The organism is Lacicoccus qingdaonensis (assembly GCF_900101075.1).
Lineage (GTDB): Bacteria > Bacillota > Bacilli > Staphylococcales > Salinicoccaceae > Lacicoccus > Lacicoccus qingdaonensis.
The window spans coordinates 1-49,802 of sequence record NZ_FNFY01000019.1; the positions used below are offsets into that span (position 1 = coordinate 1).

The 49,802-nt window shown below is 43.8% G+C and carries 60 protein-coding genes and 1 pseudogene; 11 read left to right on the forward strand and 50 right to left on the reverse strand.

The window, feature by feature from the left end; translation table 11 throughout:
• The 27 genes and pseudogenes from BLR15_RS09990 to fsa all read right to left on the reverse strand — a co-directional run.
• Window positions 1–201: pseudogene (locus BLR15_RS09990) on the reverse strand (IS5/IS1182 family transposase); the annotation flags it as partial.
• 123 nt (window positions 202–324) lie between these two features.
• Window positions 325–513, reverse strand: a complete 189-nt coding sequence (locus BLR15_RS09995; RefSeq protein WP_092987077.1) for a DNA-directed RNA polymerase subunit beta — start codon at window positions 511–513, stop codon at window positions 325–327.
• Window positions 514–527: 14 nt separating this feature from the next.
• A complete protein-coding gene (gene murA, locus BLR15_RS10000; protein ID WP_092987078.1) occupies window positions 528–1,817 on the reverse strand; it encodes a UDP-N-acetylglucosamine 1-carboxyvinyltransferase in 1,290 nt (429 codons plus the stop codon).
• 97 nt (window positions 1,818–1,914) lie between these two features.
• Window positions 1,915–2,121: a DUF1146 family protein gene (locus BLR15_RS10005; protein ID WP_245696740.1), complete on the reverse strand. Its 207-nt coding sequence runs from the start codon at window positions 2,119–2,121 to the stop codon at window positions 1,915–1,917.
• A 64-nt stretch (window positions 2,122–2,185) separates the two neighbouring features.
• Window positions 2,186–2,590 carry a F0F1 ATP synthase subunit epsilon gene (locus BLR15_RS10010; protein ID WP_092987079.1) on the reverse strand — a complete coding sequence of 135 codons (405 nt, stop codon included), beginning with the start codon at window positions 2,588–2,590 and terminating at the stop codon, window positions 2,186–2,188.
• Window positions 2,591–2,609: 19 nt separating this feature from the next.
• The gene (atpD, locus tag BLR15_RS10015; protein ID WP_092987080.1) at window positions 2,610–4,022 is read right to left on the reverse strand and encodes a F0F1 ATP synthase subunit beta; all 1,413 of its coding nucleotides are present in this window, start codon (window positions 4,020–4,022) and stop codon (window positions 2,610–2,612) included.
• A 20-nt stretch (window positions 4,023–4,042) separates the two neighbouring features.
• Window positions 4,043–4,921, reverse strand: a complete 879-nt coding sequence (atpG, locus tag BLR15_RS10020; RefSeq protein WP_092987081.1) for an ATP synthase F1 subunit gamma — start codon at window positions 4,919–4,921, stop codon at window positions 4,043–4,045.
• A 32-nt stretch (window positions 4,922–4,953) separates the two neighbouring features.
• Window positions 4,954–6,462: a F0F1 ATP synthase subunit alpha gene (gene atpA / locus BLR15_RS10025; protein ID WP_092987082.1), complete on the reverse strand. Its 1,509-nt coding sequence runs from the start codon at window positions 6,460–6,462 to the stop codon at window positions 4,954–4,956.
• A gap of 16 nt (window positions 6,463–6,478) precedes the next feature.
• Window positions 6,479–7,021, reverse strand: coding sequence for an ATP synthase F1 subunit delta (gene atpH / locus BLR15_RS10030; RefSeq protein WP_092987084.1), 543 nt, complete (start codon window positions 7,019–7,021; stop codon window positions 6,479–6,481).
• Window positions 7,021–7,536, reverse strand: coding sequence for a F0F1 ATP synthase subunit B (locus tag BLR15_RS10035; RefSeq protein WP_092987085.1), 516 nt, complete (start codon window positions 7,534–7,536; stop codon window positions 7,021–7,023). Before BLR15_RS10035 ends, atpH begins: the two co-directional genes overlap by 1 nt.
• Window positions 7,537–7,632: 96 nt before the next feature.
• Entirely contained in the window at window positions 7,633–7,848 is a 216-nt protein-coding gene (gene atpE, locus BLR15_RS10040) for a F0F1 ATP synthase subunit C (protein ID WP_052254771.1), read from the reverse strand.
• Window positions 7,849–7,889: 41 nt separating this feature from the next.
• Window positions 7,890–8,627 carry a F0F1 ATP synthase subunit A gene (atpB, locus tag BLR15_RS10045; protein WP_092987086.1) on the reverse strand — a complete coding sequence of 246 codons (738 nt, stop codon included), beginning with the start codon at window positions 8,625–8,627 and terminating at the stop codon, window positions 7,890–7,892.
• A 13-nt stretch (window positions 8,628–8,640) separates the two neighbouring features.
• Entirely contained in the window at window positions 8,641–8,994 is a 354-nt protein-coding gene (locus BLR15_RS10050) for an ATP synthase subunit I (protein ID WP_092987087.1), read from the reverse strand.
• Between the two features lie 151 nt (window positions 8,995–9,145).
• Window positions 9,146–10,279: a non-hydrolyzing UDP-N-acetylglucosamine 2-epimerase gene (gene wecB / locus BLR15_RS10055; protein ID WP_092987088.1), complete on the reverse strand. Its 1,134-nt coding sequence runs from the start codon at window positions 10,277–10,279 to the stop codon at window positions 9,146–9,148.
• A gap of 24 nt (window positions 10,280–10,303) precedes the next feature.
• Complete coding sequence (gene upp, locus BLR15_RS10060; protein ID WP_092987089.1) at window positions 10,304–10,933, reverse strand: uracil phosphoribosyltransferase; 630 nt, start codon at window positions 10,931–10,933, stop codon at window positions 10,304–10,306.
• 38 nt (window positions 10,934–10,971) lie between these two features.
• On the reverse strand, window positions 10,972–12,207 hold the full coding sequence (locus BLR15_RS10065; RefSeq protein WP_092987090.1) for a serine hydroxymethyltransferase: 1,236 nt from the start codon (window positions 12,205–12,207) through the stop codon (window positions 10,972–10,974).
• 24 nt (window positions 12,208–12,231) lie between these two features.
• Window positions 12,232–12,783, reverse strand: coding sequence for a TIGR01440 family protein (locus tag BLR15_RS10070; protein WP_092987092.1), 552 nt, complete (start codon window positions 12,781–12,783; stop codon window positions 12,232–12,234).
• On the reverse strand, window positions 12,752–13,180 hold the full coding sequence (gene rpiB, locus BLR15_RS10075) for a ribose 5-phosphate isomerase B (RefSeq protein ID WP_092987093.1): 429 nt from the start codon (window positions 13,178–13,180) through the stop codon (window positions 12,752–12,754). The genes BLR15_RS10070 and rpiB overlap by 32 nt, the downstream gene beginning before the upstream one ends.
• 68 nt (window positions 13,181–13,248) lie before the next feature.
• Entirely contained in the window at window positions 13,249–13,662 is a 414-nt protein-coding gene (locus BLR15_RS10080) for an arsenate reductase/protein-tyrosine-phosphatase family protein (protein ID WP_245696742.1), read from the reverse strand.
• A complete protein-coding gene (locus BLR15_RS10085; RefSeq protein WP_092987098.1) occupies window positions 13,655–14,704 on the reverse strand; it encodes an L-threonylcarbamoyladenylate synthase in 1,050 nt (349 codons plus the stop codon). The genes BLR15_RS10080 and BLR15_RS10085 overlap by 8 nt, the downstream gene beginning before the upstream one ends.
• A 6-nt stretch (window positions 14,705–14,710) precedes the next feature.
• Window positions 14,711–15,541, reverse strand: coding sequence for a peptide chain release factor N(5)-glutamine methyltransferase (gene prmC / locus BLR15_RS10090; protein ID WP_245696743.1), 831 nt, complete (start codon window positions 15,539–15,541; stop codon window positions 14,711–14,713).
• 10 nt (window positions 15,542–15,551) lie between these two features.
• Window positions 15,552–16,631: a peptide chain release factor 1 gene (prfA, locus tag BLR15_RS10095; protein ID WP_092987101.1), complete on the reverse strand. Its 1,080-nt coding sequence runs from the start codon at window positions 16,629–16,631 to the stop codon at window positions 15,552–15,554.
• A 107-nt stretch (window positions 16,632–16,738) separates the two neighbouring features.
• Window positions 16,739–16,996, reverse strand: a complete 258-nt coding sequence (locus BLR15_RS10100; protein ID WP_092987103.1) for a type B 50S ribosomal protein L31 — start codon at window positions 16,994–16,996, stop codon at window positions 16,739–16,741.
• A 117-nt stretch (window positions 16,997–17,113) separates the two neighbouring features.
• Entirely contained in the window at window positions 17,114–18,430 is a 1,317-nt protein-coding gene (rho, locus tag BLR15_RS10105; RefSeq protein WP_092987106.1) for a transcription termination factor Rho, read from the reverse strand.
• Between the two features lie 163 nt (window positions 18,431–18,593).
• The gene (gene glpX, locus BLR15_RS10110) at window positions 18,594–19,559 is read right to left on the reverse strand and encodes a class II fructose-bisphosphatase (RefSeq protein ID WP_092987110.1); all 966 of its coding nucleotides are present in this window, start codon (window positions 19,557–19,559) and stop codon (window positions 18,594–18,596) included.
• A gap of 110 nt (window positions 19,560–19,669) precedes the next feature.
• Entirely contained in the window at window positions 19,670–20,932 is a 1,263-nt protein-coding gene (locus BLR15_RS10115; protein ID WP_092987113.1) for a UDP-N-acetylglucosamine 1-carboxyvinyltransferase, read from the reverse strand.
• Between the two features lie 30 nt (window positions 20,933–20,962).
• A complete protein-coding gene (fsa, locus tag BLR15_RS10120) occupies window positions 20,963–21,607 on the reverse strand; it encodes a fructose-6-phosphate aldolase (protein ID WP_092987121.1) in 645 nt (214 codons plus the stop codon).
• A 218-nt stretch (window positions 21,608–21,825) separates the two neighbouring features.
• Between fsa and BLR15_RS10125 the strand changes: the two genes are divergently transcribed.
• Complete coding sequence (locus tag BLR15_RS10125) at window positions 21,826–22,338, forward strand: DUF2529 family protein (protein ID WP_092987131.1); 513 nt, start codon at window positions 21,826–21,828, stop codon at window positions 22,336–22,338.
• Between the two features lie 22 nt (window positions 22,339–22,360).
• On the opposite strand, the gene BLR15_RS10130 is transcribed toward BLR15_RS10125, so the two are convergent.
• The 3 genes from BLR15_RS10130 to BLR15_RS10140 form a co-directional block, all read right to left on the reverse strand.
• On the reverse strand, window positions 22,361–23,956 hold the full coding sequence (locus tag BLR15_RS10130; RefSeq protein WP_092987135.1) for a CTP synthase: 1,596 nt from the start codon (window positions 23,954–23,956) through the stop codon (window positions 22,361–22,363).
• A gap of 134 nt (window positions 23,957–24,090) precedes the next feature.
• Window positions 24,091–24,624 carry a DNA-directed RNA polymerase subunit delta gene (rpoE, locus tag BLR15_RS10135; RefSeq protein WP_092987137.1) on the reverse strand — a complete coding sequence of 178 codons (534 nt, stop codon included), beginning with the start codon at window positions 24,622–24,624 and terminating at the stop codon, window positions 24,091–24,093.
• A gap of 72 nt (window positions 24,625–24,696) precedes the next feature.
• Entirely contained in the window at window positions 24,697–25,536 is an 840-nt protein-coding gene (locus BLR15_RS10140) for a GNAT family N-acetyltransferase (RefSeq protein ID WP_092987138.1), read from the reverse strand.
• A gap of 350 nt (window positions 25,537–25,886) precedes the next feature.
• Between BLR15_RS10140 and BLR15_RS10145 the strand changes: the two genes are divergently transcribed.
• The 3 genes from BLR15_RS10145 to BLR15_RS10155 all read left to right on the forward strand — a co-directional run bounded on the left by BLR15_RS10145 (window position 25,887) and on the right by BLR15_RS10155 (window position 29,025).
• Window positions 25,887–27,470 (forward strand): BCCT family transporter, encoded by a 1,584-nt coding sequence (locus BLR15_RS10145; protein ID WP_245696744.1) that lies wholly within the window; start codon window positions 25,887–25,889, stop codon window positions 27,468–27,470.
• A 63-nt stretch (window positions 27,471–27,533) separates the two neighbouring features.
• On the forward strand, window positions 27,534–28,334 hold the full coding sequence (gene coaW, locus BLR15_RS10150; protein ID WP_092987153.1) for a type II pantothenate kinase: 801 nt from the start codon (window positions 27,534–27,536) through the stop codon (window positions 28,332–28,334).
• 73 nt (window positions 28,335–28,407) lie between these two features.
• Window positions 28,408–29,025, forward strand: coding sequence for a hypothetical protein (locus tag BLR15_RS10155; protein WP_092987155.1), 618 nt, complete (start codon window positions 28,408–28,410; stop codon window positions 29,023–29,025).
• A 42-nt stretch (window positions 29,026–29,067) separates the two neighbouring features.
• Here the strand turns inward: BLR15_RS10155 and BLR15_RS10160 are convergent, their stop codons facing one another.
• The 4 genes from BLR15_RS10160 to BLR15_RS10175 form a co-directional block, all read right to left on the reverse strand.
• Window positions 29,068–29,484 carry an OsmC family protein gene (locus BLR15_RS10160; RefSeq protein WP_092987156.1) on the reverse strand — a complete coding sequence of 139 codons (417 nt, stop codon included), beginning with the start codon at window positions 29,482–29,484 and terminating at the stop codon, window positions 29,068–29,070.
• Between the two features lie 37 nt (window positions 29,485–29,521).
• A complete protein-coding gene (locus BLR15_RS10165; RefSeq protein WP_092987158.1) occupies window positions 29,522–30,742 on the reverse strand; it encodes an Nramp family divalent metal transporter in 1,221 nt (406 codons plus the stop codon).
• 46 nt (window positions 30,743–30,788) lie between these two features.
• Complete coding sequence (locus BLR15_RS10170) at window positions 30,789–31,697, reverse strand: agmatinase family protein (RefSeq protein WP_092987199.1); 909 nt, start codon at window positions 31,695–31,697, stop codon at window positions 30,789–30,791.
• Between the two features lie 138 nt (window positions 31,698–31,835).
• Window positions 31,836–32,183: a carboxymuconolactone decarboxylase family protein gene (locus tag BLR15_RS10175; RefSeq protein WP_092987160.1), complete on the reverse strand. Its 348-nt coding sequence runs from the start codon at window positions 32,181–32,183 to the stop codon at window positions 31,836–31,838.
• 138 nt (window positions 32,184–32,321) lie between these two features.
• On the opposite strand from BLR15_RS10175, the gene BLR15_RS10180 reads away from it, so the two are divergent.
• Complete coding sequence (locus BLR15_RS10180) at window positions 32,322–32,699, forward strand: DUF6176 family protein (RefSeq protein ID WP_092987163.1); 378 nt, start codon at window positions 32,322–32,324, stop codon at window positions 32,697–32,699.
• A 60-nt stretch (window positions 32,700–32,759) separates the two neighbouring features.
• Here BLR15_RS10180 and BLR15_RS10185 read toward each other — a convergent pair whose 3' ends face one another.
• A complete protein-coding gene (locus BLR15_RS10185) occupies window positions 32,760–32,960 on the reverse strand; it encodes a hypothetical protein (RefSeq protein WP_092987165.1) in 201 nt (66 codons plus the stop codon).
• 46 nt (window positions 32,961–33,006) lie between these two features.
• Window positions 33,007–33,513 carry a GNAT family N-acetyltransferase gene (locus BLR15_RS10190; protein WP_092987167.1) on the reverse strand — a complete coding sequence of 169 codons (507 nt, stop codon included), beginning with the start codon at window positions 33,511–33,513 and terminating at the stop codon, window positions 33,007–33,009.
• A 185-nt stretch (window positions 33,514–33,698) separates the two neighbouring features.
• Between BLR15_RS10190 and BLR15_RS10195 the strand changes: the two genes are divergently transcribed.
• Window positions 33,699–34,706, forward strand: a complete 1,008-nt coding sequence (locus tag BLR15_RS10195; protein ID WP_092987168.1) for an NADH:flavin oxidoreductase/NADH oxidase — start codon at window positions 33,699–33,701, stop codon at window positions 34,704–34,706.
• A 60-nt stretch (window positions 34,707–34,766) separates the two neighbouring features.
• On the opposite strand, the gene BLR15_RS10200 is transcribed toward BLR15_RS10195, so the two are convergent.
• Window positions 34,767–35,363 (reverse strand): class I SAM-dependent methyltransferase, encoded by a 597-nt coding sequence (locus BLR15_RS10200; RefSeq protein ID WP_092987170.1) that lies wholly within the window; start codon window positions 35,361–35,363, stop codon window positions 34,767–34,769.
• A gap of 64 nt (window positions 35,364–35,427) precedes the next feature.
• Between BLR15_RS10200 and BLR15_RS10205 the strand changes: the two genes are divergently transcribed.
• Window positions 35,428–36,144 carry a YwaF family protein gene (locus BLR15_RS10205; protein WP_092987172.1) on the forward strand — a complete coding sequence of 239 codons (717 nt, stop codon included), beginning with the start codon at window positions 35,428–35,430 and terminating at the stop codon, window positions 36,142–36,144.
• Window positions 36,145–36,771 (forward strand): hypothetical protein, encoded by a 627-nt coding sequence (locus BLR15_RS10210; RefSeq protein ID WP_092987175.1) that lies wholly within the window; start codon window positions 36,145–36,147, stop codon window positions 36,769–36,771.
• A gap of 125 nt (window positions 36,772–36,896) precedes the next feature.
• Here the strand turns inward: BLR15_RS10210 and BLR15_RS10215 are convergent, their stop codons facing one another.
• The 8 genes from BLR15_RS10215 to BLR15_RS10250 all read right to left on the reverse strand — a co-directional run bounded on the left by BLR15_RS10215 (window position 36,897) and on the right by BLR15_RS10250 (window position 43,498).
• Entirely contained in the window at window positions 36,897–37,742 is an 846-nt protein-coding gene (locus BLR15_RS10215) for an aldo/keto reductase (protein WP_092987180.1), read from the reverse strand.
• 19 nt (window positions 37,743–37,761) lie between these two features.
• On the reverse strand, window positions 37,762–38,289 hold the full coding sequence (locus BLR15_RS10220; RefSeq protein WP_092987184.1) for a chromate transporter: 528 nt from the start codon (window positions 38,287–38,289) through the stop codon (window positions 37,762–37,764).
• Window positions 38,286–38,825: a chromate transporter gene (locus tag BLR15_RS10225; protein ID WP_092987185.1), complete on the reverse strand. Its 540-nt coding sequence runs from the start codon at window positions 38,823–38,825 to the stop codon at window positions 38,286–38,288. Before BLR15_RS10225 ends, BLR15_RS10220 begins: the two co-directional genes overlap by 4 nt.
• A 15-nt stretch (window positions 38,826–38,840) precedes the next feature.
• Complete coding sequence (locus BLR15_RS10230) at window positions 38,841–40,430, reverse strand: gamma-glutamyltransferase family protein (protein ID WP_092987186.1); 1,590 nt, start codon at window positions 40,428–40,430, stop codon at window positions 38,841–38,843.
• A 74-nt stretch (window positions 40,431–40,504) separates the two neighbouring features.
• Complete coding sequence (locus tag BLR15_RS10235; protein WP_092987187.1) at window positions 40,505–41,536, reverse strand: Rho termination factor N-terminal domain-containing protein; 1,032 nt, start codon at window positions 41,534–41,536, stop codon at window positions 40,505–40,507.
• Between the two features lie 55 nt (window positions 41,537–41,591).
• The gene (locus BLR15_RS10240; protein ID WP_092987188.1) at window positions 41,592–42,515 is read right to left on the reverse strand and encodes an AEC family transporter; all 924 of its coding nucleotides are present in this window, start codon (window positions 42,513–42,515) and stop codon (window positions 41,592–41,594) included.
• Between the two features lie 18 nt (window positions 42,516–42,533).
• Window positions 42,534–42,818 carry an AzlD domain-containing protein gene (locus BLR15_RS10245; protein WP_092987189.1) on the reverse strand — a complete coding sequence of 95 codons (285 nt, stop codon included), beginning with the start codon at window positions 42,816–42,818 and terminating at the stop codon, window positions 42,534–42,536.
• Window positions 42,815–43,498 carry an AzlC family ABC transporter permease gene (locus BLR15_RS10250; RefSeq protein WP_176754127.1) on the reverse strand — a complete coding sequence of 228 codons (684 nt, stop codon included), beginning with the start codon at window positions 43,496–43,498 and terminating at the stop codon, window positions 42,815–42,817. The genes BLR15_RS10245 and BLR15_RS10250 overlap by 4 nt, the downstream gene beginning before the upstream one ends.
• A gap of 106 nt (window positions 43,499–43,604) precedes the next feature.
• Here BLR15_RS10250 and BLR15_RS10255 point away from each other — a divergent pair, with 106 nt between their 5' ends.
• The gene (locus BLR15_RS10255) at window positions 43,605–44,459 is read left to right on the forward strand and encodes a Cof-type HAD-IIB family hydrolase (protein ID WP_092987191.1); all 855 of its coding nucleotides are present in this window, start codon (window positions 43,605–43,607) and stop codon (window positions 44,457–44,459) included.
• A 30-nt stretch (window positions 44,460–44,489) separates the two neighbouring features.
• On the opposite strand, the gene BLR15_RS14070 is transcribed toward BLR15_RS10255, so the two are convergent.
• Together BLR15_RS14070 and BLR15_RS10260 are read right to left on the reverse strand one after the other, a co-directional pair.
• Window positions 44,490–44,654, reverse strand: coding sequence for a hypothetical protein (locus BLR15_RS14070; protein WP_176754128.1), 165 nt, complete (start codon window positions 44,652–44,654; stop codon window positions 44,490–44,492).
• Between the two features lie 16 nt (window positions 44,655–44,670).
• A complete protein-coding gene (locus BLR15_RS10260) occupies window positions 44,671–45,312 on the reverse strand; it encodes an alpha/beta hydrolase (RefSeq protein WP_092987192.1) in 642 nt (213 codons plus the stop codon).
• Window positions 45,313–45,392: 80 nt separating this feature from the next.
• Between BLR15_RS10260 and BLR15_RS10265 the strand changes: the two genes are divergently transcribed.
• The gene (locus BLR15_RS10265) at window positions 45,393–46,319 is read left to right on the forward strand and encodes a VOC family protein (RefSeq protein ID WP_092987193.1); all 927 of its coding nucleotides are present in this window, start codon (window positions 45,393–45,395) and stop codon (window positions 46,317–46,319) included.
• A 116-nt stretch (window positions 46,320–46,435) separates the two neighbouring features.
• Here BLR15_RS10265 and BLR15_RS10270 read toward each other — a convergent pair whose 3' ends face one another.
• The 3 genes from BLR15_RS10270 to BLR15_RS10280 form a co-directional block, all read right to left on the reverse strand.
• On the reverse strand, window positions 46,436–47,296 hold the full coding sequence (locus BLR15_RS10270) for a DUF6612 family protein (protein WP_092987194.1): 861 nt from the start codon (window positions 47,294–47,296) through the stop codon (window positions 46,436–46,438).
• A 72-nt stretch (window positions 47,297–47,368) separates the two neighbouring features.
• The gene (gene rarD, locus BLR15_RS10275; RefSeq protein ID WP_092987195.1) at window positions 47,369–48,286 is read right to left on the reverse strand and encodes an EamA family transporter RarD; all 918 of its coding nucleotides are present in this window, start codon (window positions 48,284–48,286) and stop codon (window positions 47,369–47,371) included.
• 123 nt (window positions 48,287–48,409) lie between these two features.
• The gene (locus tag BLR15_RS10280) at window positions 48,410–49,438 is read right to left on the reverse strand and encodes a hypothetical protein (protein WP_092987196.1); all 1,029 of its coding nucleotides are present in this window, start codon (window positions 49,436–49,438) and stop codon (window positions 48,410–48,412) included.
• Between the two features lie 153 nt (window positions 49,439–49,591).
• On the opposite strand from BLR15_RS10280, the gene BLR15_RS10285 reads away from it, so the two are divergent.
• Window positions 49,592–49,802 (forward strand): helix-turn-helix domain-containing protein (locus BLR15_RS10285; RefSeq protein ID WP_143003960.1); only part of this gene is annotated, 211 nt, incomplete at its 3' end.

A 49,802-nucleotide genomic window follows, 5' to 3' on the forward strand; every position in this document is an offset into this window, starting at 1 on the left:
TTCAACATATCTAACAAAGATAGAAATAATCATGGCGGCATAGTTCAACTCTTCAGGTGCACCAAGTCGGGACTTTTTCGTTACTGCATGATAAATTTTATCCAAATTTATCGTAGAAATAATGGCATCATATTTTTGGGGAGGTGCCATGTCATATAATTCCTGGATGCCAAATAAGCTTGGTTGTCGTATAATGGTCATAAGAAGCACTCCTTCAGTCTTTTTATGGTTTGTTCGTCAACTACCATTATACAAGATTTGGGGAGGTGCTTCTTTTTTTAACTCTCAAAACTGTTGGGAGACATGGGGTTAGAATTATGAAATTCATTCCTCTGTTAAGTTAATGATATGTTCCCACGTCTCTATCCTGAATATTTCAAATGGGTTGTCCAAAATACCATAGCCTATCATCAGGCCCAGGAAAAAGACGATGATTGCGATATATAGGAACAGTAAAATACGGACGACCAGCGGAAAACGTCTATGAACAAGTTTTTTTGATGTTTCTTCCATACTAAAACCTCACTCTAGTTAGTCACGGGTTCTCTCTTTTTACCTTCGTCACTAACTCTTTCGATATCGGCACCAAGCTGACTCAGTTTTTTGTGAAAATCAACATAGCCCCGATCTAAATGCCTTAATTCTGTAACTACAGTATACCCTTCAGCTGCCAATCCTGCCAGTATTAAAGCTGCTGCTGCTCTTAAGTCTGTAGCTTTGACACGCGCACCCTGCAACGCTATGCCGCCTTTAATTACTGCGGTGTTATTCTCCAATGATATATCTGCATTCATATTGCCAAATTCGTCTACATGCATGAATCTGTTCTCAAAAATAGTTTCAGTGATGGTGCTTGTGCCTTGTACTGTAGTTAAAAGTGCCATCATCTGACTTTGCATATCTGTCGGAAATCCTGGGTGCGGCATCGTCTTGACACTGATCGGTTTCAATCTCTCAGATGGTATAACTTTAATTTCATTATCGTTATCTAAAATCTTGATGCCCATATCTTCCAATTTGGAAACCAGGGACAAGAGATGATCTGCAACGACATTCTTTAATGTGATTTCGCTGTTTGTGATTGCTGCAGCAATCATGAAAGTGCCTGCTTCAATACGATCCGGAATCACTTTATGATCCACGCCTGTCAGTTCTTTGACACCTTCGATGACAATATGACTTGTACCGGCACCTGTTATACGGCCGCCCATATCATTGATATAATCAGCCAGATCTTCAATTTCCGGTTCCATGGCGACGTTCTCAAGATGAGTGACTCCATCAGCGAGGCTTGCAGCCATGATCAAGTTCTGAGTTGCGCCTACACTCGGGAAATCCAATGATATCTTTGCACCTTTTAAAGTGCCGTCGGTATGTCCTTCGATATTACCATCAATATTTCTGAAAGTCGCTCCCATTTTTTCGAGGCCTTTTATATGCTGTTCAATCGGCCGGCTGCCAATCGCGCATCCGCCCGGCATGGCAATCTTACATTTTCCATAACGTGCAAGCAGCGGCCCCATGACAAGCATGCTCGCTCTCATTTTACTTACAAGATCATATGGCGCGTTATAGGATAAGCCGTTTGAAGAATCGACCTTTACAGTACCCTCTTCTGTTTCAACTTTTGCACCAAGTAATTTTAATAAAGAAGTTAAGGTATCCACATCTGATAAATTCGGCACGTTTGTCAACACAGAACTGCCTTTGACAGGTAGCAGGGAAGCCACCAATACTGGAAGTACTGCGTTTTTTGAGCCTTCTATATTTACAGATCCTGTTAATCTGTTTCCGCCCTTAACGATAATTTTGTCCATTGTCCACACTCCATAAATAATAGTTAAAACACTATCTGTTTAACTATAAACTATACTATAGTTGTCTAAACATGTTGTAAAGCATTTTAATCGGTTTTTAATTAAATATTAATGAAGCTTCCTGAACGAGAGAAAAGAAATCCATAATAAAATTACTCAGAGCGCTGCCCAGCAGAACAGACAGTACAATCATCAACAATATTATCCTGCCGGTCTCTCCTTTTCGGAAAAATCTCTGAATATTCAATCCTTGTATCAGCCAAAAGCAAAATATGACACTGAACAGATGTAATATTATATGCATGAAAGCCAGTTGTGAAAATAAAATATAAATCACCCTTTAAAAAAAGCCTGGGGCTCCCCAGGCTTTATCTGTGTTGTGCAACATTTATACGGTTGAGTGCACGTTGTAAAGACAACTCTGCACGGTATCTGTCTATTTTTTCATCTTGTGACTGTTGCAGTAATTTTTCTGCACGCCCACGTGCTGCTTCGGCACGTTCTGTATCTATATCTTCAGCAAATTCACCTGCTTGAACAAGTACAGTGACTTTTGAAGGGTTTACTTCTGCGAACCCTTCAGTTACAGCAAAGTATTCATACTGACCATTTATCTTTACTCGTAAACTGCCTATTTTAAGTGCAGCTACAGTCGGGATATGTCCAGCCATAATACCAAGTTCACCTTGTTTTGACTGAAGTATGATAATCTCGCAGTCTTCTTCTTGAAAGACTGAACCATTAGGAGTCACTATGTCGAGTGAAATTGTCATGTGATTTTACCTCCCGATTTTATACTTCTACACCCATATCACGAGCTTTTTCAAGTACAGCTTCAATGCTGCCGACCAGTCGGAATGCATCTTCAGGTATATGATCGTAATTTCCTGTAAGGATTTCCTTGAATCCTTTCACAGTCTCAGCAACCGGTACATAAGAACCTTTCTGACCAGTGAACTGTTCTGCAACGTGGAAATTCTGGCTCAGGAAGAACTGGATACGACGTGCACGTGACACTGTAACCTTATCTTCATCTGACAATTCATCCATACCAAGAATCGCAATGATATCCTGCAATTCACGGTATTTCTGGATTGTTGCCTGTACTTCTCTTGCAACTTCATAGTGTTCTTCACCGACAACTGCCGGTGATAATGCACGTGAAGTGGAAGCAAGCGGGTCCACCGCCGGGTAGATACCCATCTCTGATAATTTACGTTCCAGGTTTGTCGTTGCATCCAGGTGTGCGAAAGTCTGAGCAGGCGCCGGGTCTGTATAGTCATCGGCAGGTACGAATACCGCCTGGATTGACGTAACAGAACCAGTGCTTGTCGTTGTGATCCTCTCCTGAAGCTGACCCATCTCAGTTGCAAGTGTAGGCTGGTAACCTACCGCTGACGGCATACGTCCAAGAAGTGCCGACACCTCTGAACCTGCCTGTGTGAAACGGAAAATGTTATCGATGAATAACAGAACATCCTGTCCCTGTTCATCCCTGAAATATTCTGCCATTGTAAGGCCTGACAATGCTACACGCATACGTGCACCAGGCGGCTCGTTCATCTGACCGAATACCATCGCTGTCTTTTCAATAACACCTGAATCACTCATCTCGTAATAAAGGTCGTTACCTTCACGCGTACGCTCTCCTACACCGGCAAATACTGAAATACCGCCGTGTTCCTGTGCCACGTTGTTGATCAGTTCCTGGATCAGAACTGTCTTACCAACACCGGCACCGCCGAACAGGCCGATCTTACCGCCTTTTGTATAAGGTGCAAGTAAGTCTACTACTTTAATACCCGTTTCCAAAATTTCTACATTCGTAGTCAATTCATCAAATGTCGGAGCTTGTCTGTGAATTGGATCTCTTCTTTCGGTTTCAGCAAGAGGCTCACCTAAATCAATATGTTCACCTAATACGTTAAATACACGGCCAAGTGTCGCTTCACCGACAGGCACTGAAATTGGGCTGCCTGTATTGACAACTTCTGAACCACGCTGAAGCGCATCTGTTGAAGCCATCGCAATTGTTCTTACAACATTATCACCCTGGTGAAGTGCAACTTCCAGAGTGAGGGAAGTTGTTTCGTCACCTTTGTGAATGTCTACAGTCAATGCGTTATTTAATTCAGGCAGTTCGCCTTCATTAAAACGAACGTCAACAACAGGACCCATGACTTGTATTATTTGACCTAAAGCCATTCGTTTTCCTCCTAGCAATCTTATTCAAGTGCAGCTGCACCGCCAACAATCTCTGTGATTTCCTGCGTAATTGCAGCTTGTCTCGCACGGTTGTATTCCAATGATAAATCATCTATAAGTTCTTTAGCATTATCTGTTGCAGCTTTCATGGCAGTCATACGTGCTGCATGTTCACTTGCCTTGGCTTCCAGTAAAGCACCGTATATCAAACTTTCTGCATACTGCGGCAGAATAGTAGCAAGCAGTGATTCTTTATCCGGCTCAAACTCGTAGCTCGTTAAAGCTGATTCAGATTTTGAGCCCGAATCCATGTCTGATTTTGACAATGGCAGCAACTTATCAGTTTTCACTTTCTGTTCAAGCACATTAATGAACTCATTATATATAATGTACAGTTCATCTATGTCTTCATCTATAAAGCTTGATACTGCTTCATGTGTAATTTCTTTGACACTGCTGAAGTCAGGCTGATCGGCCAGGCCGGTACGGTATTTCGAAACACTGTAACCTCTCGCGGTCAGGAATTCATAACCCATTTTACCGATAGCCAAAATATCGTAATAATCAGCTTCATTGTTATGACGTTCTTTTATCGTGCCGGTCAGTTGTTTTAAAACATTTGAGTTGTAAGGGCCTGCCAGACCACTGTCCGCAGTAATCACAACATAACCTGTACGTTTGACAGGGCGATCTTCCAGCATAGGATGTTCTGCTGTAGAATCTCCAGACGCTATCGCCTGCACAGCTTCCTGCAGCTTATCACGGTATGTCTGAAATCTGGTCGCATTCTCCTCTGCCCGACGAAGTTTCGAGTTTGAGACCATGTGCATTGCACTGGTAATCTGACTCATCTTCTTTGTCGAACCGATACGCCCTTTTATCTCTCTAAGTGAAGCCATACATTCACCACCTTATCCATCATCGTCTCAACTTACTTTGAAGGATTAAAAATTTTCTTGAAGCTTTCCATCGCATTAACGTATGCTTCATCATCCGGCAATTGTTTTGTATCACGGATCGTGTTCAGAAGTTCTTTCTGGTTTGAATCCATCCAGCTTAAAAACTCATCTTCAAAACGTGTGATATCTTCAACTGCGATATCGTCCAGGTGCCCGTTTACAAGTGCATAAAGGATTGCAACCTGATACTCGACTTTCAGCGGGTTGTTCTCACCCTGCTTAAGCACTTCGACCGTTCTCTTCCCGCGTTCAAGTTTCGCTGCAGTCGCCTCATCAAGGTCTGAACCAAACTGCGCAAATGACTCCAGCTCACGGTATGATGCGAGGTCAAGACGCAGTGTACCTGCAACTTTCTTCATCGCTTTGATCTGTGCGGAACCACCTACACGTGAAACCGACAGTCCGGCGTTGATCGCAGGTCTTACACCTGAGAAGAACAGGTCGGACTGCAGGAATATCTGCCCGTCAGTAATGGAGATAACGTTTGTCGGTACGTATGCACTGATATCCCCTGCCTGAGTCTCAATGAACGGCAGTGCAGTGATTGAACCGCCGCCCAGGTCATCATTCAGTTTTGCAGCACGCTCAAGTAAGCGGCTGTGTACATAGAATACGTCACCAGGGTAAGCTTCACGGCCCGGCGGACGGCGAAGAAGCAATGACAGCTCACGGTAAGCAGCAGCCTGCTTCGTCAAGTCATCATAGACAACAAGCACGTGTTTGCCGTTGAACATGAATTCTTCTGCCATGGATACTCCTGCATATGGAGCGATATATAATAATGGAGCAGGCTGGGATGCACTCGCAGATACTACGATTGTGTAATCCAACGCACCATTTTGACGTAAAGTTTCAACTGTAGCTGCAACTGTTGATTCCTTCTGACCGATTGCTACATAGACACAGATCATATCCTGATCTTTCTGGTTCAGAATCGTGTCGATTGCAACAGTTGTCTTACCTGTCTGACGGTCACCGATGATCAGCTCACGCTGACCGCGGCCGATTGGAACTAAAGCGTCAATCGCTTTAATACCAGTCTGTAATGGTTCATCAACACTTTTACGATCCATTACACCAGTCGCAGGGCTTTCGATTGGTCTTGTCTTCGTTGCACCGATCGGACCTTTGCCGTCAATCGGCTGGCCCAAAGAGTTTACAACGCGGCCGATAAGTTCTTCACCAACAGGCACTTCCATGATTCTGCCTGTACGCTTAACTTCATCGCCTTCTTTAATATCATCATACGGTCCTAAAATAACAATACCGATATTACTTTCTTCCAAGCTCTGTGCCAGTCCCAGTACACCACTAGGGAATTCCAGCAACTCTCCAGCCATTGCATCATTCAAACCATGAGCAAGCGCGATACCGTCACCGACCTGTATAACAGTTCCAACATCGGATACTGTCATGTCCTTCTCATAATTTTCAATCTGGCTTTTTAAAAGAGTACTAATTTCGTCAGCTTTGATTGCCATGAATGTCACTCCTCAATTAACTATTCGCGTGTTCCTTGAATTGATTTTTTAAAGTGTTCAACTGTCCTCTTACGGAAGCATCATATACTTTCGTATCGATAAATACTCTGATGCCGCCGATCAGGTCTTCGTTCACTTCATTTTCAATCATCAGTTTTTTCAATCCTGTTTTCTTTATGAAAAATTTCCCGACATCATCCAGCTCATCACTGGATAATTTATAGACAGATTCGACCACTACATGTTCCTGGCTGAAACGTTCATTGTAGAGTTCGATGAAGTCTTCATGAATGTTTTCAAGTTCAGTCATCTTACCCTTATCGAACAGAATCAGCAGCATGTTGTACAAAGGCCCTTCAATTTCACTGAAAACACTTTCCAGAACTTTTTTCCTTTCAGCTCTGGCAATCTTTGGATTTGTGATGAAATCATTAAACTCCGGCACATTATGTACGCTTTTTACAATATTGTCGAAATCCTTTTTCACTTCGGTCAATGTCTCATCGCTTTTGACTGCTTTGAACAGGGCACTGGCATAATTAGTCGATACTTCAGCCATTATTTATCCCCTGCTTCCTGTAAATACTGCTGTACCAATTTCTGCTGATCTTTATGATCCATTTCTTTCGAAATCATCTTCTCAGCAATCAGAATTGACAATTCAGCGACTTGATCGTTAATTTCCAGGATCGCTTTTTCTTTTTCACGCTCAACATCAGCCTTCGCATTTGCCATAAGCTGATTCGCACGTGTATTTGCATCATGAACAATAGCTTCTTGTTCTTTTGTTGCCTGGTTCTTGGCATCTTCCATAATTGCAGATATGTCTGCCTGTGTCTGTTTTACCAATGCTTCATTTTCTTCTTGAAGACGCTGCGCTTCAATTCTGCGTTGTTCTGCATCATCGATTTCCGAATGTATAAGATTCTCTCTGTCATCCATAACTTTTTTCAATGGTTTCCAGACAAAGTATGATAAAGCCCCAAGCAGAATAAGGAAACTTACGAGCAGTACAACACTGCTTCCGATTGCCACGCCGACATCTCCAGTATTTCCCAATATAAGAAATTCCACTTATGTACACTCCTTTCAAGAAAGTTTCGTTCACTCATCAAACAACATAATAAGAGGGCGAAATCTTGGTATAAGACTTCGCCTTAGTAACGATTCTTAGAACGTAAACATAAGTAGGAATGCGATAACGATTGCCATGATCGGAACAGCTTCAACAACACCGATACCGATGAACATGATTGTCTGCAGGGGACCTTTCGCTTCCGGCTGACGTGCTACTGACTCGACTGTTTTCGAAACTACCATACCAATACCAAAGCTCGCTCCAAGTGCTGCTAATCCTGCTGCAATACCAGCTGCAAGTAAATTCATAAAATATTTCCTCCTAAATAGATATAAATGTAATTTTTATATTAATGATCATCACTCAATTTATGAGAGAGATAAACCATTGCTAACATAACGAATATGAACGCCTGAATCGCACTGATGAACAGTTTGAATCCCTGCCATACCATCAGCGGGATGAATCCGCCAACAGCACCAAGCACTCCACCTGTCGTAATCAGGGATACCAGTAGTAACAACAGGATTTCACCTGCATAGATGTTACCGTAAAGACGAAGACCTAACGTTAAATTATATGTAAATTCTTCAATGAACTTGATCGGTGCCATGAACCACATTGGTTGAAAATAAGATTTAACGTAAGTCCCCAAGCCTCTGGCCTGGACTCCGTAATAGTGTGTCAGTACAATCATCAGCCCGGCAAGTGTCAACGTTACCGTCGGATCTGCCGTTGGAGATTTCCACCATAGAGTATGGTCGGCATCAGGAAGTATGATTGTAAATGGTATACCGATTATATTGGCCACAAAGATAAAAGCAATCAGAGTAATTGCCATGAAGTGGAATTTACCACCCTGCTTCCAGGCCATATTACTTGAAATCATACCTTTAACGAAGTTTACCAGCGCTTCCACAAGAACCTGCGGTTTACCTGTCGGTCTTACGGCCAGTTTTCGCGTCATGAAAAACAATACGAAGAAAACAACCAGACATGTAATGACAATCATCAATGATGTCGACAGATCAAACATTATTGGCAAACCGAAAAAATCAATCGTAATCGTTGGAGTTCCGTGTTCCATTATTTCACCTCTTTCACTTCGTTAATTCTCTGACAGCATGAAAAATAATCAATATATAACCAAGGAGCAACCCTACAGTTATCGCAAAAATGTTGAACGTTTCCGGAAACCTCAGCCACACCAGCAATGTCACTATAACAATGATGAATCTTGTCATTGTCCCGAGTTTAACTTTGCCATTTTCTTCTTCGTATGCTTTATCAAGATGATAATACCAGTTGAAAATCATCAATGTGGACGCAGAAGTGCCTATGAGTAGTCCGGCAGCTATTGATGATTGTGTAAAAAGGACAAAGAGTAAACTTACTATGAGCGGGATAGATAAATATCTTAAGAAATGATTAAAAAATCGCCTGAAAAATGACACTATAGATACAGTCTCCTAGTGGTTTGGAAAGCTTCCTAGAGTAACTTTCACATTACTCTTGTAATGATATATGAGAGCAATTTTTGTGTCAATAACATGTATAGATTTATTTAATCATTATGAAACCGCGACATATTATCGACACAATTAATTACACACGGAAACTTTCAGGTTTATCTTTTAAGACACCATAAAAATATTTTATGTTTTCACATATACGTTTTGATGCCTCACCGTCTCCATACGGGTTCGCCGCCTGTGACATCCCCCTGTACACATCTTCATTTGTAAGTAATTCCCTGGTAAGGTCATAAATTGACTGTTTCTCTATGCCGGCAAGTTTCAAAGTACCTGCTTCCACACCTTCCGGACGTTCTGTAGTGTCTCTTAGAACCACAACGGGCTTTGCCAGTGAAGGTGCTTCTTCCTGAACACCGCCCGAATCGGTCAAAATGATGTGGCTGTTCGCTGCAAAGTTGTGGAAGTCGACGACATCCAAAGGTTCAATGATTTCTATACGGTCATGACCTCCGAGATATTCATCGGCAATATTTCTCACTTTAGGGTTTTTATGAATTGGATAAACGACTGTTACGTCTTCGAATTCATCGACGATATCCCTCACCGCACTGAAGATGTTGTGCATCGGCGTACCGATGTTTTCACGTCTGTGAGCAGTCAGAAGAATCACCTTGTTGTCTTTATGTTTCTCTATTATTTCACTGTAATACTCATCATTGACGGTAGTATTCAATGCATCTATTGCAGTATTCCCTGTAACAGATATGGATGCTTCATTCTTATTTTCCACAAGAAGGTTCTTCTTGGAATTTTCCGTAGGTGAAAAATGAAGGTCTGCAAGAATACCTGTCATCTGTCTGTTCATCTCTTCAGGGAATGGTGAGTATTTGTTGTGTGTTCTGAGTCCCGCTTCCACATGGCCGATATCTATCTGGTTGTAGAATGCAGCAAGGCTGCCCGCAAATGTTGTCGTAGTGTCGCCATGTACCAGAATCATATCCGGTTTTGCTTCTTTGATCACCGAGTCAAGCCCTTCGATCACCCTTCCGGTAATTTCCGAAAGAGTCTGCCCCTGCTTCATGATATTTAAATCATAATCAGGTTCTATATCAAATATTTTCAGCACTTGATCAAGCATTTCTCTATGTTGAGCGGTAACTACAACAATTGGTTCCAGCTCCGGGTCATTTTTCAAAGCAAGCACCAGCGGCGCCATCTTGATCGCTTCCGGTCGAGTTCCAAATATAGTCATAATCTTTTTCATGAATTTTCTCCCTATTAATTTGAATTATTTTGTACCGAATAAACGGTCTCCGGCATCACCCAGGCCGGGCACGATGTAACTGTGTTCATCCAGCCTGTCATCCAGTGCGGCAATATAGATGTCCACATCAGGATGAGCCTCCTGCAGGACTTCCACACCTTCAGGTGCGGCAATCAAACAGATGAAACGGATTTTACTGCCGCCTCTTTTTTTGATTGCAGTGATCGCCTCGACTGCGGATGCGCCTGTTGCCAGCATCGGATCGATGACAAAAATATCCCGCTCTTCAATATCTCCAGGAAATTTTGCATAGTACTCTATCGCCTGCAATGTATCCGGATCACGGTAAAGACCGATATGGCCGACCCGGGCAGAAGGTATCAGCTTATGAATACTCTCCTGCATACCGAGCCCCGCCCTTAAAATCGGAACAAGACAAATCTTTTTACCGCTCAGCCTTTTGGCTGTTGTCGTCTGTATCGGTGTATCCACCTCGACGTCTTCCAAATCAAGATTTCTGGTCACTTCATATGCCATCAGCATGCCGACTTCATCAACCAGTTCCCTGAATGTTTTGGTAGGAGTGTTTTTATCTCTTATAAAACCCATTTTATGCTGAATAAGAGGATGTTCCATCACTTGAACCTTTGACATAAATGCCCTCCTGTTCATTCTAGATACTTAAATATTTATCAACCGTACAAAGGATAATCTGCAGTCATTGCATGTACTTTTTCGATTATTCCATCCAGGCCCTCTTCATTTTTCGTGCGCTTCAATGTCTCTGCCATCAACTTCGCAACTTCTTCCATGTCTTTTTCTTTGAAGCCTCTTGTCGTCATGGCCGGCGTGCCGAGACGAAGACCGCTCGTTACAAATGGAGATTCTTTATCAAATGGAATGGTGTTTTTATTGCATGTAATACCAATTTCATCAAGCGCTTCTTCCGCCTGTTTGCCAGTCAGACCGAAACTCTTTACATCAACTAAAACGATGTGGTTGTCAGTGCCGCCTGAAACGACTCTCAGGCCGTTGTCAGTCAGACCTTTCGCCAGTGCCTGGGCATTTTTGATCACCTGTTGCTGATATTCTTTGAAGCCGTCTTCAAGTGCTTCTCCGAATGCCACCGCTTTGGCAGCGATGATATGCATCAGTGGACCGCCCTGAATACCCGGGAATATCATGCTGTTCAGTTTTTTGCCAAACTTCTCTTTTGCCAGGATGATGCCACCTCTCGGCCCTCTCAGCGTCTTGTGTGTAGTGGAAGTGACAAAGTCCGCATGCGGCACCGGATTCGGGTGCAGTCCCGCTGCCACGAGACCTGCAATATGCGCCATATCCACCATGAAATAAGCACCGACTTCGTCAGCGATTTCACGGAATTTTGCAAAATCGATCTGTCTTGAATAAGCGCTCGCTCCTGCTATGATGAGCTTCGGCTGTTCTTTTTTTGCTATTTCCATCACTTCATCATAATCAATCGTTTCCGTTTCACTATCGACACCATACTCACTGAACTCATACATCTTGCCGCTGAAGTTGACCGGTGCACCATGCGTCAGATGGCCGCCGTGGCTTAAATTCATGCCCAGCACTTTATCTCCCGGTTCGAGTATTGAGAAATAAACACCCATGTTCGCCTGTGAGCCGGAATGTGGCTGGACGTTCACGTACTCGGCGCCGAAAATCTCCTTCAACCTGTCTCTCGCCAGATCTTCAACGACATCCACGAATTCACATCCGCCGTAATAGCGTTTATGAGGATACCCCTCTGCGTACTTGTTCGTCAGGATTGAACCCTGTGCTTCTAATACTGCTTTGGATACAAAGTTCTCGGATGCGATCAATTCAATATTTTTATCCTGACGGTTAAACTCAGATTCCATTGCTTCAAACAGTTTTGGATCTTGTGATTTGATATTTGACACTTGCATTCTCCCCTATACATTTATTTAGGTATTATATTTTGCTCTGGGACCGCCGATCAGCTTAGGTCTGGTTTTCGCTATTGTTACAACCGCTTCGCCGATCAGTCTTGTATTTGTCCTCAGAGGTACAGCAACATGCTTTAAATGCATACCGATCATTGTCTGGCCGATATCTATGCCGGAATCTGCAGTGACGAATTCAGCAACAACCGGGTCGGCCATCTCCTGATACGCATATTCACTGAGGCTGCCGCCTGCACTTCTGTGAGGTACGACGCTCACTTCATCGAAGCCGAACTGAACAGAAGTTCCTCTGTCCATTGTTACTGCCCGGTTGATGTGTTCACACCCCTGAAACATTAAATGAATATCATATTTCTCTCTTACCGTACTTAAACTGTCGAAAATCACTTCCGCCACTTCCAGTGAACTGCTTTTGCCAATATGTTCGCCGATCACTTCAGATGTGGAACAGCCGATGATAAGACGCTGACCTTCAAAGAAAAATTTTTCCTCTTCAAGCTCTGCTATCAGTGTTTCCAGATCATTCTTCAATTTTCCGAACTCTTTTTTCATGTCTACCACCCTCGAATTCAGTATTTAACCAAATGTCTACAATGTCGGACGCGAGACCTTTTCCAATAACCCTTTCACCCATTGCCAGGATGTTCGAATCATTGTGCTCTCTTGTCGCTCTTGCTGAGAATGTGTCATGCACTAAAGCACAACGGATACCTTTGACTTTGTTCGCAGAAATACTCATGCCTATACCGGTTCCGCAAATCAGAATGCCTTTATCGTATTCCCCCGCAGCCACCTTCTCCGCCAGCGGTTTTGCAAAATCCGGATAGTCAACGGAATCGTCGGATCCCGGCCCGAAATCAGTGATATCCACGTCTTTTTCTTTCAGTTCACTGACAATGGTATTCTTCAGATTAAAGCCGCCGTGATCTGACCCAATTATAACTTTCATATTTTCACCTCAACTATATTATATATAAAATTCTCATACTTGAAAGTAATCATATTACTTTTATCACATTATTTAAATAATTTATCTATAAAAGATTTCATTTGAGCATACACTTCACGGTAATCTTCATAGCTTCCCCCTACGGGGTCAATGATGTCCATGGCACTTCCGTCCGCATATTCGCTCAATAAATACACTTCCGAATCAGGGTACAGCTCCTTCAATAGATCCTGGTGCCCTTTTGTCATTGTCAATAATATGGAGTTTTTGGCATCCTCATCTGATATCTGCTGCGGCGCATCCGGCTGGCTAAGTTTTTCTTCATCAATAATCTGCTGAGATGAAGGGTTGGTCATGGTTTCTGTGACCATGATCCCCCTCGAAGAAAATGTATGGTTCTCATATGTTGATTTTGCGTAGCTTTCAGCAAGCGGACTTCTGCAGGTGTTTCCTGTGCACACAAATACAATCGGTTTAGTCAATTTCATGCGCTCCTTTTATCAATACGTCGCCTGCGGCTTTATATATTCTGTTTAACAGTGCTTCAGATCGCGGATTTACTCTAAACCTGTATATATAGATGATGTCCACATCGGACTTGTCCATCTTTCTGAGTGCACCGTACAAATTTTTAGCCGCTTCCCTGTAATCGTCTTCCTTTTGGCACAGGCTGACAAACTCCACATCTTCCGGGATATCACGGCGGAATCGTTCGGGTGCAATCACACCGATGTTCTGTTCTTTTTCGGATGTCAGCGTCTGCGACAACACACTGCCTTCAATCAGTATGAGCGGCTGCCTGGGTGCATAATGCTTATATTTCATCCCCGGGGAAACAGGCTTCTCCATATCACCTGAATGGACAGCGACCTGTCCGTCGATAACGCTTTCCAAATCCTCTTTCGTGACCTCGCCCGGTCTTGCAATACGGTATGGAAATGTTGTACAGTCCAGCACTGTGCTTTCGATGCCGTAATCGGCCGAATCGCTGGCAATAACACCATACACCTTACCCTTTAAATCCTCTATGACATGGCTGTAATCGGTCGGTGAAGGCTTCCCGCTTATATTGGCACTCGGAGCCGCCAGCGGAATGTCCGTATACTCCAGAATCCTCAGAGCGACAGGATGACTCGGCATCCTTACGGCGACGGATCTTAAGTCTGCCACAGTTTTCGCAGCGATATAATTATCCTTCAAAGGCAATATGAAAGATATCGGCCCCGGCCAGAAAGTTTCCATCAGCTTTAAAATGCGTTCATCCGGTATTTCAGCGAATTTTTCCAACTGCTCAATACTGTGGATATGGACGATCAGCGGATTATCCTGCGGTCTTTCTTTGGCATTGAATATTTTTTGGATGGCTTCCGGGTTCGTTGCATCCCCTGCAAGCCCGTATACCGTCTCGGTGGGCAGTCCGATGACTTCCCCATATGTCAGTACTGTCTTTATTTCTTCCAGCTTGTCCAATGTTCCGGGACTGTTCAGTTCATCTGATGAAATCTGCCAAATTTTTGTATCCAAACTCCCTCATCCTTCCCAGGTAAAATAAAGTATTCTGTCCTGCTTGTTGATATCTTTCACAACTCCGTACCGTTTTGTCTCCGGCCATCTCCTCAGTAGATATATTAACAATGGCTCCTTTTGATTAAAAGCAATTTCACAATAAACCCTGCCGCCGGCACTTAACACTTCGGGCAGTCCGTCAATCAGCCTTTTATAAATCTCAAGTCCGTCATCCCCGGCAAACAGTGCCTGGTGCGGTTCGTGCTCGATGACAGAGGGCGTCATGACCGGTATATCATCTTTTGATATATAGGGAGGATTGGAGATGATGACATCTGCCTTTATATGATTCTCAATCAACGGACGGTATAAATCACCATGATAAAAAGTGATGTCGGCATTATGTGCATTACAGTTTTCTTTTGCCACTTCGAGAGCATCCTGTGATATGTCTGTTGCATATACTTTATTTTGATTCCAGTATTTATGCAGGGTCACCGGTATCGCTCCGGTGCCCGTTCCGATATCCACCACGGTCCGGCCGTCGTCTTTTTCTTCATTCAGAACAAACATGACCAGTTCTTCTGTTTCATTTCTCGGAATCAACGTGTCAGTCGTCACTTTGAATTTTTCCCCGTAAAACCATGAAAACCCCACAACGTATTGATAGGGTTCTCCGGCACACACTCTTTTGACAGCTTTATCATAAATCCCCTGCTCACATTGTGACATCGGCTCATCTGACTTCATCATGATCTGGGCAGTTGTCATTCTGAAGAGGTCTTCTGCCAAAAGCTGGGCTATTCTCGTTTCTTTACCATGGGCATAAAGAGAATTTTCTGCTTTTCTTATCACATCACGATAATTATATGGTGGCATTGTTCAGCTCTTCAAGTTTGGATGTCTGCTCTTCGATGATCAATGCGTCGATGATATCATCAAGTCTGCCTTCAATAATCTGATCCAGTTTTTGGATTGTCAGACCGATTCTGTGGTCTGTAACACGGCTCTGGGGATAGTTGTATGTTCTTATGCGTTCTGAACGGTCGCCCGTCCCCACTGCCGATTTTCTCTGCTCCGCATATTCAGCTTCCGCTTCCTGCTGCATCAGGTCATAGATTCTTGCGTTCAAAACCTTTCTCGCACGTTCCCTGTTTTTAATCTGGGATTTCTCATCCTGGGATGTGACAACCACACCTGTAGGGATATGGGTGATACGGACGGCTGAATCCGTCGTGTTTACGTGTTGTCCGCCCGCTCCGCTGGAACGGTAGGTATCGATTTTAAGGTCTTCATTTCTGATATCCATCTCGACATCTTCAACTTCAGGCAGAACTGCGACTGTCGCCGTTGATGTATGGATCCTGCCGCTGGACTCTGTTTCAGGTACTCTTTGCACACGATGTGCGCCATTTTCGTACTTCAGTCTGGAAAAGGCGCCGTGACCCTGGATCATAAAGCTGATTTCCTTATAGCCGCCGTGGTCACTGGCATTCGCCTCGACCACTTCAGTCTTCCAGCCATTATTTTCTGCATAGCGGGAATACATTCTGAACAGATCGCCGGCAAATATCTGGGCCTCATCTCCGCCCGCGGCACCGCGTATTTCAATGATGACGTTTTTATCATCATTTGGATCTTTCGGAAGGAGTAATAGTTTTAACTGCTCTTCCAGTTCCGGTATATGCTTTTCAGAGTCGGAAATTTCTTCCTTCAGCATATCGAGCATTTCTTTGTCGTCAGTTTCATGCAGCATTTCTTTCGATTCTTCCATCGTCTCTTTATAATTTTTATATTCACGAAAGACGTCCACTGTCTTTTGCAGATCACTTTGTTCTTTTGAATACTCTCTTAATTTATCAGGATCACTGACAACATCGGGGTCGCTTAAAAGCTCATTCAGCTGTTCATACCGATTTTCAATTATCTCCAATTGATCAAACATATTTTCACCTTTTCCGTCTTCTGTAATCTTTCTAAGTATATCATATTTTTGACACAAAAAAACTGCATTGAAACACATGTTCCAAGGCAGTTTGATCATTTTTCACATTATTCATTTGCTGATTTGAAACCAAATTTTTTGTTGAATCTCTCAACACGGCCATCCGCAGATGCGAATTTTTGGCGGCCGGTATAAAATGGATGCGAATCAGATGATATATCCAAACGGATAACCGGATATTCCTTACCATCTTCCCATTCCATCGTTTCATCGGAAGTACGTGTAGATCCACTTAAAAATTTATAATCTGTCGTAGAATCTAAAAATATTACTTTATGATATTCCGGATGAATGTTGTCTCTCATGATATTCAGCTCCCTTGCCCTGAACCATCTGGAACAGAGTTATTTTGTGGTTTTGCCACACAATACTTGTGTATTATACATTGTATAACTTCAAAAATCAACCGTTTTTCAAGTGTTTTATATTACAGGCTTTCCTGATTTTTGAGAAGACACCATGCGGTCCCTGAGGACATCAAAGAATTCTTCGTTTGATTCCGTCTGTTTCAATATTCTCAGGAATCTTTCCGTAAAGTCAGGCGCATCTGTAAACAGTTTTCTAAGCTGCCACAGTACATCCAATTCTTTCTTGTCTAGCAGCAGTTCTTCTTTTCTCGTACTCGAACGGCGGATATCAATCGCCGGGTAGATTCTTTTCTCACTGAGTCCCCGGTCCAGATGTAGTTCCATGTTCCCAGTCCCTTTGAACTCTTCATAAATGACATCATCCATACGGCTTCCGGTCTCAACAAGTGCCGTGGAAAGAATGGTCAGGCTTCCGCCTGCTTCTATATTACGGGCAGCACCGAAGAAATGTTTCGGCCGGTGTAAGCTTGCCGGATCCAGTCCGCCGGATAAAGTGCGTCCGCTTGGCGGGATTACCAGGTTATACGCTCTTGCCAGACGTGTGATCGAATCCATTAAAATGATGACGTCCTCACCCATCTCAACCATACGTTTCGATCTTTCAAGAAGAAGTTCAGCAACTTTCACATGATGCTGAGGCGGTTCGTCGAAAGTCGAGTGTACAACATCGGCATTTTCAACAGAACGCTCCAGGTCTGTAACCTCTTCTGGCCGCTCGCCTATCAGCAGTATGAACAGCTTGGCCTTCGGATGATTCACCGCAATTGCATTTGCAATTTCTTTCAGCAGCGATGTCTTACCCGCTTTCGGCGGTGCGACAATCATTCCGCGCTGGCCGAAACCGATCGGTGTGACAAGGTCCATAATGCGTGTGGATAAGCCACTGCCCTTATTTTCAAGGTGTATGCGCTCTTCCGGATACAGGGGGGTAAGCGCCTGGAAGTGCGGACGCTTCTTCACATCTTCAGCATTTTGGTCATTGATGAAATCGACCTGCAGCAGGCCGTAATATTTTTCATTTTCTTTGGGCTTTCTGACTTTCCCGGTGACTTTGTCACCTTTTTTCAATTCGAATCTTCTGATTTGGGATGCGGAGATATAGATGTCTTTCTCACCTTTTGAAAAGTTTACCGTACGGAGAAAACCATAGCCGTCCTGCTGAATGTCGTCCAGTACGCCTTCCATGTAATAGTTGCCCTCTTTCTCCATTTCGGCTTCCATGATGGCAAGTACAAGCTCTTTTTTATTCAGCTTGCTGTAGTTTGTCAGTTTCAGTTCTTTTGCACGTTCGGTAAGTACCTTTGTGGAATTGCCTTTATATAGCGAATCGAAGGTTTCGTACTTCATGCCTTCTTTGTTTCGATCAGCCATGTATTCACTTCACTTTCATATTTTTGGGTATTGTTTGATTTATATTAAAAAAGTTTAAAGAGGATGATTGAAGATGTTGTGTGATGAACATCTGATATTTTACATTATTTATGGTTAAAAGAAAAGAAGCATATCATTTTTCCGGATACACTTCTGTAAAGATCTAATCTTCCATCACCATATTCGGTTTTTTCTGCAGACTGTGACGTCCATTGATGAAACGGACGGTCCCGGACTTTGCTCTCATGACGACTGATGATGTTTCGGCATAACTTCCTTTGAACTGGACGCCTTTCATCATTTCGCCGTCTGTCACCGCAGTGGCTGCAAATATCGCATCATCCCCCCGGACAAGGTCGTCCATCAGGAGCTTTTTCTCTGGATCCACACCCATGGACTCACAGCGCTCAGTGTCACCGTCTCTCATCGGCACCAGCCTGCCCTGGAAATCGCCGCCCAGACATTTGATGCCGACTGCTGAAATCACACCTTCCGGTGCACCGCCGATGCCAAGCATCAGATCAACACCTGTCCAGTCAAAGCATGTATTGATCGCTCCCGCTACATCTCCGTCATGGAAAAATTTGATCCGTGCACCGGCCGCTCTTATTTCATCTATTATTTTACGGTTCCTTTCTCTTTTTATAATTGTGACCGTGACTTCAGATATACTTTTGCCTTTTGCTTTTGCCACTGCTTTTAGATTGGCTGACACCGGGGCATCGAGGTCGACCTGTCCCCGGCACTCCGGTCCGACTGCAATTTTATTCATGTACATATCTGGCGCATGCAGTAAATTGCCTTTGTCGGCTACGGCAAGGACTGTAAGTGCATTCCATGCGCCGTTGGCGACAATTGATGTTCCTTCAAGGGGATCGACTGCGATATCGATTTCCGGTCCTTCGCGCGTTCCCAGTTCTTCGCCTATGTAAAGCATCGGTGCCTCATCGATCTCTCCTTCACCTATAACCACTTTACCTGTCATCGGTATAGTATCAAATACTGTACGCATGGCTTCAGTCGCTGCATCGTCCGCTGCCTCCTTCATGCCTTTTCCGACCCATTTAGCACTTTGAAGAGCTGCCGCTTCCGTCACTCTGACCAGCTCCATAGATAAACTTCTCTCCATGTGAGAACCTCCAAATATTATTTCAAAATCAGTATATCATATTGAAAAATTATAAAATGAAACAAAAAATCCCGGAATTAATCGACTGCATTAATTCCGGGATCAAGTACTTATTCAATGGTTTCTCTCCATATATCCGCACCGAGCTCTTCCAGTTTTCTCACTATATCACTGTATCCCCGGTCAATATGCTCGACATTATGAATCGTCGTTACACCGTTTGCAATGAGACCGGATAATAAAAGACATGCACCGGCCCTTAAGTCACTCGCATATACATCGGCGCCCTGAAGCTCTGACGGGTAAATCAGAGCAGTCCCGCTTTTCTTTTCAATATTTGCGCTGAGGCGTCTCAGTTCGTCAACGTGACGGAATCTTGCCGGATAGATCGTCTCTGTAATTTTACTCACGCCATCCGTCAGAAACAACAGCGGGGTGATCGGCTGCTGAAGATCTGTTGCGAACCCCGGGTACACCTGTGTTTTCAGTGAGACCGGCTTGTATGTTTTTGGATGGGACAGCACGACATAGTCGTCCCCTTCTTCGATTTCAACACCAATTTCCTGAAGTTTAGAAGTCAATGACTCCATATGCGTCGGGATGATATTGTTCACCCGGTAATTTTTTCCTTTGATTGCGCCCGCAATCATGTATGTCCCGGCTTCAATCCGGTCGGGTATGATGTTGTGCCTCGTCCCCCGGAGTTTGTCCACACCATAGATTTTAATCGTATCAGTACCCGCACCTTTGATGTTCGCTCCCATCTTATTCAGAAGTGAGGCCACATCAACAATTTCCGGCTCTTTTGCGACGTTTTCAAGAATCGTCTTGCCTTCAGCCTGGCTGGCAGCGACCATGAGGTTGATCGTCGCGCCGACACTGACGACATCAAAAAAGATTTTCGCTCCTGTCAGTTTTTCCGCTTCCAGATACATTGCGCCGTATTCATTCGTCACTTTGGCACCAAGTGCTTCAAAACCCTTGATATGCTGATCAATCGGTCTCGGTCCCAGCGGACAGCCGCCCGGCAGGCCGATGACACATTTTTTAAAACGTGCAAGCATTGCACCCATCATATAGTACGATGCTCTCAAAGACTGAACCTTGTTGTTGGATAAAGGCATATTCTGTGCATTTTCTGCATTGATTTTAAGTGTGGTGTCCTCTAAATCAGTATCAATATTCAAATCGTTCAATAAACTCATCAAAGTATCCACATCAGAAATTTCAGGAAGACCTTCCAATATCACTTCGCCTTCAGACGCCATCAATGATGCAGGAATCAGTGCAACTGCACTGTTTTTTGCGCCGCTTATATCGACTTCTCCTGTAAGAGTTCTTCCGCCACGTACTTTAATCACTTCTTTTTTCATATACTTACTCCTTACTTGATATCGAGCGTTTTACTTATCCTTATTCCAGTCATTCAAGAACTGCTCGATCCCCTTATCAGTCAGTGGGTGATCAGTCAATTTCTTCAATACTTTATAAGGTACCGTCGCTATATGCGCACCTTTTAGAGCAGCGCCATGAATATGTCCTTCGTTCCTGATCGAAGCCGCAATGATTTCAGTATCGATATCATGAAGCGCGAAAATATAACTGATATCTTCGATCAGCTGCAGTCCTTCAAGGCCGATGTCATCCAGTCTTCCGATGAACGGCGATACATAGGTCGCACCCGCCCTTGCTGCAGTCAGTGCCTGTACGGTATTGAAAACGAGAGTGACGTTTGTTTTGATGCCTTCTGAAGCCAGTACTTTGACGGCTTTCATACCTTCACCGGTCATCGGAATTTTAACGATGATGTGTTCATGAAGCTTTGCAAGTTCCCTGCCTTCTTCAATCATGCCTTCAGCTTCCAGTGAAATGACTTCACCGCTGACAGGGCCCTGGACCAGTTCACAGATTTCTACAAGTCGTTCATGGAATGATATGTCCTTTTCTTTGGCGACGAGTGAAGGGTTGGTTGTTACACCGCTTAGTACGCCCCACTCATGTATTTCTTTAATTTCATCCATATTTGCTGTATCAATAAAATATTTCATATTTATAATCCTCCATTGCATCTTTTTATTCATTATATAAGAATTTTGTTTACGCCCGCAAAGAAAATGATGAGAGATTTTGCAGTCATTCAATTTAAGTATAGTATCTTTCAATTAAAATACGATTAAAATCCTGTATTGTTTTATCAGAATACAAATAAGCATTCATTTTATCACCGAGATGATATATGCTTAATTATTATATAGGGGTGATAAACATGGATAAAATATTACAGACTCAACTCGTCAATATTTACAATCATATAGATGCTCAGGAAGAAGAAATCGAGATTGCAGCACGATTATTGTCTCAGGCTGTTCATGGTGAAGGCGACATTGTCATCAAAACATTTCATGACTTCACGCATCTCGAGCCTCTTCTCCTCCACGGGGAATTGAAACTTGGCAATCCCTCTTCATTCAGTGCATTTGAAAATATTGACACTCCGGACAGGATGCTGGTCGTCGCCAATACTTTCGATGAGGAAGTAAAAACTTTCATAGATGAACTGCGTTCCAGAGACATCGATTTTGTACTGGTTTCAAATTATAACAGACATGAAAACGAGACGCTTGATAATGTCCATCACTATATCGATCTGTCCTCGCCAAGACCTTTGATACCGACACCCAATTTCGATAAGATTGTCAATCCATATATGAACGCATTCACCTATTTATACTATCATCTGTACGTCCTGATTGACGAGATGACGAATGACGACTACTAAAAAATCCCCGGCTGGGGATTTTTTATTTTATGCTTGCATCAATCAGACCTTGGAATAACGGGTGCGCCCTTGTCGGTCTTGAAAGGAATTCCGGATGGAACTGCACACCCATAAAGTAAGGATGTTCTTTCAATTCAATCATTTCAACAAGCTGGCCGTCCGGGGATGTGCCTGAAAAGATCATGCCGTGTTCTTCCAGCTGTTCTTTATATGCATTATTAAATTCATATCTGTGTCTGTGCCTTTCGCTGATCAGCTCTTTATCGTAAAGCTCTTTTGCAATCGTACCGTCTTTCAGTTCACACGGGAAACTTCCGAGGCGGAGTGTGCCGCCAAGATCGATGACATCTTTTTGCTCAGGCATCAGATCTATGATTGGATGAGGCGTGTTCGGATCAAGCTCTCTCGAGTGTGCCCTTTCCAGACCGACGACATTTCTTGCAAATTCCACTGTAGCCAGCTGCATGCCGAGACAGATGCCGAGTACAGGGACATTGTTTTCCCTTGCAAATTTCAATGCCAGTACTTTGCCTTCTACACCGCGTTCACCGAATCCGCCCGGCACCACGATCCCGTCCAGTTCACCCAGCATCTCTTCATAGTTATCAGAATTCACATGCTCTGAATTTATCCATTTGATATCGATATCCGTCTGACGCTCATACCCTGCGTGTCGCAATGATTCAGCAACGGACAGGTAGGCATCCTGCAGTGAAACATATTTTCCGACAATGCCGATGGAGATGGATTTATCAATATTATCGAGGTTTTCAAGAAGATGTTTCCATTCAACCAGTTCTGCCGGTTCTGAAGGTTTCAGATCAAGTTTGCTGATGACCAGATCATCCGTCTTCTGCTCCTGCAGCCTCATGACAATATTATATATGGTCTCTTCATCACGGGCTTCGATGACATTTTCTTTTTCAATATCACAGAACAAAGCGATCTTATCTCTCAGTTCTTCTGCCATTTCGTGCTCGGAACGGACAACGATCATATCCGGCTGAATGCCGAGACCGCGCAATTCCTTGACACTGTGCTGTGTCGGTTTCGTCTTCATTTCTCCGGCAGCTTTGATATACGGCAGTAAAGTACAGTGGACATACATCACATTCTCTCGTCCGATATCACTGCGCATCTGCCTGATGCTCTCAAGGAACGGCAATGATTCGATGTCACCGATTGTACCGCCGATTTCGGTGATGACGACATCCGCCTTTGAAACTTCTCCGGCTTTGATCAGACGTGATTTGATTTCGTTTGTGATATGCGGAATCACCTGCACTGTCGCACCGAGGTAATCTCCCCTGCGCTCTTTTCTGATCACTTCAGAGTAAACTTTCCCCGCTGTCACGTTTGAATATTTATGTAGATTGATATCTATGAAGCGTTCATAGTGCCCGAGATCCAAGTCTGTTTCGGCGCCGTCTTCAGTGACGAATACCTCGCCGTGCTGATACGGGCTCATCGTCCCCGGATCCACGTTGAGATATGGATCGAATTTCTGGATTGTCACTTTATAACCTCGGTCTTTTAATAGTCTGCCGAGTGAAGCTGCTGTAATGCCTTTACCGAGTGAAGATACAACTCCTCCGGTAACAAAGATATATTTAGTCATCTTTCTTCCTCCTGTAAAAATAAAAATGCTCCCTTTCACACAACGTGAAAAGGAGCCGTTCTTTATCTTCCCTGTTTCAGGGAGCCCAAATAAAATAATAGCACTTCTGGAAATAAAGTCAACTATAAGTTGAGTTACACATTTTGTTCATCATCTTCGTAAGAGTCTTCCAGTTCATCAGTATCATCGTATTCGATCGTTTCATCGATTGAACTGTCGATTGCTTCATCTATCTCGTCATCTTTTGTATCGTTCAAAGGTGTTTCCAGGTCTTCAGTGTCACCGTCGACGAGCTCTTTATCCTGGTCGAAAGCATCTTCAACACTGTCATCTTCTTCGTAGACTTCGGGCTCATCTTCCTCGGTTGCAAGCTCTATCTTATGAATTGTCGGCGCCACTTTGTCAGAAATATCATCTACAGAGTACCAGTCTCTCAGGCCCCAGATATTTTCACCTGTAGACAGGAATCGTCCATCCGTGTTCAGATCCGTATAAAATTGCAAAATACGGTTCTCTATTTCTTCTTCTTCGTAATCGCCGGCTTCTTTGAACTTATCTATGATTTCATACAGGTCGGCATCTTTGCCTTTGTCTTCCAGGTAAATGAATGACATGTCTATGAATGAGTTTTCATCCATCATTTCTTTTGTATAATTATCCAGTCTCATTGATTTACATCCTTTCGTCCGCTCGTATCTTTAGATATGATACAGTTATTTAACTGATGAATCAAGAAGTATTTAATATTTAATATACTTTATATACAGATCCTCTTTATCCGTCTCTTTAAAGCGTGCAAAACCGACATATTCAAATAATTGATTGATGCTTTCATCTTCGTTGACCAAAACGGCAAGTTCAGAGAGCTCTTTCATATTTCTTCTTAAAAATGTACCCAGCTGTCTTAACGCACTGGATGCAATTCCTCTGTCTCTCTCATCTTCAGTGACGAATATATTTTTTATCAGGAGCGTTTTTCCTTCTGCAGTGCCTTCGATGCAGCCGATCGCTTTTTCATTATCAAGAATGATGTCTATCTTGACATCCGGCGCCTCTGTTTCTTCATCTACCACTAATTTGATATTACTAACATATTTCTGATCAAGATCAAGATGATACAGTCTCTCCAATCCGATCGGACCGTCCTCCTTGGTCGCCGTATGAATAAAACCCGCCCTTTCATAAAGGTTCCATGCCGCCGCATTATCAGCATCCACTACAAGATGCAGATGGTCATAGTCTGAAAAATGATTCTGGACGAAAATCGGCAGATTCAAAGCAACTTTAGTACCGTATCCCTTTCCCTGCACACTTTCATTAATGGACAAGGAGCGGACAAACACGACCTCCCTTCTCGTGTCATAGCCTTCGTGGCGGTAATGTTTATGCAGTACGAAAAAACCGACGATGCCGTCCTCCCTGTCGACGACCACACATGGCATACGGTCTTCATCCCCCACCGCATCATTCAGCACATCCAGCGGCAGGCTGGTGAATTCAAGCTGCTGTTCACTGAGCTTGAAATTTTTTAAAGCTGTTCTGTCACTTTCTTCAAATGGCCGTATATTAATCTCATTCATAAATTTTGTCCCCTTTTTGACATATCTGTTTATTTTGTTATGATACTGAATATACAATTTGAATTTCAATTATACTTTATTTCCACTTACAGAATAACCTAAAAGTGTGATTGAACAAACATCTTATTTAGTGTATGATTTTCCTATATTATACTAAATGTTGTATATTTTACTTAAGCAAAATCTATTAAAGTAATTTAATTGACAAACACACAGCCAATTATCTTACTATCAGCGAAATGCCGCTGGTACAAGGTACCAGCGGCATTCTTTATGGTCACCCGAATATATGCATCATAACACCCAGAACTGTAGAAAAGCTGAAAAATATTTTTATGGAGGGTTTTTTATTGAGTAAAGAAAAAGAACAGGAAGATCCTAAAAATACTAAGCGCAAACTTCCCGGCGAAGAGGATGCAAAGCTTGGCACCGTTTTCTGGGGAGCCGGCGGCGTCATTGCAATTGCAGCATTAATGGCAATGTTTTTCCCTGAAGCTGTGGAAAATGCATCTTACAGCATTTATGATACGATCGCACGTAATTTCAACTGGCTGTTTCTGATCAGTGTGTTCGGATTCGGCATGTTCCTATTATTCATGGCAATCTCACCTTACGGCCGTGTTAAACTCGGCCCGGATGATTCAAAACCTGAATTTTCATTCCGTTCATGGGTCGGCATGCTGTTCTCCAGCGGTCTCGGTGTCGGCCTCGTGTTCTACGGGGTCGCCGAACCGATGGAACACTTCATGATTGCACCTTTCCCCGGCGGAGAAGTCGAATCATATGAGGCGGCACGTACTGCCATGGGGTACTCATTCTTCCACTGGGGTATATCACAGTGGTCCATATTTGGTGTAGCAGGTCTGGCCATCGGCTACAGTCAGTACCGTAAAAAGAAAAACGGTATGGTTTCTACATCACTTGAACCGTTGTTCGGCCAGAATTATAACAAGACCTCAAGGAAGTTCATTGATATCCTTGCTGTTATTGCTACAGTGACGGGTATGGCAACTTCTATCGGTCTCGGTATCCTTCAGATGGATGGCGGATTGAACTTTGCTTTTAATATACCTTCCGGACCGGTCACTCAAATCGTACTGACTGTTCTGATGGTTACTCTCTTTTTATTCTCAACAATTACAGGTTTAAAAAGAGGTATTAAGTGGCTGAGTAACTTGAACATGGCGCTTGCGTTGATTTTAACAGTGTTTGTTATGTTCATGGGACCATTTACATTCATCATGGAAACTTTTGTTCTCGGTATCGGGGACTACTTGAAGAGTTATGTCGGATACTCACTGAGAACCCAGCCGTATTCAGGCGAGACTTGGGTGCAGGAGTGGACAGTGTTCTACTGGGCATGGGTTATTGCCTGGAGTCCGTTTATCGGTTCATTCGTCGCCAGAGTATCCAAAGGACGTACGATAAGAGAATACGTGCTCGGTATACTGATTGTTCCACCGGTGCTGTCCTTCTTATGGATCGCTGCTCTTGGGGGAACAGCAATATACTCAGACTTGTTTAACGGCACTTCTATCGGTGAGATAGTACTGGATGACCAGACTGCCGCATTATTTACAATGTTTGATACGCTGCCGATGAGTCAGATTACATCAGCACTTGCTATACTGTTAATCTTCACATTCCTTGTTACATCTGCAGACTCTGCAACGTTTATCGTAGCGGGAATGACTTCAGGAAGCACTGAGAACCCTGCTTTACGCTTAAAGATTCTTTGGGGAATTCTGCTTGGGTTCTTAACAATCACATTGATTCTTGCAGGTGGACTGAGCAGTTTGCAGGCCGCATCACTGCTTGCCGGACTGCCATTCACAGTCGTATTGATATTGATGATATTCTCAGTATCCAAATCGCTCAGACGCGAATCGAATGAAGCGATGAAACGCCGTCCGAGAAAAACAAAACTTAAATAGTTGTACAAAATATTAAATGTCATTGGTATACTATTGCCAATGACATTTTTTTGGGGGCATATTATGAAAATAAGCATAGATGCCGGGGGCACTTTATTAAAAATTGTATATATGGAAAATGATGAAAGAGTATTCGACAAGGTGCCCGCTCTGGAGATCGACGACTTCATAGAAAAACTGAATAAAAACCATCCTGATGCCGATATTCATATCACAGGCGGGAAAGCGGAATATATGAGCCGCAGGCTGAACCACGACGTGAATATCTCCATCGAATTCGATGCAACATACATCGGGTTGAAACAGCTGATGAATGAACAGGATTTACATATTGAACGTTTTGTCTACTTGAACGTCGGCACAGGCACTTCATTCCACCAGGCAGATGCGGACGGGCAGAAAAGAGCCGGCGGTTCCGGTGTCGGCGGCGGTACTCTGATGGGGCTGTCCTATCTTCTGACCGGCATTGATGATTTCGATGAGATTGTCAGCCTCGCCAAAGAAGGCAACCGTGATGAAATCGATTTGAAGGTCCACCACATATATGCCGGCGACGCATCACCGATACCCGGCGACCTGACTGCAAGTAATTTTGGCAATGTCAAATCCGGTGACCGAAAAATCGTCAGACACGCGGATGAGCTGCAGGCTGTGATTGCACTTGTCGCTGAAACCGTCAGCACGATCGGTATCAACCTGGCGGACGGCTTTGAAACTGAAGATATCGTCTTCATCGGCTCCACAATAAGGAATAACGATGTAATGATGGATATCATCAATAGATATGTATCATTGAAAGGCATGCAGCCGCACATCATTAAAAACGGCGAGTTCTCCGGTGCACTGGGTGCCATGTATGTGTGAAACATACACCATCTGGTATTTGGCTGCAGAGTGTTTTAAAATGTAATCATAGGATAATGATGAGGGGGATTGGATGAAGCTCTTACTTTTACTCATTACAACACCACTGTTTTTGATTTCATGTTTAAGTACGATTACAGGAAATAATCCCAATGACCTTGAAACGACGGAAAACGACACTGAGGAAGTTGAAGAGCCGGAAGACACTGAGGAAATGGAAGAAGAGACAGAACCGCCCGAAGTGGAGCCGGTCAACATCACTTCCGATGCGTTCATCTCAAACTTCTTTTCGGCAAGCTACGAATACCGCACAATCTCAATCGGTTCCAGTTATGATTACATGGTCAATGCTCTCGGAGAGCCGGAAGGCAGCGGGGAACTTACGGATGGCACATACTACCATTACGAACATATTGCCTTTAACTTCCCTGAATCAGCCGATGATACAGATACTTCTGAACTAAGGGCGGACGGCATCATCATTTTCCCGGAAGAGTTCTCAAAAATGGACGCTGTGGAAAATTACGGCTGGCCGACAGTGGATGACACTTCAAACTTCAGAATGATGTATGACAGTGACCCTGATAACGGCTACTATGTCATGATGACGTACGATCAGCAGGACTATATACAGGAAATCATGCTTCACAGTGAGAACTTCGAAGACACATCACTGAGTGAAGATGACTGATATAAAAAGTGCTTCCGGATTTTAATTTCCGGAAGCACTTTTTTAAATTTCCCTGCCGTTCAATACTGCTTTTGTTGTAAACTCTGCATTCAATGAATTGACTGCTGAACAGTATTTTTCATGGGACAGTTTCACTGCTCGTTTCAGGACTTTTTCAGGGATATCCCCGTCAACTTTCACTATGATTTCTATGTCAGTGAAGCGTTTCGGTTCAATCTCTGCACGCTCACCGTCAAGTTCAAGCTCAAGCTCTTCCACGTTGTCCATATGGTGTCTCATTATGACACACAGATCGATGCCCATGCAGCCGGCCACGCCGTGCAGCACCATCTCCATCGGTGAAGGTGCGCTGCCGGAGCCGCCCGCTTCTTTTTTTGCATCCATATTGACTGTATGCCCCGAGACATCTGCTGTTGATTCAAAAGAAATATTTCCCTGCCATTTCGTGTTTACTTTCATTACAATTCCTCCACTTGATCTTCTATACAATACTGTACTAGATAAATGCCTTCACTGCATCAATCAGACTGTAAGCCCCTAAAAATGTAACGCCTGCTGTAATGATCCAACCCAGTACATTTAACCCTCCGGCATTTTTGAATTCTCCCATCAGACCTTTCTTATTGATTACAATCATGATGAATATTGCGATGAGCGGCAGTATTATTCCATTCAGTGCCTGGGCAATCAGCAATACCTCCAGCGGTTCAAATCCGATTGCCGAAGTGATGATACCAATGATGATGACAATCGCGAAAATCAATTTATATTTCCTGTTTTGAAAGCCGCCTTTCCAGTGCATGAAGCTGCTCACGGTTGCAGCCGCCCCCATCGGTGAGGCAATTGCAGATGAAAACCCAGCAGCAAACAGACCGACACTGATAAATATAGGCGCGAGTCCGCCCATCAGCGGCTCGAGAGGTGCTGCTAGCTCTACGACGCTGGTCACTTCAGTCCCTTGTATTAAAGCACCTGCAGTAATCAAAATGGCTGCAGTGATCAGACCACCTGCTGAAATCATCAATATTGTATCAAACCTCATATCGGACAGTTTATCTGTATCTCCCCATTTTTCGCTCGCAGTCTGCGCATGTATGAAGAAGTTATAAGGCACGACTGTCGTCCCGATCAACGCGATGACCATCAGAATAGAACCGCTTGGAATCCCGGGTACAAAAGCACCTTGCAGCAGTTCAAGTATGTCGGGTCCGGCTATGAACATTGTTGTGACGAATATGATCCCCATAAGGATCACGAAAAAGATCATCAGTTTCTCGACGATTTTATAGCCGCCGGTCAATGCAAGGATTAAGATGATGACACCGAGAATCGGTGCGACGATGTTTTCCGGCACATCGAATAAGTATGACACTCCAAGTGATGTACCGAGCAGATCACCGCTGATATAAGCGGCACAACCGATGGCGACGGCAATCATTATGATATAGACTGAAGCAAATTTAAGTATCTTATTATCGAAAAGCTCCCTGATATTCTCTCCGAGACCCTGCTTTGTAACGACACCGATTCTTGCAACCATCTCCTGTAGGATAATCGTGGCGACAATCGCAAATATGACCGCCCACAGCAGCGCGAAGCCGAAACCCGCACCGGCCCTTGTCGCTGTTGTCACGGTGCCCGGTCCGATGAATGATGCCGTAATAATTGCACCCGGACCGATCTCCTTAAGTTTTTGTATGAATCTTGAAGCATTCATTTTATCATCCCCTTTTGTTTATAAAAAAACAGGAGGTCACCCCTGTTTATTTGTGGTGACCTCCATCAATATGACCTGCCAGTACATAGAGCACTGCAGTTGAAACAAAATGCGCAGAATTCTGATTGGCATCCTGCATCGGATACACTTCGACATAGTCCATACCGCACAGACCGCGTTTACCGAATTCATAAATCATCGTCAATAACTCATACGAATTCAATCCATTGCCGTCCACCGGACCGCCTGGATTAAAAGCAAAATCTAGAACGTCGCTGCAGATCGTCAAGTAGACGACATCGACATCTTTTGCAGCCATATCGTATATTTCATTGGCATATGCTTTCAAGTCGCTCTGCTCACGGATATCATTGATCGTCAAAGTCACTGCACCCGCTTCTTTTGCAGCCTTGCCGTTTTCCGGCTTGTTGCGCGGTCCTTTGATGCCTGCGTGGATCAGACTTTCATTCCTCACGCCTTCAGTTTCGTATAACCTCTTGAACGGTGTACTGCGGGCATACTTGTCCCCATGGTAATCTTCATAGTTGTCATAATGGGAATCCAGGTGGATGATGCCCACTTTTTTGCCTGTATTGGTCAGTGCCTTGACAATCGGATAGGACACACTGTGGTCGCCGCCGATACCGACAAGAAATTTGCCGCTGTTCCAAAGTTTTTCTGTGAACTGCTCGATGATCCCCACCGTTTCAGGAACGTTGTGCGGATTGACAGCGACATCACCGACGTCACCAAAGCTCAAATGGTCCTCTACGTTTATATGATCGAGTTCCGGTAAGTAAGTACTGTATCTCTCTGAAGACAGACGGATTTGTTTAGGGCCGAGTTCCACCCCAGTATAATCTCCCCATGTACTTGAAGCTTCCCATGGTACGCCATAGAACAGTACATCCGTATTATAGTCATCTGTCTCTGTTAAATTTTTTGCTCCGAGCATCGGCGGTGTGTTGCCGTAAATGTTTTTTTCTGCCACTGAAAGAACACTCCTTTAATTTTTTCATAGTATAACCAATATACCTATCAATTAACCTAATATTAAATATATAAACCCGCTCAATAAAATCTTCCGCTATCATCAATCTGCTTCTGCAACGGCTTCATCATAGGCTTCCAAAGCTTTCCCGCTGTAAACCATTCCTGGTCCTCCGCCCATGACGATGGAAACTTCCGCTATCTCGGCAATTTCCTGTCTCGATGCACCCAGGGCCACCAATTTATTGACATGGTTGCCGATACATCCTTCACATTTGTCTGCGATAGCATACGTAAGCGCGATAAATTCTTTCGTCTTTTTATCAAGTACCCCTTCGGCATAGGCACTGTTCTGCAGCTTTTTATATTGTCTCATCGTTTCCGGAACAGTTTCCTGAATGCGTTTGGTATTCGCCTGGGCCCTTGTGTTCAGCTCTTTCCATGCTGACATGTGATCACCCCTCCCATTTTCTTTCTTTTTAAAACATTTTTACATATTAAATATAACAATGAAAATTTGAAAAGTGAATTGACAACCGTTTTAAATGATGTATGATGGTGAAAGTGAATTTGAAGAGGAGGCTTGAAAATGCAGGTAGAGTTGACAAAATTTCGTATAAAACAAGGCAAAAGCGAACTGGTAGATGAGTGGATGGAGTTTCTGAATGACAACATGCAGGATGCACTGCTTTCACTGGACGGTGAAAAAATGTTTGTCGAAACGATTATGCGTGATACTGTAGGAGATCGTGAGTATCTCTACTGGTATTCAATTCAAGCTGACGATGGCGACACCAACACAGAAGTTGCCGAGTGCATCGACCGCAGACACGTTTCTTATTGGAACAGATGCATCGATAAGGCATACCGCCCGAGAAACTTGCAAAATGAAGTCGTCATGATCCCGAAGCGTATCAAAAGCTATATGCAGCACCTTGAAAATGAAGATAAAGCTGCCACAGTATAAATAAAGCAACAAAAAGGTACAAAATCCAATTGATTTTGTACCTTTTTCCTTCATATATGATTACTTATCATTTTCCCGGTCAACTTCAGAATGCCGTTTAAACTTCACAAACAGCATTATAAATAAAGAAATCAGGGAAAGTATCAATATCGTACTGGCCACCGCGTTGAACGCAAAGCTCTCCGGGAAGAAAGATATTCCTGTAAATATTAAAACAAATCCCAGCAGAACACCGCCGCCTACCATAAATATGGATTTCATATTACATCTCAACCTTCAATCTAGTATTAACTGCATCTGCAACGACTTATTTGACAAATTTTGCCATCTGGATCAGGTCTGTATAGCCGTCCCTCAGCTTTACCTGATCTTTCTGTCTGCCTTCCTGGACGAAGCCCAGTCTTTCGTAAAACCGTATGGCACCCTCATTATTGGAAAATACATCGAGTACAATCTTTTCAAGTACCGTACTTTCTTCTGCATGTCTGATTGCCCGGTCGATCAGCTCGGTACCGATACCGTGACCTGCATACTGCGGCTGCAGACTGACGCCGAACTGGCAGACATGTTCAAACTTTTTACGCGGATTTTGTCTTAAATTCAAAATCCCGACTATACGGCCGTCCACTTCCACAACCAGCCCAAGATCTTCCTTCGTCAAAGAAGTGATATTATTTTCCTGCTTATCAAGCGGGAGGCCTCTGTCTTCCATGGGAGTGGCAAGTGTATCCGGGTATGCTTCAGTCACAATTTCCTTATGTTCGATAATCTGTTCTGCATCTTCAATTTCAGGTTTTCTAATAATATATTCCATGCCGACTCTCCTATCCCATTGTACTATTATTTCAATTTTATCACGTGAAAAATTTATTACAATTTAATTGTTTGCAGACATATTTTTCGTAACTTTTTTATCCTGTCTTTACTGCAAATGACTGGACTTTGAAAATCCGCTCGTACACAATAAATATATCAATTTACTTATGGAGGAATTTTCAGATGTCTGTTTTCGAACCTTATAAAATAAAAAATCTTGAACTGAGAAATAGAATCGTCATGGCTCCGATGTGCCAATATAGTGCAAAAGACGGCATACCCAATGACTGGCATACGACGCATTATTTATCCCGTGCGCATGGCGGTGTCGGCATGATCATGGTTGAAATGACGAATGTCGAACCGAGAGGACGTATTACAAACGGCTGTCTCGGCATATGGTCTGACGGACATGTGCCCCACTACAAACGCCTCGTGGATGCAGTCCATAAAACCGGCGCAAAAATCGGCATTCAGATCGCACATGCAGGCAGGAAGGCAGAAGATGCGGAAGAACCGGTATCATCCAGCGCCATCGCCTACAGCGATAAGTATAAAGAACCGCATGCACTGACAACTGAAGAGGCGGAAGACGTCATTGAAAACTACCGGCAGGGCGCCCGCCGCGCTGTGGAAGCGGGCTTCGACACGATTGAAATACACGGTGCACACGGTTATCTGATCCATCAGTTCTCAGCACCGCGCACTAATAACAGAAGTGATGCATTCGGCCAGGACTTGAGTTTATTCGGTGTAAAAGTCATTCAGGCAATCAAAAAAGAGATGCCGGAAGAAATGCCGCTGCTGATGAGAATATCATCCAAGGAGTTTACGGACGGCGGTTATGACCTTGACCACGGTGTCCAGCTCGCCAAACAATTCAAATCAGCCGGCGTCGATATGATCCACGTTTCTGCCGGCGGTGAAGGCAAACCTTCCCCTGAACGGTTCCCGGGAGCAGCCCCCGGCTACATGCTGCCTTATGCGAAACGCATTAAAGATGAAGCGGGCATTCCGGTCATTGCAGTCGGCATACTGGATGAGATTGAAGATGCCGAGCGCGCGGTCACTGAAGCGGGTGCAGACCTTGTCGCTCTCGGGCGTGTACTTCTCCGCGACCCGCACTGGGTGTTGAACAATGATGAGAGTAAACAGTTTGTGCCGGAACAGTATAAAAGAGGTTACAACTAAAGTGAATTGAAAGAGTGCCATCCCTTAAGTAATGGATGGCACTCTTTTTTTGAACCGGTTTTATTTATCACCTGAAGCAATGAGTACTGTTGCATCTGTTTTCACAAATATCTCTTTTCCTTCATAAAAGTTCTTTACCTGTATATTTTCAAATCCTGCATTTGACATCATTTCTTTCAGGTTTTCGTGGGTGAATCCATTTGTCACTTTCGGATGTGTCACTTCAGGATTTTTATCGAAGTCCACGATATATAGTTTTCCACCGTCAGACAGAGCATCATAAAGTTTCTGTATCAGTTTCTGGTGCTCCTTCACATGAAGCAGCACAAGGGACATGATGATGATATCCGCTTTGATCAGAGTATCTTTTTCCAGCAGGTTCATTTCATGTGCCTCGGCATTTCCTGTGTTGCCGAGCGTTATCTTTTTATCCAGCACTTCTACCATTTCGGAAGAGACGTCGGCCAGATGCACTTTATTGAATTGATCTGCGAGTTCCAGACCGATGAGACCGCTGCCGGCGCCGTAATCTAGCAGCACTTTATCTTCTGTATCCACAAGGTGCTGTTTCAGCTCATTTAATATGACACCGGCCAGATGACGGTGGTCTTCATTGTCATAGCGTTTCGCAATTTCATTAAAAATTCCCTCATTCATTGTAAAGCTCCTCTCAAGTCGTTTATTCTTAATTATAATCACTTACAGGAAGCGGGTGTTTTCCATGGATAGAATGATCAATCCCGATACGCCGTATATTGAACCCGGTGACTTCAGTTATTTTATATATATGTTTTTACTGGCTGTCGCCGCTTATGTAATATATCGACTGAGATTTAAAATATCAAGAAATACCTCCTTGGCACTGCTTATATTTCTTATCATCTCCGTTTTTCAGAGAATGTTGATCAATTCCTGGTATTTGATCAACGACGATTATTCACTCGCCTATTCACTGCCTTTACAGATCTGCCGTGTCATCATCTGGCTTATCATCATCCAGTTCTTTGTCAGGAAAGATTTTTTGAATCAGGCGATATTTTATATCGGTCTGTTTGCATATGCCGCTTTCTTCTATCCGATCGGCATCCACCCTGTTTGGCATATGGCCGGATGGTCGTTTTTCCTGCTGCATGCCGCCAATGTACTCTTCCCTCTGACAATGCATTTTGCGATGGGTTTCGTACCGACTTTAAAAGGTGTCTTCCAGGCCTATTTCATATTTGCCGTTTATTTCTTGTTTGTCTATTTTCTGAACCCTCATGTCAGCGGCAATTATTTTTTCATCAACAACCGCCCGTTTTTCCATGATATGAGTGAAGCCCTGTATGTTACTGTAAACTTAACCGGTACACTCATAGGATTCATGGCTGTATTCTTTATCATCCGGCTGATTATCCACTTAAGGAAAAATATTATTTATGAGACAGGAGACAAATGAATGACTGAACGATCCAATATTAAACTCAACCCTTTAAAATACTTTTATATGAGTCTGCTTTTGCCAAACCGCATCTTGAATCACAAAAAAGTCGTATCAAAATGGGCAAGCATACTTGTCAGCACATTACCGGTGGTGTTATTTCTCGTCTTGGCGCTGGCACCGTTTTATGCAGTCTTTGAGACAGTATTTGGAGACGGTAATTTAATAATACAGGCAGGGCTCATTCTGTTGGTCTATTTATGGGTATTTTACGCAGCAGGATTCCTTGTGTTTTATTTCATGAATAAAAATGCGCTCAAGCAGCCGAAAAGCACAGGAAAACTGCTCCATGACTACGGTGTCCTCGCCTTGATGACACAGTTCATACTGATACTGTTCGCAGCACTGATACTTGTCATCATCACTACAGCCGCAGATATTACGATTGCCTTTGTCATTACAATACCGTCAATCGTACTGATCATGTTCATATATATTACGTTTGCGATTTTCATATTCGGCAAATATCTGATCGAAGATCAGAATGCCCAGGTTGTCAAATGGATAGTGATGTTCATCATCTTCCATCTGCTTACAGCATTCATCTTCACCATACTGCCGTTCATCATTTTAAGAATCAGTTAAAGAGGATCCCTTGTCAGTCACTCGCAGTACTCAGTGACCGACAACACACCTATATCAGTCACTCGCAACGCTCAGTGACCGACAAACCCCCGCTGAAAATTAATTTTCAGCGGGGGTTTGTTTTATCAGTCTGCGAATGTATCCAGTGTCACTTTATCCGGGTCTTTGCCGACTCTCTCGTGCCGGTCGAGGGCAGTGATCGCTTCAACTTCTTCACTGGTCAGCTCGAAGTCGAATATATCTCCATTTTCTCTTACCCTGTCGGCACTGACCGATTTCGGTATGGTGGACACGCCTGTTTCAACATCCCATCTCAAAATGATCTGTGCAGGTGTCTTGCCGTATTTCTCAGACAGTTTTACAAGCACCGGCTCATCGAACATGCGGCCGCGTTTAAGCGGCGACCATGCTTCAAGAAGAATATCATGCTCTTTACAGAATGCTTTCAGTTCAGGCTGCGCTAGATGCGGATGGTACTCAACCTGGTTCAGCATCGGCTTGATTTCACACTCATTGAAAATATCCTGCAGATGATGCGGATTGAAGTTGCTCACGCCGATTGCACGCACTTTCCCGTCTTTGTACAATTTCTCCAGCGCTTTCCATGTATCCACGTATGTTCCCGGCATCGGCCAGTGGATTAAATAAAGGTCGATATAGTCCATGTCCAGCTCTTTGAGGCTTCTATCAAATGCCTTCAATGTATTTTCGTAACCTTGATCGTTGTTCCAGACTTTTGTTGTAACGAAAATTTCTTCTCTCGGTACTCTGGAATTTTTAATCGCCCTGCCGACACCTTTTTCATTTTTGTATACTTTTGCCGTGTCTATATGGCGGTATCCAAATTCGAGAGCGCTTGAAACAGCGGTCTCGAGTTCGGTTTCGTCCACATTTTTATAGACGCCGAGTCCCATCACAGGGATTTTTATTCCGTTTGATAATGTATAAGTATCCTGTATCGATTTTACCATTCCATCACCTTTTCCGTTTTTATAGTAACAGTGCACCGTAAACCAGCCCGAATAAAATGACCAGGGCAGGATGCACTTTGAATTTTGTCAGCATCAGAAAGCTCGCAATGATTAATACGACCGTGTGCACAACACCTGACTGGATGAATGCGCCGCTGAAGAAGTCGTATGCGATGATGCCGAGCAGAATCGCAATGACCGGCCTGACAAGTGACGTCAACGTTTCAAACTTCTTGGTCCCTTTCATTTTATAAAGGATACCTGCCAAAAATATCATCAACAGTAATGACGGCAGTACAGCCGCTGTCACTGCAATGACTGCACCGGGGACGCCGCCGACCATAAAGCCGATATAGCCGGCCATCTTAGTGATGATCGGCCCTGGCAGCCCGTTGCCGAGTGCCAGCACTTCTGCAAACTGCTGGGAATCCATCCACCCATAGTTTCTGACCACTTCCTGTTCGACAAGGGGGATCGATGCCGGACCGCCGCCGTAACCAAGAATACCGGGAATGAAAAACGCTAAAAATATCTGGATATATATCATGCTTTTCTCCCCTCTCTCCTAAGCAGGCTGAATATGATGATGACCGCAATGATGATTGCGGGGTGTATATTCAAAGGCACAAGGAGCACCAAAGAAATCAATGTAAAAGGAATCAGGAAAATCCAGGTGGTCTTTGCTTTTGCCTTGCTTAAAAAGTCGATGGTCAGCAGTGCCATCATGACACCGACGACGGGAAGAACACCCCGGCTCATACCCTGCACCCAGCCAAGGTCTTTAAATTCGACGAATAAAGTCAGCAGGATGATCATCAGGAATATGGTCGGCACGATGGTCGCAAGCACAGCATTGGCAAGTCCAAGCCAGCCGCTCTTTATATAGCCTATATAACCCGCGAGCTTTGTCGCAATAGGACCGGGCAGAGTGTTGCCGATGGCCAGCATATCCTGAAACTCATCATCCGTCATCCATTTATGTATATCCACCACTTCCGCTTTTATCAGAGGGATTGACGCCGGACCGCCGCCGTAGCCCAGCATACCCACTTTAAAAAATATCCAAAATATTTTAAACTGCATATTTTCTCACTTCTTCTAATAGATTGATATAGAGCCATCCGTTCTGGATTCAGTTCCGCCGACATAGGCGCCGTTGTCCTGCCGGATGATTACCTGCCCGCGTCCGAAGTGGTTCGGTTCCAGGCTGACATTGATCTGGTGCCCTCTTCTGTTCAGTTCACGCGCAACGTCCATCGGGAACCGGTCCTCCACATCGACCCGCAGCCCTTCCATGAACTGCCATCTCGGTGCGTCCAGCGCGCTCTGAGGATTCATGCCGTGGTCGATGAGATTCATCGCCACCTGCAGATGACCCTGCGGCTGCATATAGCCGCCCATGACACCAAACGGCCCGACAGGTTTCTTATCTTTCGTGATGAAACCCGGAATGATCGTATGGAACGATTTTTTACCGCCGCCGATATAGTTCGGATGGTTTTCATCGATTGAGAAATTATGTCCTCTGTTCTGCAGTGCGATGCCGGTTTCCGGCACGACAACGCCTGAACCGAAGCCCATATAGTTGCTCTGGATATATGACACCATATTGCCTTCATTATCTGCCGTTGCAAGATAGACTGTTCCGCCTTTTGGCAGTTCACCGTGCACACGCTCCTGTGCAAAAGCAGTAATTTCTTTACGCCGCGTCTGGAGGTATTCCACATCCAGCATATCACCGGACGCCACCTGCATATGATCGCTGTCTGAAACATAGGCGGTTGTATCACTGAACGCCTGTTTCATCGCTTCAATCTGATGGTGATAATAATGCCCGTCTTTCTCTGCAAAATTATCATCTTTAAGGATGCCGAGCGCCATCAATGCAGCTATGCCCTGTCCATTCGGAGGTATTTCATGAATATCATATCCCTTATAATTGATGCTGATCGGTTTGACGTATTCCACCTCGAAATTCTTCAGGTCCCGATGTGTCACCAGGCCGCCGGTCTCTTCAGCATATTTCACTATTTTATCGGCCAGATCGCCTTCATAAAATGATTTTGCATTCGTATTCGCAATATCCTCCAAAGTGTCAGCATGTTTCGGCAGCGTCTTCACATCGCCTGCCTCGACATTACCGAACACTTCAAACCAGTGTTCTATCTCGGGAAAATTTTCGACCTCTCTTTTAAATGTCTTATGCGCCGTCTGCCAGAACTTCGCAACCGTCGGTGTGATGACATATCCTTCCCTCGCCGCATGAATGGCAGGTTTTAAAACTTCTTTCAAAGTGAGTCTGCCGAACTTTTCAATCAGGCCTGCCCATGCTGCCGGCACCCCCGGCACATTCACCGGCAGCCAGCCGTACGCAGGTATTTCATCACAGCCATGCGCCTTTAATGTTTCCATGGACACTTTGTCCGGAGACTGCCCGCTCGCATTCATACCGTGCAGCTCTCCGTTCATCCAGGCAATCATGAAAGCGTCCCCACCGATACCGTTGCTCGTCGGTTCCACGACTGTCAGGGTCGCAGCAGTTGCGACCGCTGCATCCATCGCATTACCGCCCTGTTTCAACACTTCAATACCCGCTTCTGTTGCCAGAGGATGCGTAGTTGCGACCATCCCGTTTTTTGCATATACACTGTAGCGACTGTTCTGATATGGATAATTATTATGTTTCATGAAATCCCCTTAATTTTATTATTTTGAAAATTCGATATAAAGAAGAACCCTGCATTACACAGGGTTTTTCATCCCTAGGCACCGCAGCATTTCTTGTACTTCTTGCCGCTGCCGCATGGGCATGGATCATTACGTCCGACTTTGACTTCCTTGACGATTGTCTTAGTTTTCAATTCTGATTCTTTATGGCCTCTGAACTTGAAGTGGCGGGTGTTTTCGACGATGCCCGCAATATTGTCGAAAAAGTCACGCTGGTCATTGACATTGCTGAATTCAACATCGAGCGACATCAAATATTGAACGATTTCGTCCTGTTTCTCCCCGCGCATGATCAGTTGTAACAGAGAAATGTAAATATTCTCATGCTTGGAGCGGGGCACCTTCACATTTTTCTCGACCCATTCCCTCAGCTTTCTGTGGTTGGACGATTCATCAATATAGTTGGGATTGCTGAACTTGATGAATTTGCCGAACTCAGGCTCATAATACGGTCTGTCACCCTGGAGCTTTTTGACCATTTCATATTGGGCATAGTTCATATCATCAATCACTATCTGGGCGTTGTCCTCATCAATCGAGATATCATAAGGAGATCCTTCAAGGAAGTCTATGATTTCCTTTGAAGTCACGTCTTCATCATAATACTTCTTAAATAAATGGATCAGCTGTTCAAAGCTTACGATACCGTACAGGTGAAGCGCTGCCCTGATCAGGTTCAATCTTCTCTGAACTTCGAGCCTTTCTTCCCTGTTCTCTTTCGTATCCACTTCTTCATACAGATTGACGATCGCATCTGTCAGGAAGAAGTTGTCCTCCTGTTCAGTATCCTCAAATGCATACCCCATGATATACAGGCCGAAAATCTCCTCAAGGGAGTAGCGCTTTTCTTTATCTTCTTTCACTGATTTTTTCCATGTATTGAATGAATCCTCATCAATGTACCTGTATGCATACGCCGCCGTTTCAGCATTTTTCTGCTGTTTAATGATCTCTTTTATCAAATCTTCTTTATTAAAAGTAGAATAATTTTTAACAGAAATGGTCTTTGCCAATCTTTTTAAATCATTCATATTATATGCTTCCAAATGTGTCTCTGCATTCGCCATGACAGATCCACCTCCAAATACTATTTAATAATTACATTTTATCATATCAGGAATACTAAAATACATTCAAAGCGATGTAGATGACCAGAGGCACCGTCACCACGCTGAATAATGTACTGAACATGACGATTTCCGCTGCATATTCAGGGTCATCGCTGTACTGCTGGGCGATGATGGTGCTGTTCACTGCCGAAGGCATAGCCGTTGTGATCAATATCGCCTGGGCCACCACGCCGTCCAGATTGAACAACAATAATAAAACAATTGTCAGTACAGGTCCAATGATAAGTCTGATGAAACTTGCAGCGACGGCGCTTATGCGTATTCGTCTGAACGATATACCCGCAATCTGTGCACCGAGTATGAACAGTACAGTACCGATCATCGCATCACTGATGTAGTCAAAAGAAATATATACCGACGCCGGTACACCTATATTGAAAAAATTAAATATCAGACCGAGCGCCAGTCCGTAAAATATCGGCATTTTAAAATAGCCGAGGAGCGCTTTCCATTTGCCTGATTCTGCAGCCCTGAGTGAAACGACCCCGTATGAGTACGCAAACATATTTTGAAAAAATACCATCATGATCTGAACACTCATCGCATACGGATCACTTCTGAAGACCAGATCGTTCACCGGCACCCCGTAATTGCCGGCATTATAAAAAAGATTCGAGTTTGTAAAAAGTATCTGATGACCGGGCTCAAGCCCCATCGCCCTGCCGATAAAATATGTAAGGACGAATGTCAGTGCTGCATACAGTATAAGGAACAGCAGAACTGACAACAGCAGTGTAAATTCCATATCCGCTTCAAACAGATTCATGAAAATAAAGACCGGCATAATGTAATTGATCATCAGCTTGGCCAGAGTGCCGCGGTCCAGTTTGAATCTGAGCTGGACCACATAGCCGATAATTACAATGATGGCGATGGGGAGCATGACGTTGATGAATATAAACATGAAATCCGACATAAATGTTCCCTCACTATTTTATATTAGAAAATAAACAAAAATAATCGTTCCAAATACAACAAAAAACAGCGGCACCCTGAATATCGCCAATATCATTGCAAATAAACCGCCTAAAATCCCCTGCACCGGCGTTTCAACCGCCGTCAGCAGCCCCGGGAAAATTAATACTCCAAGCGCAGCATATGGTATGTAATTGAGCAGAGTGATCAGCCACTGCGGAAACTGCAGCCCGCCGACAAAAAATGCAGGCAGGATTCTGGTGATGATCGTCGCCAGGAATAACGCGAAGATTAACATTATCATACCTTATCACTCCTTTTTTCCAAAACAAGCCCGAACATTGCCGAGAGCACCATCGCCAGAATGATGGCCAGTCCGGACGGGATGAAGTTTATTTCTATGAAAATAAAATGCAGTATCATACCGAGTACGGCGACAATCAGATATTTATGATGTGTTCTGATGGCAGGCACCAAAAGAGCGATGAACAGCGCATATAAAGCGATGCCGCTTGCCGTCACCCACTCCTCGCTCATTATCTCCCCAGCCATATATCCGACTACTGAGAAGACAACCCAGAATATGTAAGCCGTAATAAAAATAATGAAATAGTTGATAAAGTTTTTCCGTTCATTCTCAACGTTTGCAGAGAGTGCAAATGATTCATCAGTGACATAGGATGAAATGAGCAGCTTTTTCAACAGTGATTCATCTTTCAGGTCATAGTTGATTTTAAAAGACATCACAAAATGTCTGGAATTCAGCACAAAAACAGCGATGATGATGGCAGCTGCACTGCTTGAGGCAGAAAGCATCTGAAGTGCCAGAAACTGGCTTGCGCCGCCGAAAACCATAAAGCTCATCAGAAATGTCTCGAATGCGGTGAGCAGCGGCTTTGCGGTAATTCCAAAGGCGACAGCAACCGGCAGATAACCAAGTCCGATAGTGAGTCCGTCGAGTAAAGATTTCCTGTATGTATTCAATTTCTGCACTCACTCCAATAAATTTAATTAACAAACATTTTAACATATTTGGTATAGTCTAATTAACAAATAAATTCAATCAACATACTTTATAGGAGATATATTTATGAAAGCGATCGCTTTGGATATGGACGGTACGATATTAAATAACCGCGGGGAGTATTCTCCGCGTCTTGTGGAAGTGCTAAGAAAACTTCATGAGCAGGGGCTGATGATCTTCATCGCCACAGGCCGCACAAAGAGCGGCATTCTTAGAGTGACACCGAAAGAAGTCCCTCTGTCAGGTTTTGTCGCAGCCAGCGGAATGAGCATCTACAATCATTCAGGCAGTGATTATGAAAAGATTGTCAGCTACCGCTTCGACAGGGCATTGGTTGAAGAAGTCCTGGCCTCTGCAAGGGAACGTGAAATTTATTATGAAGCATTTACCGCTGAAAGCGGCGGCAGGACGCTGAAAAAGGATAAGGAATACAGTGCACGTGACATTGGCGGGGACCGGCCTGAAACAATGTTCGAATATGAACATGTACAGCTGCTCAAGACTCTCGATAACGAGGAACAGTGGGTCGACGAGCTGAATATGGATGAGCTGCTGAAAGTGTTCTTCATTTCAAAAGACATTGAAAAAATAGATGCCTGGTTCGATTATTTGAGCGGCCAGCAGAAGCGGCTGGATTATTCCCTGTACAAAACAAGCAGGCATAACAGTGAAATCATGCTGGGTGGAAAAGATAAAGGCACCGGTCTTGAGACACTGGTGAAAGAATACGGCATCTCCGCAAAAGATGTCCATGCGATCGGCGACTCGATGAACGACCTGCCGCTCTTTGAAATATGCGGCAGAAAAACAGCTATGGAAAACAGTACCGAATCCGTCATCAGTGCCGCTGACGATGTCACGGAATTCAGCAATGAAGAAGACGGACTCGCCGTATATCTGGAAAAAACCTATTTAAAATAAAAACAGGCTTAAAGCCTGTTTTTTTATACGCTAAATTCTGTGCTTCGATGCTGCTTCCTTGAATTCTTCCTGCGCTTTCTTCAGACGGTCGTTGAAACTCGCTGATTTCTTTAAAGAGACCACGCTCAGTGCCCCCCAGAAATAAATCTTCATCATAGCGACGGTCCTTCGTTCCGATTGATCGATGATATGCATACTGCCCTCTCCTTTATCACTTACCCAGATTATCGAATTCATCTTCCGTTTCCCTTTTAAGGCCGAGAAACCATACATGAGCCTCCATGAGTTCGTCCGGCACAATTTCATGACCGCCATCGGTCAGTTTCACTTCAGCAATCGCTCCGCGCAGTTCCAATTTCTTTTTCAACTGATATGACTCTCCTGCAGTCGTCACCATATCCCTCGCACCTGCAGTCAGCATGACACTTGTACGGGTCAGATCCACCTTCTGGACCTGTTCACTTTTATAGCCGCTGTGCAGCAGTATCGCACCGAAAAAGTACAAATCATAATTAAGCAGAAGATGGGCCGCCATATTTGCACCATTGGAATACCCGACTAAAATCGACTGCTCCAAATTGATGCCATATTCCTTTTCGAAATTGACCAGCGCATCCTTCACTTTTCTGCCTTCTTCTCTCAGGCTGTCTTCATCAAATTCCGTTGGGCTGTGCCGTTTGAAAAATCTGGTCCGCCCGTTCTCGTCGGTATTGCCGCGCAGACTCAATACATTGGCATTCGAATCTATCGTTGCCGCCACATCCAGCAGATCGGTCTCCCGTCCGCCCGTGCCATGAAATAAAATGATCGTATAAGGGTTTTTATTCTTCCCTTTTATAAATAGATGCTCCATAATCAATACCCTCTAAAGTTAGTCTTCTATTCATTCGTATTATATAATAAATGTAACATATTTACCGAGGAGAGATATCTGTGTCAGTTAAAGGATTGCATCATGTCTCTGCAATTACTAAAGAAGTTTTGGACAACCATGATTTTTATACAAAAATACTGGGTCTCAGACTGGTTAAAAAGACAGTCAACCAGGATGAACCGAGCATGTACCATCTGTTCTATGCCGATTATAAAGGGACACCCGGCACCGACATCACATTTTTTGAAATCGGCCGGTCATCCAAATATCAGCCGGGTACGAATTCAATATCACGGACCGTCTTCAGAGTCCCTTCACTGGAATCATTGGAATATTTCAAAGAACGGTTCCAGAAAAAAGGAGTGTATACTGAAGGGATCATAGAAAGGTTCGGTTACACATATATGAACTTTTCCGATTATGAAAATCACCGTCTGGCGTTGATCGTCGATCCGGATTATGATGAATCGGAGCCATTTGCCGGTACAGATATACCACAAGAATTTTCCATTACCGGCATCAAAGCGGTTGAAGTCACCGTCCAATACTTGAAGCCGATGATTTTATTTTTAGAAATGCTCGGCGGGAAAGTCGCTGGCGAATGGGATGATGAGACCGTTGAAGCGGAAGTGAAATTTGGTGAGGACTCTGTTTTCATTATAGAAAACAGAACTTCACAAATTGAAAAAGAAGGGTTCGGCAGCGTCCACCACTTTGCGCTCAGAGTCAGTGATGAAGCGGCGCTTGAAAAAGTGCTTGAAACAGTCAATGCGGAGAAATGGCGGAATTCAGGGATCGTTGACCGTTTCTACTTCAAGGCAATCTATATCAAGGCTGTCGGCGATATCACGGTAGAAATTTCAACCGAAGACCCCGGTTTCACCGTGGATGAACGGCTCGAAGCCCTCGGCGAGTCACTCTCCCTGCCGCCGGACCTTGAAAAAGACAGGGACTTTATAGAACTCTATATGATTCCGATCAACTGACAGGGCTTATGGCGGGCTTAAATAAAGTGTATTTGAATCAGATTTTCCTGAACATGAAAAAACCGAACGGCTCACATGATGAGCCGTTCGGTTTTCTATATTTACAGACCAGACTTTTAATTCTCTTCTTCGATTTCAGAAGGCAGCTCTATCTCTTCCACTTCATTAAAGCTTGTGAATTCCACATCACCGTTCATCGAGTATTCTCCCTGTTCATCCTCACCGGAAGCTTCATATGCAATATACTCCACTACATGGTCTTCTTTATCCACTTCGACTTCTAAGTCACTGTATATTTCGGAAGTATCCAGTGCACCGAATTCAAATCCGAGCAGTGATTGGAATGCTTTGTAAACCGACTGATTCGATCCTTCGTAAGTAAAGAGATATGAATCATCCGTCTCTTCTTTGGTCAATTGCCCTGAAAGTTCCGCCAGTGAATTCAATGTACTGTCATATGTTACGAAAAATAAACTCTCAATATTCATGGACTCGGTCGTTTCCACCCAGTCATCACCAGTGAAGATATAAGTCGAACCGTCTTTTGCGACCGTTCTCACTTCATCATTGGATTTCAATAACAGATCAGGCGGATCGCCATCTTTAATGGCGGCTTCAGCATTTAAAGTATATGGTGCGCCATCAACAGAGCCTTCCAGGTCTATGAGCGCTTCATAACTTTCAAGGTCTTCCGAGCGATCGATCACCTGATTGAGTATCTCTTCATTTTCAGCTGTCCCCTCTTCTTTTTCCTCTGCCGGTTCAGCTTCTTCCGTTTCAGGCTCACTATTGTCTTCTTCATCTATATCCTGCTCAGCATTTTGTTCTTCTGCCGTTTCTTCTGAGGTTTGATCTGCTGTATCCTCTGTCGTTTCTTCAGGCCTTTCATCTTCTGTTTCACCGGAATCATTCTGACAGGCTGTAAAGAACACTGACAGAAGGAGCAATGGTATCATCATATATTTTTTAGTCTGCATTAATATTTAACTCCTCAAAGCCTAATCTCTATAAAATAATACCATGCTTAATTGATATAAACTAATAATATGCTAATTTTTGATTCGTCGTCTCGATTGTTTTCTGTTGTCATTCCGCATCGCCAAATACCTGTTTACACTGTATATGATCAGTCCGCTCCAGATGAAAACATATGCGACTGCATGGACATCCGTAAATGCTTCATCGTACATGAAAACACCGATGAGCAGCATGATCGTCGGCGCGAAGTACTGCAGGAAACCGATCAGGGACAGGCGTATTTTCTGAACACCGAGACTGAACAGGAGGAGTGGAATCACGGTTGCCGCACCCGCGCCCATCATCCAGACGCTTTCTGTATTGATACCGAATGAACCGCTGCCTGTTGCCTGCACATATATGATATACATCAACGCAAATGGTGCCAGGACAAACGTTTCAACCGCCATTGCGTAAACAGCATCCAGATTTATCGTTTTCTTGATCAGGCCGTAGACACTGAAACTGACAGCAAGGTAAAATGATATCCACGGTGCGGACCCGAGACCCACAATCATGTAGGCCACTCCGACAGCCACTATGAAGATCGCGATCCACCCCACTCTTGAAAACCTTTCTCCTAAAATTATGAGTCCCAGCAGAATGCTGATCAACGGATTTATGTAATAGCCGAGACTCGCATCCAGTATATGACCGGCCTGCACGGCGATGATGAAGACCAGCCAGTTGGAAGTGATTACCGCAGAGGCCATAAACAGCGCAGCCACTTTCTTTTTATTGCTGAAGATGAATTTTAAGTCCTCTTTGAAATATCTCCACCTGCCGATGAAAATGATGAATAAAATCATAAATACAAATGACCACAACACTCTGTGGGCGATGATTTCATATGAAGATATTTCTTCGATCTGCTTCCAGTAAATTGGAAGGAATCCCCAAATGATATATGCGCCCATGGCAAAGATGATGCCTTTTTTGCTCTCGCCCAATCCGTCATCCCTCCGATGCTGATAGTTGATTCCAATAATCTAATGTTACTTCTCCGCAATGATAATTAAAAGAATTTCAGCTCAATTAAAAAACCCGGGGAAAACCCGGGCTTCAAAATCATTTTAATAATCTCTGTCATCCAGAGCTCTGAAATCGTCGTCTCTGAAATCATTATCATGCACTTCCCTTTCATCGTCACGGGGCCCCGCTGCCTCACTAGCACGAACGTCCAAGACTTTACGTCCTTTATAGTAAAAGGAGACGATTGAACCGACCATCAGATACATGACATAAATGTATAGAACCAGGAAGATCAGCGTCGGAATCACCACTGCCAGTACAACCAGTACTACACTGTCAAACGCACTGAGCAGGAAGCCGATCAGCAATGCTCCGCCAATTATAAGGACAAAGTACAAAATCGTCACACCTGCAAGCAGCAGTACATTGCTGAAGAACAACTTCACAAGGCTCTGCCCGGCCTGGAACATCACTTTAAAAGCGATTGAGAACTTATCCATTGTCGGAATATGCGGCTGATCCACGAATACCAGGTAGACCAGGAACATATAGATCATCAACAGCACATAAGGTATATACATGAGCAGGAATATCGTCAGGTTCACCACTGCCATCAATATGAACACGCCAATCTGGCCGGTGATCATTGCTGCTGATGTTTCTATGCTGTTTTCATAGGACAGACCGCCAAGCAGTGCAGAAAAAGGCAGATTGACCAACGTAAATGCAAGCTGCATCAACATGGATATTCCAATACTGATGATGATGTAGCCGATTAGAACCAGTATTGTCAGCTTGACCGCCTTACCGTATCTGCGTTCCCTGAATACAAAGAACAGGTCGCTAAAGCCGTAACTCTCACCGGTATAGGCTGATGTAAAAAATTTTATGATGCCTATGCTCAATGGATAAATCACAAACACACTGAACAAAAATAATAAAAAGAAAATAAAAAATAAATACAGTAATACCCACGCACTGTCACCAAAGGCAAAAGATGGCAGCATGGTAATAATGAACACGGCAAAAAAGCTGATTGTTATAAAAATACCTGCAAGTATCGTCAGACCTATAATTTTACCTGCCTGGTTACTCGCATTTTTCCTGAACAGAGATTGATATTGGAACATCCTATCACCCTTCATTTTTTATTTATATTGTAAGAATATCATTTTTAGGTGGATTTTATAATGAACTTAGCCACCTCTGATACAAAAAACGCCATGTGAATTTCATGTTATATTGAAAGTTAACCACAACACTCAATAAAGGAATGAAATCACATGACGCAACTTCATGATACCACTGAATCCATCAAAGGAAAACATCTGACCAAAGCGGAACGGGCCCAAATTAAGATATTAAAGCAGGAGAATTACTCCAACCGTGACATTGCGGCGCGTTTAGGACGTGCACCCCAGACCATCAATAACGAAATCAAACGCGGAACCGTCCGACAAATCCGCCGTCAGAAACAGAATGGAAAAACATATG

Excerpts from the sequence above, each read along its gene's own strand:
- BLR15_RS10005 (WP_245696740.1), bottom strand. The coding sequence starts at position 2,121 with ATGCATATAATATTACATCTGTTCAGTGTCATATTTTGCTTTTGGCTG.
- fsa (WP_092987121.1), bottom strand. The coding sequence starts at position 21,607 with ATGAAATATTTTATTGATACAGCAAATATGGATGAAATTAAAGAAATA.
- BLR15_RS10185 (WP_092987165.1), bottom strand. The coding sequence starts at position 32,960 with ATGAAATCCATATTTATGGTAGGCGGCGGTGTTCTGCTGGGATTTGTT.
- atpH (WP_092987084.1), bottom strand. The coding sequence starts at position 7,021 with ATGGCTGAAGTATCGACTAATTATGCCAGTGCCCTGTTCAAAGCAGTC.
- BLR15_RS10195 (WP_092987168.1), top strand. The coding sequence starts at position 33,699 with ATGTCTGTTTTCGAACCTTATAAAATAAAAAATCTTGAACTGAGAAAT.
- BLR15_RS10070 (WP_092987092.1), bottom strand. The coding sequence starts at position 12,783 with ATGAAAAAAGAGTTCGGAAAATTGAAGAATGATCTGGAAACACTGATA.
- BLR15_RS10010 (WP_092987079.1), bottom strand. The coding sequence starts at position 2,590 with ATGACAATTTCACTCGACATAGTGACTCCTAATGGTTCAGTCTTTCAA.
- BLR15_RS10280 (WP_092987196.1), bottom strand. The coding sequence starts at position 49,438 with ATGTTCCAATATCAATCTCTGTTCAGGAAAAATGCGAGTAACCAGGCA.
- BLR15_RS10155 (WP_092987155.1), top strand. The coding sequence starts at position 28,408 with ATGAAGCTCTTACTTTTACTCATTACAACACCACTGTTTTTGATTTCA.
- prfA (WP_092987101.1), bottom strand. The coding sequence starts at position 16,631 with ATGTTTGATCAATTGGAGATAATTGAAAATCGGTATGAACAGCTGAAT.
- BLR15_RS10130 (WP_092987135.1), bottom strand. The coding sequence starts at position 23,956 with ATGACTAAATATATCTTTGTTACCGGAGGAGTTGTATCTTCACTCGGT.
- BLR15_RS10165 (WP_092987158.1), bottom strand. The coding sequence starts at position 30,742 with ATGAATGCTTCAAGATTCATACAAAAACTTAAGGAGATCGGTCCGGGT.
- BLR15_RS10225 (WP_092987185.1), bottom strand. The coding sequence starts at position 38,825 with ATGCAGTTTAAAATATTTTGGATATTTTTTAAAGTGGGTATGCTGGGC.
- BLR15_RS14070 (WP_176754128.1), bottom strand. The coding sequence starts at position 44,654 with ATGCATATCATCGATCAATCGGAACGAAGGACCGTCGCTATGATGAAG.
- BLR15_RS10240 (WP_092987188.1), bottom strand. The coding sequence starts at position 42,515 with ATGTCGGATTTCATGTTTATATTCATCAACGTCATGCTCCCCATCGCC.
- BLR15_RS10160 (WP_092987156.1), bottom strand. The coding sequence starts at position 29,484 with ATGAAAGTAAACACGAAATGGCAGGGAAATATTTCTTTTGAATCAACA.
- BLR15_RS10215 (WP_092987180.1), bottom strand. The coding sequence starts at position 37,742 with ATGGTAAAATCGATACAGGATACTTATACATTATCAAACGGAATAAAA.
- BLR15_RS10180 (WP_092987163.1), top strand. The coding sequence starts at position 32,322 with ATGCAGGTAGAGTTGACAAAATTTCGTATAAAACAAGGCAAAAGCGAA.
- BLR15_RS10230 (WP_092987186.1), bottom strand. The coding sequence starts at position 40,430 with ATGAAACATAATAATTATCCATATCAGAACAGTCGCTACAGTGTATAT.
- upp (WP_092987089.1), bottom strand. The coding sequence starts at position 10,933 with ATGTCAAAGGTTCAAGTGATGGAACATCCTCTTATTCAGCATAAAATG.
- BLR15_RS10175 (WP_092987160.1), bottom strand. The coding sequence starts at position 32,183 with ATGTCAGCATGGAAAGAGCTGAACACAAGGGCCCAGGCGAATACCAAA.
- BLR15_RS10270 (WP_092987194.1), bottom strand. The coding sequence starts at position 47,296 with ATGCAGACTAAAAAATATATGATGATACCATTGCTCCTTCTGTCAGTG.
- BLR15_RS10140 (WP_092987138.1), bottom strand. The coding sequence starts at position 25,536 with ATGAATGAGATTAATATACGGCCATTTGAAGAAAGTGACAGAACAGCT.
- wecB (WP_092987088.1), bottom strand. The coding sequence starts at position 10,279 with ATGAAAAAGATTATGACTATATTTGGAACTCGACCGGAAGCGATCAAG.
- atpB (WP_092987086.1), bottom strand. The coding sequence starts at position 8,627 with ATGGAACACGGAACTCCAACGATTACGATTGATTTTTTCGGTTTGCCA.
- glpX (WP_092987110.1), bottom strand. The coding sequence starts at position 19,559 with ATGGAGAGAAGTTTATCTATGGAGCTGGTCAGAGTGACGGAAGCGGCA.
- BLR15_RS10115 (WP_092987113.1), bottom strand. The coding sequence starts at position 20,932 with ATGAAAAAAGAAGTGATTAAAGTACGTGGCGGAAGAACTCTTACAGGA.
- rpoE (WP_092987137.1), bottom strand. The coding sequence starts at position 24,624 with ATGAGACTGGATAATTATACAAAAGAAATGATGGATGAAAACTCATTC.
- BLR15_RS10200 (WP_092987170.1), bottom strand. The coding sequence starts at position 35,363 with ATGAATGAGGGAATTTTTAATGAAATTGCGAAACGCTATGACAATGAA.
- atpG (WP_092987081.1), bottom strand. The coding sequence starts at position 4,921 with ATGGCTTCACTTAGAGAGATAAAAGGGCGTATCGGTTCGACAAAGAAG.
- BLR15_RS10210 (WP_092987175.1), top strand. The coding sequence starts at position 36,145 with ATGACTGAACGATCCAATATTAAACTCAACCCTTTAAAATACTTTTAT.
- coaW (WP_092987153.1), top strand. The coding sequence starts at position 27,534 with ATGAAAATAAGCATAGATGCCGGGGGCACTTTATTAAAAATTGTATAT.
- atpE (WP_052254771.1), bottom strand. The coding sequence starts at position 7,848 with ATGAATTTACTTGCAGCTGGTATTGCAGCAGGATTAGCAGCACTTGGA.
- BLR15_RS09995 (WP_092987077.1), bottom strand. The coding sequence starts at position 513 with ATGGAAGAAACATCAAAAAAACTTGTTCATAGACGTTTTCCGCTGGTC.
- BLR15_RS10235 (WP_092987187.1), bottom strand. The coding sequence starts at position 41,536 with ATGGCGAATGCAGAGACACATTTGGAAGCATATAATATGAATGATTTA.
- rpiB (WP_092987093.1), bottom strand. The coding sequence starts at position 13,180 with ATGAAAGTTATAATTGGGTCAGATCACGGCGGCTTTAATCTGAAGAAT.
- BLR15_RS10125 (WP_092987131.1), top strand. The coding sequence starts at position 21,826 with ATGGATAAAATATTACAGACTCAACTCGTCAATATTTACAATCATATA.
- rho (WP_092987106.1), bottom strand. The coding sequence starts at position 18,430 with ATGGCTGATCGAAACAAAGAAGGCATGAAGTACGAAACCTTCGATTCG.
- BLR15_RS10205 (WP_092987172.1), top strand. The coding sequence starts at position 35,428 with ATGGATAGAATGATCAATCCCGATACGCCGTATATTGAACCCGGTGAC.
- BLR15_RS10245 (WP_092987189.1), bottom strand. The coding sequence starts at position 42,818 with ATGATAATGTTAATCTTCGCGTTATTCCTGGCGACGATCATCACCAGA.
- BLR15_RS10170 (WP_092987199.1), bottom strand. The coding sequence starts at position 31,697 with ATGCTCGGAGCAAAAAATTTAACAGAGACAGATGACTATAATACGGAT.
- atpD (WP_092987080.1), bottom strand. The coding sequence starts at position 4,022 with ATGGCTTTAGGTCAAATAATACAAGTCATGGGTCCTGTTGTTGACGTT.
- BLR15_RS10220 (WP_092987184.1), bottom strand. The coding sequence starts at position 38,289 with ATGATATATATCCAGATATTTTTAGCGTTTTTCATTCCCGGTATTCTT.
- BLR15_RS10260 (WP_092987192.1), bottom strand. The coding sequence starts at position 45,312 with ATGGAGCATCTATTTATAAAAGGGAAGAATAAAAACCCTTATACGATC.
- BLR15_RS10190 (WP_092987167.1), bottom strand. The coding sequence starts at position 33,513 with ATGGAATATATTATTAGAAAACCTGAAATTGAAGATGCAGAACAGATT.
- BLR15_RS10255 (WP_092987191.1), top strand. The coding sequence starts at position 43,605 with ATGAAAGCGATCGCTTTGGATATGGACGGTACGATATTAAATAACCGC.
- atpA (WP_092987082.1), bottom strand. The coding sequence starts at position 6,462 with ATGGCAATCAAAGCTGACGAAATTAGTACTCTTTTAAAAAGCCAGATT.
- BLR15_RS10100 (WP_092987103.1), bottom strand. The coding sequence starts at position 16,996 with ATGAGAGACAACATTCATCCGGAATATCATAAAGTAATATTTTTAGAT.
- murA (WP_092987078.1), bottom strand. The coding sequence starts at position 1,817 with ATGGACAAAATTATCGTTAAGGGCGGAAACAGATTAACAGGATCTGTA.